This is a genomic window from Streptomyces shenzhenensis (genome assembly GCF_003688995.1).
Lineage (GTDB): Bacteria > Actinomycetota > Actinomycetes > Streptomycetales > Streptomycetaceae > Streptomyces > Streptomyces shenzhenensis_A.
The window spans coordinates 1-55,485 of the sequence record NZ_PENI01000045.1 but is presented as its reverse complement, the minus strand read 5'-3'; the positions used below and the strand labels follow the sequence as shown (position 1 = coordinate 55,485).

Sequence of the window (55,485 nt, the reverse complement as noted above, 5' to 3'; positions counted from 1 at the left end):
GAGGGAAGGAATGACGTCGAGCCCAAGAGCACCTACATGATCGTGAAGGAGCCCTGGGCATGACGGCAACGGCCACCCGCTACCTCTACCTGGTCCGGCACGGCGAAGCGCTTCCTGACGAGAGCGAGTTGTCGGCGACCGGGCGTCGGCAGGCGGCGCTGCTCGGCCGTCGGCTGGCGCAGCGTCCCATCTCGGTGGTGCACCATGGCCCTCTGCCCCGGGCCGCGCAGACCGCGGACCTGATCGGCGAACACCTGGACGGCGCAGCCCTCCGGGTCTCGGAGGCCGCCGGTGACTACATCCCGTACTTTCCGCGGCGGGAGGAACTGCCGCCCGACAGCGCCGAGCGGCTGCTGCGTTTCCTCGCCCAGGCCACGGCCGAGGACCGCGAGCGCGGACCGGAACTGGCGGACCGTGCCCTGGCGCGGTTCACCGGTCCGGTGGCGGGCGACCAGGAGCGCCATGAACTGGTCGTCACCCACAACTTTCTGATCGGCTGGCTGGTGCGGCATGCCACCGATGCGCCGAAGTGGCGCTGGCTCGGCCTCAACCACGGCAACGCCGCCCTGACCGTCATCCGCTATGCGCCGGGCCGGCCGTCCTCCCTGCTGGTCTACAACGACATGCGGCACCTTCCTGCCGAGCTGTGCTGGTCCGGGTTCCCCACTGAGCTGCGACTGTGAGCCGCCCGGCGCCCCGACCGCCCGTACGCACGCGCTGATGGGCGGCCATCTACCAGATCAGGCACCAGTAGTTGTCGTAGCGGCCGATGTCGATGGGGATGCCTCGGGGGACGAGGCGAGGGTCGGGCCGGCCCACGGCCGCCATCGAGCACGCGGGGTCACCGACCGTCCGGGCGGCGGCCATCCGCTGAGCTGCGGCCACTGCGGTGCGGGACGTGGACCATGTCGTGGTGCCCGCCGGGCTGCGGCCGGCCGTCTGTGTCGGGGTGGGCGACGGCGTAGGTGCCGACGGTCGCGGTGGTGTGGGTGTGGTCGTGGGGATGTGTGTCGGCGGGGGTGTGGGTGTGGGTGTGGGTACGCGGGACGGCACATGTGCCGAGGGCGTCAGCGTCGGGGCCGGTGTCCGGGACGGCACATGTGTCGACGGCCGCGGTTGCGCGGATGCCGGTGCCGCCGTCATCGTCGGCGTCGGCCTCGTGGGTGCCGGCGTCGGTGACGGTGGTGCCGGTGTCGGCGGCGAGGGCGGGGCCGAGGGGGTGGGCGTCGTGGGCCGGGTCGGTATCGGTGGTGCCTGGGATGTCGGTACGGCCGGCGGAGGAACGGTCGTCGGGCGGGGTGCCGGCGGGTGGGCCGGCGGCGCCGGCTGCCGGGCCGTCGCCGTCGGGGTGGGCGCCGGCGAGCGCGTCGGCGCCGGCCGTGTGGCGCCGGGTGTCCTGGTCGGTGTCGCCGGCGTCGTACGGGGCGTTTCCGGCTGAGGCGTCCGCGACGGTGGTGTCGGCAGGGGCAGGTTCCCCGAGGGGGACGGTGCCGGACGCGGCGTGCCACCGTGCGGCCCCGTCAGGAACCACACGCCGATACCGCCACAGACGACCACGGCCGCGCCCCCCACGATCCACGGGGCCTTCCGGGACGGGCGTCGGTGACGGTTCATGGTTCTCACTGTCCGTCCGACCGTCGGCGACTTCAAGCGGGGTCCGCCCCCTCCCGCGACCGCCCGCTGCGGCCCGGTGGCGGCGGCCCGGATCCAGCGCCGCCTCGGCACAACGGGTGCGTGCATTGCTCCATTTGGCTTTGGCGGACGGGGAGTTCTCGGACACGGTCCCTGGAGCGACGGTCCGGAAACCGGCCGCGGGTCGCGGGCCGCGGCGGGTGCGGCAGCGGGTTTGAAAACGGCGAGCCGCGGCTACCCCTCGATGGTCGTCGTCATTGCCGAAGACACACACGCAGGCGCGAGGATCGACGGGCTCAGAAGGCGCGCTCAAGGGCGGTCTGCGGATTCCGGCGCCGTGCCTGGGCCCACCACGCGGAGGAGGTCAGCTTGGGACGCGCCACGACGGATCCGTACCCGGCCCCGACCGCCCGCGCGTCGGGCATCGTACCCACGGCGGGAGTGGCGCTGGTGACGGGTGCCTCCTCCGGGATCGGTGCGGCTGTCGCCCGCTCGCTGGCGACCGAGGGATGGGAGTTGCTGGTCTCCGGACGCGACCGGGCCCGACTGGACACGGTGGCGCGTGAGACGTCCGGCGTCGCGATTCCCTGCGACCTGGCAGCCGCCGACGGCGCCCGGCACCTGGCCCACCGGGCCTTCGGACAGGCGCAGGACATCGATCTCCTCGTCGCGGCGGCGGGCGTGGGCTGGTCCGGGCCGTTCGTGTCGATGCCCGCCGACGAGGTGAACCACGTGCTCACCGTGGACCTGGCCTCGGTGGTGCACCTGGTGCAGCAGGTCCTGCCCCATATGACGGCACGGCGCCAGGGCCGGGTCGTGCTGATCGGCTCCGTCGCCGGGTCCGTCGGCGTACGGCAGGAAGCGGTGTACTCCGCGGCGAAAGCGGGTCTCGGTGCCTTCGCCGACGCGCTGCGGTACGAGTTGAAGGGCACCGGCGTGCGGTTGACCCATGTCGTTCCCGGGGTGGTGGACACCCCCTTCTTCGCCCGGCGAGGGGTGCCCTACGCGCGCACCCGCCCCCGTCCGGTGCCACCTGAACGGGTGGCCGCCGCGGTCGTCTCGGCGGTCCGCCGGGACCGGCACGAGGTGTTCGTGCCCGGCTGGCTCCGTGTGCCGATCGCGGTGCGCGCCCTGGCGCCCACCACGTACCGGCGCCTGGCGTCCCGGTTCGGCTGACCGGCGCGACAGCGACTGCGGGGACACGAGAGGAGACGGACGTGCCGGACGAGGTTCACCGGGGCCGGTCGCTCGCCAAGGCTGCCGCCGCCGTCCCGGCGCTCGTCGCCGCCGCCCACATCGGGCCGGCCGGAACCTGGCTGCCCGGCCCGCGGCGCGCCCTGCTGCCGGCCCTGGCGGGCACGGGCGCCCCGGAGCATGTGGCGCTCACCTTCGACGACGGCCCCGATCCCCGCTCCACCCCTGCCTTCCTGGCCGTGCTCGACGAGCTGGCGGTCCGTGCCACGTTCTTCGTGGTGGGCGAGCAACTGCCGGGCCACCGGCGGCTGAGCCAGGACATCGCCCGGCGCGGTCATGAACTCGCCGTCCACGGCTGGACGCACAACCGCCCCTGGCGGCCCGCCCCGTACCGGGAGACCCGAGGGCTGGCACGAGCCGCGCAGGCGGTGGCGGAGGTGTCCGGCACCGCTCCCGTCTGGTACCGGCCGCCGTACGGCATCCTGACCGGCGACCGGCTGCTGGCCGCGCGCCGCACCGGACTGCGTCCGGTCCTGTGGACGGCCTGGGGCCGCGACTGGACCGCCGACGCGACCGCGGAGTCCGTGGCCGCGACCGTACTGGCCGACCTGCGGGGCGGGGGCACGGTGCTGCTGCACGACACCGACCGCCACGCGGCACCGGGGTGCTGGCGGGCGACGCTGGCGGCGCTGCCCGGTCTGGTGCGGGCCTGCCGGGCCGCGGGCCTGACGGTCGGGCCGCTCGGCGAACACGGCGTGCCGAACCCGGTCCGTACCGCCGACGCCGGGGCGGCAGACGTCACCGCGGCGCGGCCAGTCGCTCCAGCGGACGGACGACGTCCCCCCGGGACAGACGGCGGCCGGGCACCGCGCCGCCCGCGGTGAGACGGTCCAAGGACTGCACCAGCTGCCACGAGTCGACCGCGTACGCGGTCAGGCCGAGCGCGGCCATCCGGCGTACGCCCTCGGCGCCGTGGCCCGGGATCGGACGGTATCCGATGACCGGGACACCGACGGCGAGCGCTTCGAGCGCCGTCTGTCCCGCCGCGTTGTCGACCACGGCGGAGCAGGCCGCGAGCAGGCCCGGCATGTCGTTCACCCATCCCAGGGCGAGCGTCCCGGGCACCTCCGCCAGCGCGCGGCGCAGCCGCTCGTTCCGCCCGCACAGGGCGACCGGCAGGTAGCCGGCACGGGACAGCAGCCGGGCCGTCGCGTCGAGCCGGCTCCCGACGCCCCACGCGCCCGCGGACAGCAGCACGGGCGGGCGGCGCCCGGCGGCGCCGGCGAGCCGGCGCCGCCAGTGCGACTCGCCGGCCGGGTGCGGGCGGAAGCGGTCCGGCAGCAGCGGACCGCACGCGGTGGCGGGCCGTCCCAGGCGGTGCCGTACGTCCTCGGCGATCTCCTCGGTGAGGCAGAGGTGGAGGTCGTTGCCCCGGTGCAGCCACTGCCGGTGGACGGCGAAGTCGGTGATCACCACCGCGCTGGGGACCGCGAGCCGCCCGCGGGCGCGCAGCCGGCCGGTCAGCTGCGCGGCGAGATGGAAGACCGCGACGACCGCGTCGGCGTGGCCGTCCGCCACCTCGGTGCGCAACCGGTCCTCGGCGAGCGCGGCGAGGGGAGTGCTGCCCGGCCGCGGGCCGCCGCCGGCGCGGAAGAAGGCGGCGTAGATGCCCGCGTACACCAGGGGGACATGGCGGATCGACGAGCGGTAGAAGCCGCGCAGCCCGGCCCCGATGCGGGCGGGCAGCAGCTTCAGCACGTCCGTCTGGAGCGTCTCGTGTCCGGCCGTGCGCAGGCGCCGGGCCAGCTCGACGGCCACCGCGTCATGGCCCGCCCCCATGCTCGCGCTGACCACCAGCAGACGGCTCACAGCCGGCGCCGCACCGGCTCGGCGGCGGCGCCCCGCCCGGGCCCGCGAGCGTACGCCGGCGGGAACGGACCGGGGAGGCATGGACGCGGGCGAGGACACATATGCGTCATGGTCACCTTGTATCGCACAGTGAACCAGAGGTATCCGCACGACCGGCCGCCAAACGGGGTCCGGCCGGTATCCACCCGTCGTGCGCAGCCGAAAACGGGAAGGTTTAGCCACGCGCACGGCGGTTACCACTGTGTTCGTTCCGCCGGCCGCTGCCCGCCCACCGGCGGCGCGGCGGCCGCTCGTCAGGGCTTCCCGCGAACGACAGGCATCCGCATGAACGTGCTCACCGTCGTCACGGCCCTGCTGTCCGCGTTGTTCAACGCGGCGACGTCCGTCCTGCAGCGCAGGGCCGCCGTCCAGCCGTACGCGGTCCCCGGCCGCGGCGTCGAGGCGGCGCCGGCCCGGCTCGCGCGGCTCCTGAGCCATCCGTACTGGTGGGCCGGCGCGGCGGCCATGCTGCTTTCCGCGGTCTTCCAGGTCATCGCCCTCGACGCCGGAGAACTGTCGGTCGTGCAGCCCCTGCTGGCCACCGAACTGCTGTTCACCCTGCTCATCGGGGCGGCGGTGTTCCGGCACTGGCCCGGCGCCGGGACCTGGCGCCCCTTCGTGATGCTCGCCGGCGGGCTGGCGCTCTTCCTGCTCAGCGCGGCCCCGTCACAGGGCGGGGACCGGGCCGGCGACTGGCGCTGGCTCGTGGTCGGCGGCGGGCTGGCGTGCTGTGTCGCCGCCCTGCTGGCGGCGGCCCTGCGGGTACGCGGCCCGCTGCGGGCCGCCACGCTCGGCACCGCGACCGCCGCCTGCTTCGCGGTCACGGCCGCGCTCATCAAGGAGGTGACGGGGCGCTTCCCGTACGGACCCACCGCGGTCCTCACCACGTGGCACACCTACGCCGGCGCCGCCACCGGTCTGCTGAGCGTGCTGCTGCTCCAGTGGACGTTGCGGGCCGGCACCCTGGCCGTCTCCCAGCCGGCCCTGACCCTGGGGGACGCCCTGATCAGCGTCGCGCTCGGCGGCCTGCTGTTCGGGGAGCGGATCGCGCTGGGCTGGCGCCTGCTGCCCGAGGCGGTGGGCGTCGTCCTCATGGCGGTGGGCATCGTCGGCCTCACCCGGTCGCCCGTGGTGAGCGGCAGCGGCAGCTGGGACGAGATGGCGTCGGAGCCGCCGGTGGTCCCTCGTGACCCCTGACCGCGCCGCCGCCGCGCGGGGGGCCCACGGTTGCGGGAGAACGGATGATGCATGCCGCTCCGTCTGCCGCCGGTGTACGGGAAAGCCGAACGCGGTCGGAGGCCGCCGTCACTACTGGTGAGGACCGCGGACGCCGACCGTGCGGGACCGTCCGCCCGAACGGGCCGGTGGCGGGTGTCGAGGCTGGGCCATACCGTGAAGAGGGTGTGTCCCGGAGGCACCCGATCGGGGCAGGGCCCGTGTGCGCATTCCGGGCCGCCGCGGGGCCGGAGCTGACACCGCCACATGTGTGTCTCCGGTTGCGATCACCGCTTCCGCATCCGTCCGTGACCGTCAGGAAGGGGAGCGCTCCATGCCCGCACACTCCCGGCGGCCGGTGCCCCAGCCGGTGTTGTCGCCGCTGACGAGCGCGGCGATCTTCTTGGTCGTGACCATCGACGACGGCGGCGAGCCGGTCGTACGGGAGACGCTGTCGGATGTGACCGGGCTGCAGCGGGCGGTCGGCTTCCGGGCGTCGCAGGAGGGGCGGCTGAGCGTGGTCGTGGGCATCGGCTCGGACGCGTGGGACCGGCTGTTCGCCGGCCCCCGCCCGGCCGAACTGCACACCTTCCGCGAGCTGGTCGGCGCCCGGCACCACGCGGTCTCGACCCCGGGTGACCTGCTGTTCCACATCCGTGCGGCCCGGCTGGATCTGTGCTTCGCGCTGGCCTCCGAGATCATGGAGCGGCTGCGCGGTGTGGTCACCACACGGGACGAGGTGCATGGGTTCAAGTACTTCGACGTACGCGATCTGCTCGGGTTCGTGGACGGCACGGAGAACCCGACGGGCCCCGCGGCGGACGCGGCGGTCCTGATCGAGGACGAGGACCCCCCGTTCAGCGGCGGCAGTTATGTGATCGTGCAGAAATACCTGCACGACCTGCGGGCGTGGAACGCCCTTCCGGCCGAGGCACAGGAGCTGGTGATCGGACGCCGGAAACTGTCCGACGTCGAGCTGGACGACGCCGTCAAACCGGCCGACTCCCATGTGGCGCTGACCACGATCGAGGACCCGGACGGGACGAAACACGAGATCGTGCGCGACAACATGCCCTTCGGCACCGTGGGGGAGGGCGAGTTCGGCACCTACTTCATCGGCTACGCCCGCACCCCGGCCGTGACGGAGCGAATGCTGGAGCGCATGTTCCTGGGCGCCCCGCCGGCCTCACACGACCGGATCCTGGACTTCTCCACGGCGGTGACCGGTTCGCTGTTCCACGTGCCCACCGGTGACTTTCTCGACAACCTCCCCGGTCCGCCGACCGCCTGCGCGGCCGAGGAGACCGTCGGCGCCGACGAGACCGAGGCGGTGGCGACGGCGGTCCCGCCGGCCGGCGCCGACGGCTCCCTCGGCATCGGTGAGCTGAGGACGTGACAGGAGGCGAGCACGCACGATGGACAATCTGCACCGGGAACTGGCCCCCATCTCCGCCGCCGCATGGGCCGATCTGGAGGACGAGGCACGACGCACGTTCAAACGGCACATCGCGGCCCGGCGGATCGTCGACGTGCCCGAGCCGGGCGGCACCGAACTGGCGGGTGTGGGAAACGGCCACCTGGCGGACGTGGCGGCGCCGGCCGACGGGGTGTCGGCCCGCGTACGCCGGTTCCAGCCCCTCGTGGAGCTGCGGGTGCCCTTCACCGTCGACCGGCAGCAGGTCGACGACGTCGCGCGAGGAGCCAAGGACGCGGACTGGCAGCCGGTCAAGGACGCCGCCCGGAAGCTCGCCTTCGTCGAGGACCACGCCGTGTTCGAGGGCTGTGCCGCGGCCGGCATCTCCGGACTGCGGCAGAGTTCGTCCAACCCCGCCCTGACGCTGCCGGCCGAGGTGCGCGCATATCCCGACGTCGTCAGCAAGGCCCTGACGGCGCTGCGGCTCGCGGGGGTCGGCGGCCCGTACGCGCTGGCGCTGAGCGCCGAGGCGTACACCGCCGTCAGCGAGACCTCCGACTACGGCTACCCGGTCATCAAACACATCGCCCGGGTGCTGGACGGCGACATCGTCTGGGCGCCAGCCATCGACGGCGCCTTCCTGCTGTCGACACGCGGTGGGGACTTCGAACTGCGGATCGGCCAGGACGTGTCCATCGGTTACTTGTCGTGCGACGACACGAGCATCCGGCTGTATTTCCAGGAGACGTTGACGTTCCTCGCGTACACCGGCGAGGCCGTCGTACCCGTGCAGGTGGAGACGCCGCCGTCCGGCCGGCCGCGGGAGGAACGGCTGTGAAGGTCGCGGTCGTAGGAACCGGCGCGGTCGGGTCGGCCACGGCCCTGTCCCTCGTCGAACGCGGCGGCACCTGCCGGGAGATCGTGCTGCTCGACCGCGACACCGCACGCGCCGACGGCGTCGCCGCCGATCTGCGGTCCTCGGCGCGGGCGGGGTCCAGCAGTCGCACGAGCCGGCCATGACGTCCGAGGAACATGCGGAGCTGGACAAGAGCGTCCGGGTCCTGCGTGAGGCCGCCGAACGGGCCCTCGCGATCGGGGCCACCTGATCCCGGACACCTGCTCGTGCGCGCCCGCAGCGGATCGTCATGTCGCACGGTCCGCGTCGCGACGCAGCCTGATCAATGGCTGACAGGCCGTCAGCAGGGCGCACAGGACCAGGGCGGCGGGAAGGACCGCGGCCCAGGCCGGAGCCGCCCGCAGCAGTGCCATGCACACGCCCGCCCCCACGATCAGGGCGCAGAGCCGGGCCGGCACCCAGCGGTCCGGCCGGGCGGCGCCCACCCCCTTGACGATGTACGTGGCCAGCGTGCCGGTGAGATAGGTGGTGGGGGCCGCGGCCCGCCCGGCCGCCACCATCGCCGCCGCCTGGATCCCCATGGCCGCCGCGGCACCGAACTGCAGCACGTCCCGCGTCGTGTTCCCCGGCGTGCCGCCGACCGCTGCCCAGATCCCCGCGCCCGCGGCGAGCACGGCCAGCTCACCGCCCAGGCAGAACATCACCGGCGCCGACCAAAGCGTCACCGTTCCCGTGTGCCGCCGTGTGAGCCATGCGACCGCCGCGGCGCCGAGACCGAACCCCGCGAGGGCCAGCAGCGCCGCGGTCACCCCCGTGTTCTGCCCCCGGCCGATCGCCATTCCGAGCAGCGCGAGGTTGCTCGTCATGACCCCGGCGAAGACGTGGTCCAGCGCGATGAAGGAGAGGGTCTCCACCGCCCCGGAGGCCGCGACCAGCAGGACCACCGCGAGACGCAGGGCCGCCTCCGGTCCGGCGGGCGGTTGCGCCGGCTGCCGTACGGCTCCTTCTCCGCTGACCTCGCTCACAACGCCGGAGCGTAACGCAACGAATGCGACTGTCCGGTCAAATCGCCTGACTGGGCGTCAAGGTGCTTGGCTGGTGGGGCCGGGGCCCGTCCCCCGGTGGCGCGCGTATGCGCTGCCCTGATGCGGCCTTGTGTTCGGGGCCCGTCCGCACGGTGTGCCCGCAGGGGGACCGTGGAACGGAAAGACCGTGAGAGGCCCGTGCGGTACGGGCGCCGGGCAGGCGGTGAGGGGCAGAACGATGGGGATCGGTGCGCACCGGAGCGTCATGGCCGTGCTGGGGCTGGGCATGGCGGTGGCCGTCGCGGGCTGCGAGACGGGGGACGGGCCGGCGGGCGACGGCTCGGGGCGCGGCGGCTCGGCGAAGGGGGCCGGGCCGCCGTCCGCGCCCGCCGCTTCCCCGTCCGCGCCGGCGTCCGGTGCCGGGGGAGCCGCGGACGGCACCGATGCCGGTGCCTGTTTCGACGGGCGCTGCCGGATTGTCGTGACGGAGCAGCCGACGCGCATTCCGGTCGACGCCCGGTTCGGGGTGGCCGCGCTGGAGGTCACGCGCATCACGGCGCGCTCGGTGGTCGTCCAGGCCTCGGGCGACGGCGTGTTCCTGTCCACGTCGGTCGGCGAGGGGGGAACGGGCAACGTCAACGGGCTGGGCTTCCGGGTCGCTGATCTCCGCGACGGGCAGGCCGTGCTGGATCTCTTCCCGACGAAGTAGCCGGCGCCGGAGGGTGATACGGGGCGTCGCCTCACCTCAGGTACCGACCTGCCGGAGCCGGGCGACTGTCGTGACAGCCAACTGATATGCCGGACGCCGTAGTTCTGTCACGGACGGGTCGCCGTCCGCCGTGATGCCTTCGGGTCCGGTGAGAGGCGTCCGTTTCTTGCCTTGTTCCGGCAATCCGGCTGGGCCGTGCGCTGCCGGTGGCGGCCCCTGGGAGGTGACCGGCCGCCGTGGTGAAATGCGCTGACGAGGATGTGCGGGAAGGGCGGGGACCTACGGTGAAGTCGGCGGGGCACCACGGGCTACGGGCCGTCGGATGGGTGTTGATCGCGGTCGTGGCGCTCGGCGTCGGGGTGGCGATGGCCGTCGGCATTCCCGGGGCGCTGGAACGGGAGCGGGAGTACCGTGCCGCGCCGGCCTGCGCCACCGTACCGGTGGCGGCGTCGGGGTGCCGGTGGGAGCAGGAATTCACTGTTCGGAAGGCCGCCTTGAACCGCGGCAAGAGGGGCAAGCCGCCGGAGGCCCAGTTGTTGCTGCCGTCCGGCAAACAGTGGGACGTGACGTTCCCGCAGACGGAGCCGGTGGTGTCGGAGATGGCGCCCGGTGACAAGGTCGTCGGCGTCATCTGGCACGGGCAGGTCGTCGAGGTACAGGACGCCGACGGCCGGCGGCAGCAGACGTCCGCCGGACCCGTGGGCCGGCCCGAGGACCGGTTCGGCGGCACACTCGCCTGTCTCTCCTTCGGCGTGATGGGCCTCGCCGGAGGGCTCTGGGCGCTCTTCGCGCGGGGCAACCGGCGTCACACGAAAGCCGCGAGCGTGGTGCGGTGGCACGGCGTCGGCATGGGCGCCACCGCCATCCTGACGCTCTGGGCGCGGGCGGCCAACGACTGGCCGATGTGGGCGATCACCGCGATCTGGGGGACGATCGCGCTGCTGCTCCTCGCCTCCACGGTGGCCTTCTCCCTGGCAGCCCTCCGCGGCGACTTCGAGGACGATGCCCCGGCCGCCCCGACGACGGCCCCGCCGCCCGCGCCACCACGGCCGTGACGGCGGGCTCTGCCGAACTCCGCGGCCAGGCACCGCGCGGGTCAAGACGCGGGGCCGGCTGCGACCCTCGTTCTCCTAAATTAGTAATAAATATTGACAGGGTGTCGGCCACGGGCGACAGTCGTCGCCGTGAGCATCCGACCGCAAGGCCGTACGACATGACGCCCTACGCCCGCCGCGGCGTGCACGGCCAGACCGTGGAGGCCCTCGCGCACCGCATCCTGGGCGGCGAGATCCCCGAAGGGGCCACACTCGACCTGGTGGCCCTGCAGGGCGAACTCGACGTCAGTCTCACCGCGTTGCGCGAGTCCCTGAAGGTGCTGGCCGCCAAGGGCATGGTCGACGCCCGCCAGAAACGCGGCACGTTCGTACGGGCCCGCGCGGACTGGCACCTGCTCGACGCCGACGTGCTGCGCTGGCAGTTCGAGGGAGGCCGCACCACCGAGGCCGACCGGTCGCTGTTGCGCGACCTCGCCGAGGTCCGCGTCACCATCGAACCGGCCGCCGTCCGGCTCGCCGCGGAGCGCCGCACCGACGCCGACCTGGTGGCCCTGGCGGCGGCCCTGGAGGCGATGGGACAGCACGACGCGGGCCCCGCCCACGCCGTCGAGGCCGACCTCACCTTCCACCGCGCCCTGCTGGCCGCCACCCACAACGAACTGCTCGAACGCATGGAGATGGTGATCGAGTCCGGTCTCGCGCACCGCGACCGCATCGTGCACAGCTCCCCGCACAGCAGGGACCCCGTCCCCGCCCACCGCACCGTCCTGGACGCCGTGCGCGACGGCGACCCGTCGGCCGCCGAGGCGGCCATGCGCGCCCTGCTCGACCAGGCCGGCCGCGATCTGGAGCGGATCCACGGCACCGACGACACGAAAGGCACCGGTGGCACGTGAAGATCGCCCGCATAGAAACCTTCCTCGTACCGCCGCGCTGGCTGTTCTGCCGCGTCGAGACCGACGACGGAGTGGTCGGCTGGGGGGAACCGGTCGTCGAGGGCCGCGCCGAGATCGTCCGCACCGCCGTGGACGTGCTGGCCGAATACCTCGTGGGCCGGGACCCGCTGCGCATCCAGGACCACTGGCAGGTGCTCACCAAGGGCGGCTTCTACCGGGGCGGCCCCGTCCTGTCGAGCGCCGTCGCCGGTCTGGACCAGGCCCTGTGGGACATCGCGGGCAAGACCTACGGCGCGCCGGTGCACGCCCTGCTCGGCGGCCCCGTACGCGACCGGGTACGGGTCTACGCCTGGGTCGGCGGCGACGAACCCGCCCAGCTCACCGAGCAGATCGAGGCCCAGGTCGAGGCGGGCTTCAGCGCGGTGAAGATGAACGCCGCCGGGGCCACCTCACCGGTGGCCACCGCGGCGGAGACCGCCGCCGTGATCGCCCGGGTGGCCACGGCCCGCGACGTCCTCGGCCCCGACCGGGACGTGGCCGTCGACTTCCACGGCCGCTTCACCGCCGCGAGCGCACGCCGGGTCCTGGCAGAACTGGCCCCGCTGCACCCCTTGTTCGCGGAGGAACCCGTCGTCCCCGAACAGAGCCATCTGCTGCCCGGACTGGTCACGGCGACCCCGGTGCCGATCGCCACCGGTGAACGCCTGTACTCCCGCGGCGAGTTCCTACCGGTCCTGACCGCCGGCATCGCGGTCGCCCAGCCGGACCTGTCCCACGCGGGCGGCATCTCCGAGGTACAGCGCATCGCCTCGCTCGCCGAGACCTACGGCGCACAGCTCGCCCCGCACTGCCCGCTCGGCCCGATCGCCCTGGCCGCCAGCCTCCAGATCGCCTTCGCCACACCGAACTTCCTGATCCAGGAACAGAGCCGCGGCATCCACTACAACAAGGAGGCCGACCTGCTGTCGTACCTCGTCGACCCGGAGCCGTTCCGCTTCGAGGCCGGACACGCGCGCCGCGGCACCGCACCCGGACTCGGCATCACCATCGACGAGGCCGCCGTGCGCGCCGCCGACCGCACGGGCCACGCCTGGCGCAACCCGGTGTGGCGGCACGCCGACGGATCCTTCGCGGAGTGGTGACCGTGCCGCCGGAGGCCGTCACCGGCGCGGCCTTCTGGCGCCCGGCCGCGGGACGGGTCGTCTGCGTCGGCGAGACCATGGCGGCCCTGGCCCCCGATCCACCCGGGCCGCTCGCGGACGCCGACCGGTTACGGCTGTCCGTCGCGGGAGCCGAGTCGAACGTGGCCATGTACCTCGCCGACCACGGCATCCCGGTCAGCTGGCTCTCGGCTCTCGGCGCCGATCCACTGGGGGACAAGGTGCGCGCGGCGGTCGCCGCCGCCGGGGTCGACGTCACACATGTGCGCACCGACCCGCACCGCCCCACCGGTCTCCTGGTCAAGGACCCCGGCCCCACCGGAACGCGCGTCCGCTACTACCGGACCGGCTCGGCGGCCTCGGCGCTGGGCCCCGACCTGCTCGACCACGAACCCGCGCGCTCGGCCGCCCTGCTGCACGTCACCGGCATCACCCCGGCCCTTTCCCCCTCGTGCCGCGACCTGGTGAGCCGGGCACTCGCCGGGCCGGCCGCCGCACGCCCCTACGCGGTGAGCTTCGACGTCAACCACCGTGCCGCCCTGTGGCCGGACGGCACCGCCCCCGCGGTGCTGCGCGCACTCGCCGACCGGGCGGACATCGTGTTCGTGGGCCTGGACGAGGCACAGGACATCTGGGGCGCCGGGCTGACCCCGGCGGATCTGCGGCGATTGCTGCCGGGGCCGCGGATCCTCGTCGTCAAGGACGGCGCCCGCGCCGCGACAGCCGTCACCGAGCACGGCACCCGCACGGTTCCCGCGCTGCGGACGAGGGTGGTGGAGCCCGTCGGTGCGGGAGACGCGTTCGCGGCCGGATTCCTGGCCGGTCTGCTGCGCGGCGACACACTGACGCGCGCCCTCAGACTGGGCCACATCACGGCGGTCTCCGCGCTCAACGTGACCGGGGACCACGGACCCTTGCCGCGTCCGGCGGACATCGAACGGCTCCTCGGCCGCACGGCACAGGACTGGGCGCGGACCCCGGCCACGGTCTTCACTCCGTGAAGCGATGACAATGGTGAGGTGCCGCTGCGCGAGCGCGGGTCGCGTGCCGACAGCGATGCGGCGGAACCTCGCCCGAGGCACCGAACGCCTCCCCGAGCCGGGCCACGGCCCGGTGCGAGGTCCTGCTTTAGGTCCTGTCGTCAAACTCCCGTCGTTCGCCCGGAGGGCGGGCCCTGCGGGGTCGTGGGGGTCCCCTGGTCGAGCGGAGCCGAGAGCTTGGGGGAGCGTGCTCTCGGTGTGCCGGGCGCGGGTCCTCGTACTGGACGTACTTGGGCCTGTGTCCGGTGCGGCGAGTGGGGGTGCCCCCTGCTCGAAGAGCTCGGGGGAGTGTGCATGGCGTCGCGGGGCTGGGGGTACCTCCCGGCCGGAGGCTGGGGGAGGGAGTTTGAGGACAGGGCCTAGGCTGGTCGTATGATCACGCTCGCTCAGCTGGCCGAGGATCCCCATCCGCATCTGGCCCGGCTCAGGGGCACCGCCCCGGTGGCATGGCTTCCGGCGCTGGGCGGCTGGATGGTCACCTCCAGGGCCCTGGCGCTCGCCGTGATGCGGGACGCGGAGACGTTCACCGTGGACGACCCCAGGTTCACGACCGCGCAGATCACCGGCCCCAGCATGCTCTCCCTCGACGGCCCCGAACACGCCCGGCACCGCGAGCCGTTCACCGACCCCTTCCGCCCGGCTGCGGTCCACGGCTCCTTCGCGGACGCCGTGCAGCAGGAGACGGACCGCCTGCTGGACGGCCTCGAAGGACGCCAGGAGGCCGAGCTGCGACGGGAGTTCGCCGGACCGCTGGCCGCCACGACCATGGCGCGGGCGCTGGGCCTGGACGGTGTGCCCGTCGCGCACGTCCTGCGCTGGTACGAGGCCATCGTGCACGCCGTGCACCAGCTGACCGAGGGACGTCCCGCCGGTGCCGAGGGCCCCGCCGCCTATGCGGCGCTGCGCGCAGCCGTCGCCGGCACGGTGGACGCCGGATCCCCCCGATCCCTGCTGGTCACCGCGGCCCGGAACCTCGAACTGCCGGACCTGGCCGCCAACGCGGCCGTCCTGCTGTTCGGCGGGATCGAGACGACCGAGGCGATGATCATCAATCTGCTGTTCCATCTCCTGCACGCACCACGGCAGTTGACGGAGCTGCGGGCGGAACCGGCGCTGCTGGACAACGCGGTCGAGGAGTCCCTGCGGCTCGAACCCGCCGCCGCCGTGGTGGACCGGTACGCCACCCGGGACGTGCGGCTGGCCGACGCGGAGATCCACAAGGGCGACCTGGTCACCGTGTCGCTCGCCGCCGCCAACCGCGACCCGGACGTGTTCCCCGACCCCGACCGCTTCGATCTTCGCCGCCCCAACTCCCGGCAGCAGCTCGCCTTCGCCCACGGACCGCACTACTGCCTGGGCGCCCACCTGGCCCGCCTGGAGACCCGCAGCGCGGTCCGCTCCTGCCTCGACCGCCTCGACGGGCTGCGTCCCGACCCCGACCGCCCGGCCGCCGTGCGCGGCCTGGTCTTCCGTAAGCCGCCCGCGTTGTGGGTGCGTTGGGGCCGCTGACTGCGAAGGGGGCCGGTACAGCCGCCGTCGCGGCACCGGCCGGGCGAGCCGCGCGCTGGCCGGGTGCGGGCCCGCCTCAGCCGGCCGGGACCTGCTCGGGTCCGAGCCTGCTCTCGGCCAGGCGTGCCGCGCGGGTCCGAGGGCCGAAGAGGGCCAGGGTGACGGCCCCGACCAGCCAGGTGGCGGCGATGAAGTAGAAGACGCTCCGGTAACCGTGGTTGGTGTAGAGCGCCGCGACGATCAGTGGTCCCGCGGCGTTCGACAGCCGGCCAAGACCGTAGGAGACGCTGGTGCCGAGCGAGCGGCCGCGGGTGTCGAAGACCTCGGGGGAGTAGGCGTAACCGAGGGCGGTGTAACCCCGTTCGAAGAGGTTCACCAGGAAGCCGAAGACGACGATGAGGACCGGGCTGAACGTGAGCCCGTACAGCAGTCCGCACAGCGCGATGACCGTGCCGAAGACCACGAGACACCACTTGCGCTCGAACCGGTCCGTCACCAGGGCCGCCAGATACGAGCCGAGCGGTGCGCCGACCGTGGTCAGGGCGACGTAGAAGACGGACTTCTCGACGCTGAAGCCCTCCTTCGCCAGCAGCGTCGGCGCCCAGCTCGAATAGCCGAAGAACCCGATCGTCTGGGTCACCCACACCACCGTGAGCAGCAGGGTGGGCAACAGATACTTCTTGCGCAGCAGCAGGCTCAGCGGGGCCCGGGTGACCGGCGCTTCGTCGACCGGGGGCGCCGGCTGAGGGAGCGGGCCCGTCTCCGCGCCCACCTGCTCCTCGATCTCGCGCAGCACCGCGTCCGCCTTCGCGTGGTCCCCCCTGCTCTCGTACCAGCGGGGCGACTCCTTGAGGTGCCGGGTGAACAGCACGAGCAGCAGGCCCAGCGAGCCCCAGAGGTAGACCAGCCGCCATGACCAGTCGTTGAGCGGAACGACCGCGCTGGCGATGAGGTTGGTGACCGGTGTGCCGCAGATGCCGATGACGATGGCGTACGCCTGGTACTTGCCGCGGACGGCGGCCGGATACATCTCGTTGATGTAGACGACGCCCGCGACGGTCATGGCCGACAGACCCGCCGAGGTCAGCACGCGGAAGACACCCAGCGACACGATGTCCCAGGAGAACACGGAGACGAAGGAGAAGACACCGAAGAACACCGTCGTGTGCACCAGCGCCCGTTTGCGGCCCCAGCGGTCGGCGACGGCCCCGCCGGCCAGGGACCCGATGAACATGCCGACGAAGGACAGCGAGGTGACGTAGGCGACATGGTCGACCGTCACCCCCCACAGGCTGATCAGTTTCGGTGCGGTGGTGGCGAAGCTGTTGATGTCCGCGAACTCGAAGAAGTAGGCGAACGAGACGGTGAGCAGCATGGTCTTGTGGAACCGGGAGATCGGAAGCCGGTTGATCCGGTTCAGTGCGTTGGCGTGTTGCACGGGAGCGGCCCTTGTCGAAGTCGGAGGGAAGTCAGAGGGAACGGAGACGGGCGGGTGTGTCAGAGGTCCTCGCCGGGCCAGTACAGGCTCATCGGGTTGGTGACCAGCAGCTTGGTGCGCTGCTCGGCGGTGACCGCCACATGGGGCAGGTGGTCGACCAGAAGCCCGTCGTCGGGCATGTGTCCGGTGAGGTTGGGGTGCGGCCAGTCCGTGCCCCACAGGACCCGGTCGGGGAACTCCCGCACCACACGGCGGGCGAAGGGGACCACGTCGGTGTAGGCGTGCCGCTCGCCGTCGAGGGCGGCGGGGCCCGTCACGCTGAGCCGTTCGGGACAGGACACCTTCACCCACACGTCGTTGTCCTCGACAAAGCGCAGGAACCGGGTGAACTCGGGCCCGTCGACCGGCCGGGTCACATCCGGCCGGCCCATGTGGTCCACCACCAGCGGGGTGGGCAGGGAGGCGAAGAAGCCCGCCAACTCGGGCAGGTCGACGCTCTCGAAGTAGAGGACGATGTGCCAGCCCAGCGGTGCGATCTTCCGCGCGATCGCGGCCAGGTCCGCGGCGGGCGAGGCATCGACCAACCGGCGGACGAAGTTGAAGCGGACCCCGCGCACCCCCGCCTCGTCGAGGGCCCGCAACTCGGCCTCGCCGACGTCGGGGCGTACCGTCGCGACACCGCGCGCCCGGCCGCCGGCGGCGCGGACGGCGTCGACCATGGCGGAGTTGTCGGCGCCGTGACAGGTGGCCTGCACGATCACGTTGCGCGCGACGCCCAGGTGGTCGCGCAGCGCGAACAGGTCCTCCTTGCCGCCGTCGCACGGGGTGTAGCGGCGCTCCGCCGCGAACGGGAACACGGCCTGGGGCCCGAAGACATGACAGTGGGTGTCGACGGTCCCCGGCGGCAGCCGGAACTCCGGTGCGGACGGGTTCCGGTACCAGTCCAGCCAGCCGGGGGTCTTGGGGTGCAGGGTGGTCATGGCGTCTCCTCGCCGGATCGGCGGCGGCCCGGACCGCTCGGCGAAGCGATCCGGGTGTACGGGGCGGGTGTACGGGGCCGCGCGGGGTCAGCGGCCCTGGCGCTTCAGCAGGGCGTCCAGGCGCGGGTACACGGCGCGGGCGTTGTGCTCCTGGATCGCCGCCAGGTCGGCCGCGGGCAGCCCGGCCGCCTCCACATAGCGGCGGGTGTCGTCGAAGTGGTGGCCGGTGCGCGGGTCGATGTCGCGGACGGCGCCGATCATCTCCGAGGCGAACAGGATGTTCCTGACAGGGACGACGTCGAGCAGGAGGTCGGAGCCGGGCCGGTGGTAGACACATGTGTCGAAGAAGACGTTGCGCAGGACGTGTTCCTCCAGCGGCGGCTTCCCCAGCGCCATCGCCAGCCCGCGGAAGCGGCCCCAGTGGTAGGGGACGGCCCCGCCGCCGTGCGGGATGATCAGCCGCAGGGTGGGGAAGTCCGCGAAGAGGTCGCCCTGCACCAGTTGCATGAACGCCGTGGTGTCGGCGTTGAGATAGTGCGCGCCGGTGGTGTGGAAGGCCGGGTTGACGCTCGTACTGACGTGGATCATCGCCGGGACGTCGTACTCCACCATCTTCTCGTAGACCGGGTACCACGAGCGGTCGGTGAGCGGGGGAGCGGTCCAGTGGCCGCCCGACGGGTCGGGGTTCAGATTCAGCGCGACGGCGCCGTACTCCTCGACGCAGCGGGTGAGTTCGGGAACACAGGTGGCCGGGTCGGCGCCGGGCGACTGCGGGAGCATCGCGGCGGGCACGAACCGGTCCGGGTACAGCCGGCTGACGCGATAGCAGAGTTCGTTGCAGAGAGCGGCCCAGGCGGCGGAGGTGCCGAAGTCCCCGATGTGATGGGCCATGAACGAGGCGCGCGGTGAGAAGACCGTCAGGTCGATGCCGCGCTCGTCCATCAGCCGCAGCTGGTTCGGCTCGATGCTCTCGCGCAGTTCGTCGTCGCTGACACGCAGGTCACTGCGGGCGGGGGCGGTCGCCGCAGCGGTGAGCGCGTCGATCTGCCGGGTGCGCCAGGCCGCCAGGGCCGGCGGGGCGGTCGTGTAGTGACCGTGAACGTCGATGATCATGCGGGGTCCTTCTCGCGGGTGCGGGACGCGGTCGGTCACCGATGGGTCCGTGCTGCCCAGCGGGGGCCGGCCACCGTCGACCGGGGCAGCCTTGCGCCATCCCGCGCACCGGGACGAGACGCCCCGGCACAGAACTAACCTCCCCTTAACATTCGCTCCCGCCGAACCCGCCGCCTGACCGGTCCGACATGGATCGCCGCAGGCAGCCGGTGTTTGCGGTGGTCTACATTCGGATGCCGGGCGGCACCCGCAGCAGGGCGCGGCCGGGCGGGAGACCGCCGCCGGGGGAACACCGGAGGACGTGGGCGTCGCCCGCGCGGACATCGTTGACGGGAGGGGCGAAGGGTGCAGATACTGCTGGCCGAGGACGACGACGGGGTGGCCGCGGCACTTGTGGAGGTCCTTTACGATCACGGCCATGTCACCCGGCGGGTCCGGCACGGCAAGGACGTGCTCACCTACCACCGCAGCTCCGATCTGCTGCTGCTCGACCTCGGCCTGCCCGATGTCGACGGACTGGACGTGCTGCGCGCCCTGCGGGCGGTCAGCGACCTGTCCGTGGTGGTGCTCACCGCCCGCGGCGACGAACGCTCCGTGGTACGCGGGCTGCGCCTCGGGGCGGACGACTACCTCGTCAAGCCGGTGCGTCTCGCCGAACTCCTCGCGCGGATCGAGGCCGTCACCCGGCGGACCGCGACGCGTACCGCACCCGCGGCACGCACCGTCCGCGCCGGTGACGTCGAGGTCGACCTCGACGCCCGCCGGGTCCGCGTGGGCGGCGCCGAGGTCGAGCTGACCACGAAGGAGTTCGACATCCTCGCCGTACTGGCCGGTCGGGCGGGCACGGCCGTGAGCCGGGAGCAACTCCTGGACGAGGTGTGGGGCGACGCCTTCCACGCCGTGTCCCGCTCGCTCGACGTCCACCTCACCCAACTGCGCGGCAAGCTCCGCCGCCCCCACCTGCTCACCACGATCCGCGGCTTCGGCTACCGCTTCGGGGACTGAGGAGCCGGCGTGCGCACCCGCGTCCAGGCCGCCCTGCTGATGTTCGTCGTGCTGGCGGTGGCCGCCTTCGCCGTACCGCTGCTGCTGTTCACCGCGTCCGACCGCACCCAGCAGCTGGTCCTCGCCCGCAGCGCCGACCTCGACCGCTTCGCGTCCCTGACGGACCAGGCCGCCGCGAGCGGCGACACCTCCGCCCTCACCGCCGAGGCCAGGCGCTACACACAGCTGTACGGGGAGGGGATCGTCGTCACCGACACGCGGCGCAGGCCCGTCGTGCAGACCGGCGGTGTACGGGCCGACGACCCGGCCGTGGCCCGGCTCCTGGACGCGGCGCTGCGCAACCAGACCTCGCACCCCGCGCACGCGCTGCGCCCCTGGTCGGACGGGCACCGGATGTTCGCAGAACCGGCCGGTTCCGGCACCCGGGTCTCGGGCGCCGTCGTGCTGCGGGCCTCGGTCGCGACCGCGGCGCACGACGTCACCTGGCGCTGGACGGCCGTCCTCGCCGGTACCGCGGTGGTCGCCGTCGCCTGCACGGTGCTGGCGCGGGCCGCGACCGCCTGGGTGGTCAGCCCGCTGCGCCGGCTCGACCGCGCCGTCGGCCGGCTCGCCGCGGGGCTCCCGCCCGAGCAGACCCGGGCCGGCGGCCCACCCGAACTGCGCCAGCTGGCCATGGGCTTCAACCGGATGGCGCGCACCGTCACGACGGCGCTGGAACAGCAGCGCAGACTCGTCGCCGACACCTCGCACCAGATGCGCAACCCCATGGCGGCGCTCAGGCTGCGCGTCGACGCCCTGCACCCGCACCTGCGGCCCTCCGCCGACCGTGGCTACAGCGGCGTGACCGCCGAACTCGACCGGCTGGAGACCCTCCTCGACGATCTGCTGGCCCTTGCCGCCGCGGAACACCGGGCCGGTGAGCTGATCGTGGCCGGCGGCCCGAACGTCCACTGCGACGCGGCGGCCGTCGCGGCCGCCCAGCAGGCGCTGTGGGAGCCCGTGGCACGCCGGGCCGGGATCCGGCTGACCGCCGCGACCGCCCCCGGACCGGCCGTCGCCGCCTGCACGGACGGCGAACTCGCCCAGATCACGGACATCCTCCTGGACAACGCGATCAAGTACGCGGGGCACGGCGCCGAGATCGTGCTGGGCTGCGCCGCCGAGGGATCGCACATGATCGTCTCGGTGACCGACGACGGTCCTGGCCTCGACGCGCGCGAACGCGCCCTGGCCACCACACGGTTCTGGCGCTCGGGCCGGCACGGCCGTACCGCGGGCACGGGCCTGGGCCTGGCCATCGCCGAACAACTGCTCGCCGGGCGGGGCGGCCGACTGGAACTGACGCCCGTGCGACCGCGGGGACTGCGGGTAAGAGCGCTCGTACCGCTGGCCCCGGCCGACGGCGGCGCCCGATGAGCCGCCGCACCGACGCCCGCCCGCAGACCGCCGCCGCACGATCCCTTCCGCGGAGCACCTCCCGCCGTACGGCCCTGCGCGTCGCGCTCGGCTCGACGGCCGCCGCCGCGCTGTCCGGCGCGCTCGCGGGCGACACCTCACGGCGGGAGCGGGGCCTCGACGGCCTCCTGCGGATCGCGACCGGTGAACCCACCGCGTTCTACGCCGCGTTCGGGCGGCTGCTCGCCGCCGAGACCGAGGCCGCCCACCCGGGTCTGACCTGCCGCGTCCGCACCACACCCGGCAGCGTCACCAACATCCGGCTGCTCCGGGAGGGCCGCGCCGACCTCGCCCTCGTCCTCACCGACACCGCGCGGGCCGCCCAGAGCGGCGGCCTCTTCCCGCACCCGGTGCCGCTGCGCGCCATCGGCCGGGTCTACGAGACCTATCTGCAGTTCGCCGTCCGCGCCGACTCGCCCGTGCGCACCGTCGCCCAGCTGACGGGCCACACCGTCTCGCTCGGCGCGGACGGATCGGGCGCCGCGGTGCTCGGCGAACGCATCCTGCACGCCGCGGGGCTCACGCCCGGCACCGACGTCCCCGTCCGGCACCTGCCGCTGGAGGCGGCGGCCGACGCCATGCGGGCCGGCACGGTGGAGGCCCTGCTGGTCGCGGGCGGCGTACCGCTGCCCACCCTGTCCGGCCTCGATGTCCGGCCCGGTCTGCGGTTCCTGCCCCTGGGCGACCTGCTGCCCCGGCTCGGCGGGCGGGACGGCCAAGCCGGTTCGGGCCTCGAGGAGGTGTCCCTGCCGCAGGGCGCGTACCGGACCGCGGGCGGTGTCGCCACCATCGGCGTGTCCAACCTGCTGATCTGCCGCCCGGACCTGGACCGGCGCGTCGCCGAGGAGCTCACCCGGCTGCTCGCACGGCGGGCGAGCGCGCTGGTGCCGGACAACGCCGTCGGCACCCAGTTCCTCGATGTCCGCAGCCTGATCGGCACCGGGAGCATCGCCCTGCACCCCGGAGCGGTCACCGCGTACCGGTCCCTGCACGGCTGACCGGATCGGTCCGCCGCCGGACCTGATGCTGTCTGTCCCCGGCCCCCGCGCACACCGCAGGCTGGGGGCATGACCCGAGCACTGATCGTCATCGACGTCCAGGAGTCCTTCCGCGCCCGCCCGCTGTGGGAGGCCGTCTCCGACCCGAAGATCGCCGACAAGGTGAACCGTCTGGTCCGGCTCTCCCGGGAACGGGGGGACCTGGTCGTATGGGTCCTGCACCACGAGCCCGGCAGCGGCGATGTCTTCGACCCGGCACTCGGCCAGGTCCGGCTCATGGCGGAACTCGAACGGGCCGACGGCGAGCCCCTGATCCACAAGACCTCGCACAACGCCTTCACCACCACCAACCTGCAGCAGCTCCTCACCGAGCACGGCATCCGGGAACTCACCGTCTGCGGCATCCGCACCGAGCAGTGCGTGGAGACCACCACCCGCGTGGCCGGTGATCTCGGCTACCGGGTCACCTTCGTCACCGACGCGACCGCGACCGACCCCCTCGCCCACCCCGATGCCCCCGCCGACCGGAGCGTCGCCGACCTGCTCGCCGACCCCCGGACGCTGCCCGCCGCAGAGGTCATCCGCCGCACCGAGTACGCCCTCGCCGGACGCTTCGCCACCATCGCCACGATCGACCGGCTGGAGGCGGCGGCAGCGCCTCAGGCATGATGACCTGATCGTGACCCACGTCGTCTTCTTCCTGGTGCCCGGAGTCCATGTGCTCGACCTGGCCGGTCCGGCGCAGGTCTTCTCCACGGCCGCCGAGTTCGGGCACCCGTACACGCTTGCCTACGTCGCCGAGCAGCCGCAGATCCCGACGGCCCAGGGGGTGCCCCTGGTCGCCGCGCTCGACTGGCCCGAGCTGGGGCCGGACGACCTGATCGTCGTGCCCGGCTGGCGGGCGCGGACCCTGGCCGAGAGCCCTGCCGTCGCCGATGCCTCCCTACGGGTCCTGCGCGACCACCATGCCGGGGGCGGGACGGTGGCCAGCGTCTGCGCCGGGGCCGAGGTCCTCGGCCGGGCCGGGCTGCTCGACGGCCGACGCTGCACCACCCACCACGACGTGCAGGACGAACTGGCCCTGCGCCACCCCAGGGCGACCGTCGTCCGCGACGTGCTGTTCACCGCCGACGACCGGGTGATCACCTCGGCGGGGATCGCCAGCGGCATCGATCTGGCCCTGCACCTGGTGGCGACCCGGCACGGCCCGGCCGCCGCGGCGCGCGTGGCCCGGGACATGGTGGTCTACGCCCGCCGCAACGGGCACGCACAGCAGTCCAGCGCGATGTTCCGGCACCGCTCCCATCTCGACGACACCGTGCACCGCGCCCAGGACATCATCGACGCCGACTTCGACCGGCCGCTCCCGCTGTCCGCCCTGGCCTCGGCCGTCGGCGTGAGCGAACGCACCCTCACCCGGCTCTTCGGGCGCGCCACCGGCCTCACCCCACTGCGCTACCAGCAGACCCTCCGCCTCGAACGCGCCCAGCACCTCATCAGCCAGGGCACGACGGTCGAGGCCGCGGCCCGCTCCGTCGGCTTCCAGGACGCCCGCATGCTCCGCCGTCTGCGCACCCGCACCCCCTGACGGGCACCCGGCCGGCCCCGGTCATCCGTGCCGCCGGGCCGAGCCGACCATGGCGGCCGGATCGACGATGCGGTCGAACTCCTCGGCACCGACATGGCCGGAGGCCAGTGCGGCCTCGCGCAGCGTGGTGCCCTCGGCAGCGGCCTGGTGCGCGATGGCCGACGCCTTGTCGTAGCCGATGACCGGGGAGAGGGCGGTGACCAGCATCAGCGACCGGTCGACGTAGCCGTCGATCCGGTCGCGGTCGAGCCGGGTGCCCTCGATGCAGTACTGGCGCAGCTTGCTGCACGCGTCGGCGAGGATGGTGGCCGCGTGCAGGAAGTTGTTGATGATCACCGGGCGCATGGCGTTGAGTTCGAAGTTGCCCTGGGAGCCGGCGAAGGCGATGGCGGTGTCCTCGGACAGCACCTGGATGCAGACCATGACCATCGCCTCGCACTGGGTCGGGTTGACCTTGCCCGGCATGATCGAGGAGCCCGGTTCGTTCGCCGGGAGGACCAGCTCACCCAGGCCGCAGCGGGGTCCGGAGGCCAGCCAGCGGATATCGTTGGCGATCTTCATCAGGGGTACGGCGAGGGCCCGCAGCCCGGCGGAGGCCCCGGTCATCGCGTCCAGGCCGCCCTGCGCGGCGAACTTGTTCTCGGCGGTGGTGAACGGGTAGCCGGTGGCGGCAGCGATCTCGGCGGCGACCTGCTCGGCGAATCCGGGTGGCGCGTTCAGCCCGGTGCCGACCGCGGTGCCGCCCGCGGCCAGTTCGCGCAGGCCGTCGGCCGAGCCGGTGACCCGGTCGACTGCCTGTCTCAGCTGATGGGCGTAGCCGGACCACTCCTGCCCGACGGTGAGCGGGACCGCGTCCTCCAGATGAGTGCGGCCGATCTTCACCACGTCGTGCCACTGTGCGGACTTCGCCTCGATGGCCTGCAGCAGCGCCTGCACACTGGGCAGCAGACGGTCACGGACCGCCTCGACCGCGGCGATGTGCATGGCGGTGGGGAAGGTGTCGTTGGACGACTGCCCCATGTTGACGTGATCGTTGGGATGGATGGGCGACTTGCTGCCCAACTCGCCGCCGACCAGCTGGATCGCCCGGTTGCTGATCACCTCGTTGGTGTTCATGTTGGACTGCGTACCGGACCCGGTCTGCCACACGTACAGCGGGAAGTGGTCGTCCAGCCTGCCCGCGATGACCTCGTCCGCGACCTTTTCGATCAGCTCGGCTTTCCAGGCCGGCAGCCGTCCGGCGCGCCCGTTGACGATCGCGGCGGCCTTCTTGACGTAGCCGTAGGCGTGGTAGACGGCCTTGGGCATCCGGTCGTCGCCGATGGAGAAGTGGATCAGGGACCGTTGGGTCTGCGCGCCCCAGTAACGGTCGGCGGGGACGTCGACGGCGCCCATGGAGTCGGTCTCCCGCCGGGTGCCGCTCGCCTCCAGCCCGATGGGGATGTCGAGGATCTTCGGGGCCTGGTCCGCCCCGATCCGGTCGACACCGGAGCGCTGCGCGGTCATGACCGCGCTCCGTCGCCGTAGACCGGCTCCCACATGGCCTCCCGGACGGCCTGGCCGGCGTCGGCGGGCTTGGCGGTCGCCCCGCCCTCGTCGATCGCGGCCTGCACCACGGCGGTCGCCGTGATCGCCGACGACTGCCGCAGGTTCTCCACGGGCGGCAGCAGGGAGGCGCCGGCGCCGGTCGGGTCGACCTGGTCCGCGACCGCCTGTGCGGCGGCGAGCAGCATGCCCGAGGTCACCTGGGACGCCCCGGAGACGATGGTGCCCAGGCCGAGACCCGGGTACAGCAGCGCGTTGTTGGCCTGCGCGATCTCGTAGGTCACGCCGTCGTACCGCACGGGCGGGACCGGGATGCCGGTCGCGACCAGCGCCTTCCCGCCGGACCAGGCGATCACATCGGCGGGCATGGCCTCGATGCGGGAGGTCGGGTTGGAGATCGGGAAGACGATCGGCCGCTCGGTGGCCGCCGTCATGGCCTCGATGACCTCCCGGGTGAACGCCCCGTGCACGGTGGAGGTGCCCAGCAGGAGGGTCGGCCGGGCCTGCCGGACGGTCTCCAGCAGGGAGACGACGCCGTCGTCCCTCGCCCAGCCCGCGATGTCCGCCGGGTCGCGCGCGTAGGGCTGCTGGAAGTCACGCAGGTCCGTCATGTCACGGGTGAGCAGGCCCTGTTTGTCGATGAGCCACACCTGCGCGGTGGCCTGCCCGGGATCCGCCCCGTCGCGGATCATCGCGTCGCGCAACTGGTCGGCGATGCCCACACCCGCGGTGCCGGCGCCGAAGACGACCAGCTTCTGGTCCCGCATCGGCACACCGCTGACCTTGACCGCCGACAGTGCGGCGGCGAGCGTGACGGCGCCCGTGCCCTGCATGTCGTCGTTGAAGATCCGGTGACGTCCGCCGTACTGCTCCAGAATCCGCCGGGCGTTGCTGGGGCCGAAGTCCTCGAAGTGCAGCAGCGCGCCCGGGAACAGGGACGACGCCGTTTCCAGGTACCGCTCGACGAACGCGTCGTACGCGGCGCCGCGCACCCTGGGGTGCCGGTTGCCCAGGTAGAGCGGATCCTTGAGCAGCGATGCACGGTCCGTTCCCACGTCCAGTGTCACGGGGACGACACGGTGTGGGTCGATGCCGGCCGCGGCGGTGTAGACCGCCAGTTTGCCCACCGAGATCTGGATCCCGCCCACGCCCCAGTCGCCGATGCCCAGGATCTCCTCGGCGTCGGTGCACACGATCAGGTCCACGTCGTCGGGGCCGAGCCGGAGCGTGGCGAACGCCTTCTCGATGTCATCGGGCCGGTCGATGGACAGGAAGAGACCGCGTGGGCGGCGGTACTCATGGGAGTACTTCTCGATCGCCTCGCCGACCGTGGGGTCGTACACGATCGGCAGCAACTCCACCAGGTGATCCGTGAGCACCTTGTAGTAAAGGGTTTCGTTGCGGTCGTGCAGCTGTTCCAGATATACGTTCTTGGCCAGGTCGCCGCCCTGGCCCTGCATCTGCCGGTACACACGCTGCGCCTGCTGCTCCAGGGTCAGCACCGCGGACGGCAACCGCCCGGTCAGGCCCAGTTCGTCCCGCTCCGGCTGTGTGAACGCCACACCCCGGTTACGGAGCGGATCCACAAGTGCGCCCGGAGTGACAGGAGTCCGCGCGGTCCTCTTGGTCATGAAGCTCTCCCCGCGTGCGTAAGTATGTGTACGCCACCCGGCGATTCCGGGCAGAAGCGTCCCCCGCCGCTACCTCTACCGTGCGCATACAGTTCCGCTCGCCGCGCGCTGAACTCCGGTCCGGGCGCCGGGCACCGCTGTGTCACCGAGGCGATACGTGTCCACCTCCGGGAACTCGATCCCCGCCCGGTGCGTCCCAGACGACTATGAAGGAACACGGCAAGGGATGTGTCGGCATACTGCTGGCGGCTGTGGGCGCCGCTCTCGCGGTGATCTCTTGGGCGCCGATGGCCCGGGTCAACATCGACGGCGGATTCGAAGACGCTCAGCGTGACCTGAGAGTCCTCTACCTCGACCTCCCTCTCATCGCGGTGGGCGGCGCTGTCGTACCCCTGGTGGCCTGGCTGCTGACCCTGCGCCGGCTCCGGCGGCCGTGGGTGGCGGCCGTCGTCGCGGCCGGTGTGCTGGCCCTGGGTGTGTGGGGGCTGACGAACTGGTGGGAGCCCTACCGCCACCCCGAGTCCTGGTAGCCGGCCGGAGCCGTCGTCGTTGACAAAGCGGAACGTGGATCCGTATCGTCGTTCCGGAACATGGATCCGCTTCGGCTGGGGTGCTCCGTCCCGCGTACTGCCCGCTGCTTGGGTGCGGCGGTGGGGACGGGCCAGTCAGACGTCAGGAGAGGTACAGGGATGATTTTGGTCACCGGAGGTCTCGGTTTCATCGGCTCCCACACCGTGCGGGCACTCCTGGACCTGGGCGAGGACTGCGTGCTGGTCCAGCGCCGGAAGGCCGAGGTGCCGGCCTACCTCGACACCGCACAAGTGACGGTGGAACAAGGGGACATCACCGATCTGTCGGCGCTGCACGACATCGGCACACGGCACAGGATCACCGGCATCGTGCACCTCGCGACGGGCTCCATGCCCTGGCCCCCCAGCTCCGATCAGCCCGTCGAAGCGGCACGGAAGGCGCTGGGCGGCCTGTTCAACGTTCTGCAGGCCGCCCGCGACTGGGGGGTGCGGCGCGTGGGCGTCGCGAGCACGATCGGCGTGTACGGCGGTGTCTCCGACGAGGGCCCGCTCGGCGAGGACATGCCCCTGCCGATGACCTCCTCGCATGTGATCCCCACCTTCAAGAAGATCGGTGAGCTCCTCAACGGCCATCTGGCCGACGCGACCGGCATCGATGTCGTCAACTACCGCATCTCCGGCGTCTGGGGACCGCGAGACCCGCACGGCGCGTTGTTCTTCGCCGCCCCCGAACTCGTCCACGCCGCAGCCCGCGGAACCGAGCCGGACCTCTCCACCCTCCCCGGGCCCGCGTACGCGGAGGACGCGCTCGACCTGTGTTACGTCAAGGACACAGGGCGGGCGATCGCGCTCCTCCAGCTCTCCGACCACCTCAACCACCGCACGTACAACGTCGGTTCCGGCCGCGCGACGACCAACGCCGAGATCATCGCCGCGATCAAGAAGGTCGTCCCCGACGCCCGGATCGAGCTGCCGACCGGCGGATCCGGCCGGCAGAGCCACCTCGACATCACCCGTGTCCAGCAGGACACCGGGTACCGGCCCGCCTACGACGTCGAACGCGCCGTCACCGAGTACATCGACTGGCTGCGCGCGGGCCACGAGAACTGAACACCTCGGAGGGGTCGGTCTCAGACGCGGTAGGGGTTTGCGCAGGCGCGCCGTGTGCTCAACCCACCGTGCGGATCAGCTTCTTGTTGACGAACTCCTCGATGCCGAGGCGGCCGAGTTCGCGGCCGAAGCCGGACCGCTTGACGCCGCCGAAGGGCAGTTCGGCACCCTCCGCGCCCACGCCGTTCACGAAGACCATGCCGGCCTCGATGCGGTCGGCGACGCGCGCGGCCTGCGCGGGGTCGGTGGTGAAGACGTACGAGCCGAGACCGTACGGGGTGTCGTTGGCGATACGCACGGCGTCGTCCTCGTCGGCGGCGGGGAAGACCATCGCGACCGGCCCGAAGAGTTCCTGGCGGGCGGCGGCGTGCCGGGTGGTGAGCCCGGTGAGGACGCCCGCCGGGAAGAAGGCGCCGTGCCGCTCGCCGACGCTGTGCAGCGTGGCACCCTCCGCGACGGCCGCGTCGACCTGCCGGGCCAGGGTCTCGGCGGCGCCGGCCGAGGCGAGCGGTGCGCCTGTGGCCGCGGCCGTCAGCCGGGCGGTGAACTTCTCCACGAACGCGTCGTACAGGCCCTCGACCACCACGAACCGCTTGGCGGCGTTGCACGCCTGACCGGTGTTGTCGAGACGCGCGGCCACGGCGGCCGCCACGACGGCGTCCAGGTCGTCGGTGGACAGCACGACGAACGGGTCGGAACCGCCGAGTTCGAGGACGACCTTCTTCAGATGCCGCCCGGCGATCTCCGCGACCGCGGCACCGGCCCGTTCGGAGCCGGTGAGGGACACGCCCCGGACCCTCGGGTCAGCGATGACGTCGGCGATCTGCTCGTTGGTGGCGTACACGTTGACGTACGCCCCCGGCGGGAAACCGGCCTCGGCGAACAGCCGCTCCAGCAGCGCGGCCGTGCCGGGGCACTGCGGGGCGTGCTTGAGGACGAGGGTGTTGCCCACGGCGAGGTTGGGTGCGGCGAAGCGGGCCACCTGGTAGGCGGGGAAGTTCCACGGCATGATGCCGAGCAGGACGCCCACCGGGCTGCGCCGGACGACGGCGGTGCCGGGTCCCGAGGTGACGGCGAGCGGCTCGTCGGCGAGGAACTCCTCGGCGTGGTCCGCGTAGTAGTGGTAGATCTCGGTGCAGAAACCTATCTCGTCCGCCGCCTCCGCGAGTGGCTTGCCCATCTCGCGCACGATGCTCGCGGCGAGTGCGTCGCGGTGCTGTTCGTGCAGGTCGCCGAGGCGGCGAAGGAGCGCGGCACGGTCGGCCACGGTGCCGGTACGGCCCCAGTCGGTGGCGGCGTGGGCGGCGTCGACGGCCGCCGCGACCTCGGCGTCGGTGGCGGTCGGACAGGTCTCGACGACCTCGCCGGTGGTCGGGTCGGTGACGGCGTACATGGGGCCTCCAGGAAGAGGGAATGCGAGGGAGCGCGGGAACCGCGGGGCGGCGGGCCGGTCAGGGTTCGAGGATCGTCCTGACCCCGGTGTTGGACCGCAGGTCGTCGAGGGCGGCCGCCGCCTCGCTCAGCGGGCGGGTCACGCCGATGAGTTCGTCGAGCGGCAGCCGTCCGGCGAGATGGAGGCGGGCCAGCTTCGGGATGTCGATCTCCCCCACGCTGGAGCCGTAGTTGCAGCCGAGGATGCGCTTGCCCTGGTCGGCGAGGTCGAAGAGGTTGAACGAGCCGGTGGCGTCGGTGGCGGCCATGCCGACCAGGACGGCCGCCCCGCCGGAGGCGAGCATGCCGGGCAGCGTCTCCACGACCTTGGGGCTGCCGATGGCCTCGAAGGCGTAGTCCACCCCGCCGAGTTCCCGCCGGCACCAGGCGGCGACGTCGTCGCGGGCCCCGTCGAGGGTGTGGGTGGCGCCGAAGCGTTCGGCGACGGCGAGGCGTTCGGGGGAGAGGTCCACGGCGACGATGGGATCGGCACCGACCAGCCGCAGGCCCATCACCACGGAGAGGCCGACTCCGCCGGTGCCGATGACGACCGCGGACTCGCCGGGCCGTACGCCGGCGGTGTTCACGACCGCGCCGACCCCGGTGGTGACGGAGCAGCCGAGCAACGCGCCGACGCCGAACGGCAGTTCCCGGGGAACCCGCACGGCCGCCGACTCGGGGACGACCAGGCGGTCCGTGAACGCGCCGAGGCCGAGATAGGGCCAGACCTCCTCGCCCTCGGCGTCGGTGAACGGGGTGGTGCCGTCCGGGAGCGTGTTGGCGACGGCCTTGGTGCCGGTGCACAGCCAGGCCTGGCCGGCCGCGCACCGGCGGCAGCGGCGGCACGGCGCGAACCAGGACAGCACGACATGGTCGCCGGGCCGTACGGACGTGACACCGGGGCCGGTGCCGGTGACCACACCCGCCGCCTCGTGCCCCAGGACGAGCGGACGGTCCGACGGCCAGTCACCGGAGACGATATGCAGATCGGAGTGGCAGACGCCCGCGGCGCGGACCTCGATCTCGACCTCGCCGGGTCCGGCGGGCCGCCGGGAGACCTGGCGGATGTGCAGGCCCCGCTCGGGGTCGAAGACGACGGCGGGGGAGAGTGCGGACGGCATCAGGACGCCTTCACCTCTTCGGTGTTCGGGCTCGTGACGGGATCGGCGAGCTTGGTGTGCGGCTTGGCGGCCAGGACATAGCCGAGGCCGAGGAGGAAGAGGACGGAGAAGACCAGAACCACGGCCCAGACCTGGATCCAACTGCCGCCGACCGGGGCGAGTTCGGTGCGCGGCCAGGCGATGTTGACCGCCTCGAACAGCAGCCACACCACCGCGAGGACATTGACGACGAGGCCGGTCCTGCCGAGCCTGACCTGTCCGGCGCCCGGGTTCCAGCGGCCGGTCAGCCGCGCGACGAGCGCCACGACGGCGACGGCGAGAAAGATGAAGTAGAACCCGCCGGAGCCGAACGCGATCAGGGTGGCCGCCGCGTTGCCGTTCAGGCCGAGCAGCAGACCGAGACCGGCGAGGACGGCGGTGGCGATGAGGGAGACGTACGGGATCTGCCGGTGGCCGACGGTCGCCAGCGTCGTCGCGAACGGCAGCTGGCGGTCCCGGGCGAACGCGTACACGGCACGCCCGATGTAGGTCTGGATGGAGATGGCGCACGCGAAGAACGCGATCAGTACGACGACGATGAACGGCTTCTCGCTCCAGCCGCCGAGCCCCCCGGTCACCGCCTCGAAGACGGGGTCCGTGACGGAGCCGGACACGGCGTCCTCGGGCCGCTTCAGCGCGAGCGTCACGGCGAGCCCGGTCAGCAGGACGGTGAACGCGACGAAGAGGTAGGCGCGCAGCAGGGCACGCGGCACGCTGCGCCGCGGCTGCTCGGTCTCCTCGGCGACCTGGGTGGTGGCGTCGAAGCCGAGGAAGGCCCAGCCGGCGACGGCGAGGCAGGTCAGAAAGCCGGCCGTCACGGAGCCGCCCGAGGCGCCCTGCGCGCCGAGCGTGTCGAACAGGATGCCGAAGCCGTTGTGGTGGGCGAAGGCCAGCAGGATCAGGCTGACCGCGATGGAGGCGACGCCCTCGGCGATGATGCCCGCGTTGAGGAAGTGCTTGACCGGGTTGACCCCGAGGAGGTTGATCGCCAGCGCCACGACGACGAAGACCACACCGAGCAGGACATGGGCGGCGGCCGACGGCGTGCCGTCCGCGAACAGCATGTACAGCCAGCTGGCCCCCAGGTAGGCGACCGTGGTGAGCGAGGCGATCGCGGAGGCGAGGTAGATCCAGCCGACCAGCCAGCCCAGCCGCGGCCCGGCCAGCCGGCGCACCCACTGGTAGACACCGCCGGTGATCGGGAACTGGGACGACAGCTCCGCGTACACCACGGCGACGAGCAGCTGGCCGAGGAAGGCCACGACGACCGCCCAGATCCAGGCCGGGCCGGCGAAGACGAAGCCCAGCTGGACGACGGCGTAGATGCCGACGACGGGCGAGATGGTCGCGAACCCGATCGCGAAGACGGCCCACGCCGACAGGGTTCGTCTCAGCTCCTGCTGATATCCGTACTCGGCGAGCTCGCCGGCATCGGTGCGAGTGTCGTCCACCTTGGTCTCCTGACAGTGATGCGCGTCGGTCCGCGTCCGGGAGAGTGGCGGGCCGTGGCACGGTCGTACGGCGGGTCGGGGCCGCGCTGTGGGGCCGACGGCGGCGGGGGGGGCTTGCCGTCTGTGTCGCGCCACCGCGAGCGGCGGTTTTCGGCCGATCCCGCTTATTGGGCGGACGACCAATTGCTTTATTGGTCACGTACTCAATAGCATTCACCGCATGACGTCAAGAGGTCCGGGCAAGCGCGTCCGCAAGGCACCTGCCGAGCGCCGCAACGAGATCGTCGCCACGGCGGCGCGGATCGGGCTCACCGAGGGCCTGGAGTGCGTCACCCTGCGGCGGGTCGCCGACGAGCTGGGCGTTCAGCCCGGACTCGTCGGCCACTACTTCCCGGCGGCCGACCACCTGGTGGCCGAAGCCTTCACCGGCGCCACCATGGCCGAGCTGGACACCCTGCTCCCCGAGGAGGCCGCCGGTCCCGGACACGACGGCCCGCTGCACACCTTCCGAGCCTTCTTCGGGCTCACCTCGAGCGCCGAGTTCGACAATGTGAGCAGGCTCTGGCTGAACGCGCGCCACCTGTCGCGCTACCGCCCCGTGCTGCGCGAGCACGTCGTGGCGCAGGAACTGCTGTGGTGCCGCCGCATCGAGCGGATCGTCCTCGCCGGGATCGAGGCCGGGGCCTTCACCTGCGCGGATCCCTGGGCGGCGGCCACGCGCATCCTCGTGGCCATCGACGGTACCAGCGCATACATCAACACCAGCGCCGAGCACCGCCGGGTACCGACGGCGGACATGGCGCGTACGGTCGCGGAGACCGAACTCGGACTGCCGCCCGGCACGCTCGCACCGTCCTGACGGCCGGACCCCGGACGCCGCGCGTTCGCCGAGGCGGCCGAGGGGGCTGAGGCGTCCCCCTGCCTGTGGTTTGCACTTTCTGCAAAGAACTTTGCCCGATTGCCGAGGTGGGCGCACCTTGGCGTCGGAGGTGGTCACGGTGACCCGAAGTCCCCAGGTCAGCAGCGGTGACGGTACGACGCGGGAGTCACCGGCGAACTGCCTGATGCGCCGGGGCTCGCGGCCCGTTGACGCCGACCACAACCGAGAGGCCAAGGAGAGGACCGAGCGTCATGGACGCCCAGCACTGGGACTCGATGTATCGCAGTCGCGACCAGGTATTCAGCGGCAACCCCAACCCCGTACTCGTCGCCGAGATCACCGACCTGCCACCGGGCCGGGCACTCGACGTCGGCTGCGGCGAAGGAGCCGACGCACTCTGGCTGGCCCGGCGAGGCTGGCAGGTCACCGCGGTCGACATCTCCGATATCGCCCTGCACCGCGCCGCCACCGCTGCCACCGGCGTCAACGGCCGCGTGGCGTGGGTACGGGCCGACCTCACCACCACGCCGCCCACGGCAGCTGCCTTCGACCTGGTGTCCGTCCACTACTTCCCACTCCGCCGCCGGCCGGGCCACACGGCGCTGCACGGCCTGCTGAACGCTGTCGCCCCCGGCGGCACGCTGCTCTTCGCCACCCACGCCCGCGCGGATCTCACTCCGCGCGAGGACTTCGACCCCGCCGACTACTACCAGCCCGACGACATCGCCCAACTCCTCGACGCCACCTGGAACGTACTGATCAACGAGACCCGCCCGCGTGCCGCCCCGGCCCACGCCGGCACACACCACACCCATGACACCGTCCTGCGAGCAGTGCGCCTGCCGTAGGCCCTGTCGGCAAATTCCCTCCCCCAGCCTCCGGCCGGGAGGTGCCCCCAGCCCCGCGGCGCCATGCACGCTCCCCCGAGCTCTTCGAGCAGGGGGGACCCCCACTCGCCGCACCGGGCACAGGCCCAAGTACGTCCAGTACGAGGACCTGCGCCCGGCGCACCGTGAGCACGCTCCCCCAAGCTCTCGGCTCCGCTCGACCAGGGGGACCCCCACGATGCCGCAGGGCCCGCCCTCCGGGCGAACGACGGGAATTCGACGACAGGACCTAGGCAGGCCGGACTCCGCACCGGCGGCATGGTCCGGCCGGTGCCGGCCGCGTCCGATGAACGTCGCTGTGCCGTAGCGGGAGCGGATCGGCCGACTGGTGCGGCGGGAGGGGCTGTCCGACACTGGCAGCGTCCCTGGACGACCCACTGGCTCCGCACACACCACTCGATGTGAGCGCCGCGGCATCGACGTATCGGTGGGAATCGGACGTCAACGGATCGGAGTGCTCTTCATGCTGATCGGCACCTCAGCCGTGGTCACCGGCGCCTCCAGCGGTATAGGCGCCGCGGTCGCCCAGGCGCTCGCTGCCGAGGGCGCCGGCGTGGCCCTCCTCGCGCGACGCCGCGACAGGCTGACCAGCCTCGCCGACACGATCAACGCGCGAGCGGGCGGCCGGGCGCGCCCCTACGAAGCCGACGTCGCCGACGCGGACGCGGTCCGTGCCGCGATCGACGCCGCTGCCGCCGACGGCGACGGCATCGACATCATGATCAACAACGCCGGAGGCGGCACCTGGGGCCCCGCCGTCACCGCCGACCTGGCCGGCTGGCACGACATGGTCGAGGTCAATCTCACCGGGGTGCTCAACGCCACCCACGCCGCCCTGCCGCACCTGACCCACGCCGCCGCACACCACGACCGCGGCGTCGCCGACCTCGTCACCATCAGTTCCATCGCCGGCCGCAAAGTGCCCAGCCCGCACAGCAACGTCTACTCGGCCACCAAACACGCCGTCGGCGCCTTCACCGAGGCCCTCCGCCAGGAACTCGCCGAACATCACGTACGCGCCGGGCTGGTGGAACCCGGCCTGGTGGTCACGGAGCTGACCACCAGCGGCCGTGACTACGTGCCCGACGCCACGAACCCCACCGGATACGGCCTGCTCCAGCCGGACGACATCGCCGCCGCCGTGGTGTTCATGGTGACCCGGCCGCGCCATGTCGCCCTCAACGAGATGCTCGTACGACCGACGGAACAGACCCGCTGAACCGACCGTCCCGGCCGGGGCCGCAGGCCCTGACATGAAGTTTCCTCTGTGGACTATGGACCGGAGCCGGCTTGTTCATTTACTGTCTAGACATGCCTGGACAGGTACACAAGCATCATCGCATCGCCCGCGTCCTCGCCGACGAGATCCGAGCAGGCGTCCACACCGACGGCAGCAGACTCCCGGGGGAGCACGCGCTCACCCAGCGGTTCGGCGTCAGCCGCACCACTCTGCGGCAGGCGCTTCAGGTCCTCGGTGACGAAGGGCTCATCGCCACCCACGCCGGGATCGGCTCCTTCGTCACCTTCGAGGGCACGCCGCTCGACAACCGCCTCGGCTGGACCCGGGCCCTGGCCGAGCAGGGCACCGTACTGACGACCGAGACCCTGCGCTTCGAGACGGTGACCGACCCCGAGCTGGCCGCCGAGCTGGGCCTCACGTCGAGTGCGTTCATCGCCCTCGACCGGGTCAGACGGCGCTCCGACGGACAGGGCGTATCGCTCGAACACAGCAGGGTCCCGGCCACCGGGGAACTGGCCGGGCTGCCCGAACGCGGTCTCGACGGCGGCTCGCTCAGCCGGGCGCTGATCGCCGCGGGCCGCATCAGCGACACCGGCGACGGCGTGGTGTCGGTGCGCGGGCTCGACGCGGCGGAGGCGGCCGTACTGCACCGCTCGCCCGGAGAGTCCTTCCTGCGGCTCGCCCAGGTGTACCGGGCCGCCGACGGCTCGGTCGTCGAGCAGGTCACCAGCCTGCTCGACCCCGTCAGATTCGAACTGCACGTACGCTCGGGCCGAGGAGGCCGACTGTGACCGACCGACTCGACCACGCCCTCGGCGCCTACTACGGACTCGCCCTCGGTGACGCCCTCGGCATGCCCACGCAGGTGATGTCCCGGGAGGACGTCGTCCGCGTCTACGGCACCCTCACCGGCTTCGAGCCCGCCCGCCCCGACAACCCGGTCAGCGCGGGCATGCCCGCCGGGTCCGTCACCGACGACACCGACCAGGCCGTCATCGTCGGGCGGCTGATCGACGAGGGCCGCGGCCGGATCGACCCCCTGCGGCTCGCCCATGAGCTGCTCGACTGGGAGAAGGAGATGAAGGCCAAGGGTTCCTTCGATCTCCTCGGCCCGTCCACCAAGGCCGCTCTGGACGCGGTGGCCCGTGGCGTCCCGACCCAGGAGGCGGGCAGGAACGGCACGACCAACGGCGCGGCCATGCGGGTCACCCCGGTCGGGATCGCCTTCCCCGTCGAACCGCTGGACACCTTCCTGGACCGGGTCGTGGAATCCTGCCAGGTCACGCACGACACCGGCATCGGGATCGCGGGCGCGGCCGCCGTCGCCGCCGCCGTCAGCACGGGTGTCGACGGCGGCTCGCTGGACGACGCCGTGGCGGCCGCGGTGACCGCGGCCCGGGCCGGCGCGCGGCGCGGCCACTGGATGGCCGGGGCCGACATCGCGTCCCGGATCGAGTGGGCGTGGCACCTGGTGCGGGATCTCCCGGAGGCCGAGGCCCTGGACCGGATCGTCGCGCTCGTCGGCACCAGCGTGGCCAGCCAGGAGTCGGTGCCCGCCGCGTTCGCCGTACTCGCCGTGGCCGACGGCGATCCCTGGCGCGCTGCCCTGCTCGCCGCCAACCTCGGCGGCGACAGTGACACCATCGGTGCGATCGCCGGTGCGGTCGCGGGGTCGGTCGCCGGGCTCTCGGGCCTGCCCGCTGAAGCGGTCGAGACGCTCCGTACCGTCAACTCCCTCGACCTGGAACCTCTGACCACCCGGCTGCTCGCACTCCGCTGAGCGGCCCGAACACCAGGAGCCGGGCGGAGCCCCGCATCCCCGCTGCTCCGCCCAGCACGCTTCCACGTCTCTCGTAACCCCCCTCACGTACCCCCCTCTCGCCACCCCCCGCACGTCACCCGCCCTTCCGCATCAGCAAGGAGGTTCCGTCATGGCCGTTTCGAAGACGAACGATCGCGTCGGTGCCATCGAGACCCGAGGGATCGAACCGGTCCCCGACAATGAGCGGCACGGCCACGCCGGCCAGATGTTCTGGACCTGGTTCGCCGCCAACATCAGCATCCTCGGGCTCCCGCTCGGTGCGACGCTCGTGGCCTTCCGCGGGCTGAACATCTGGCAGGCGGCACTCGTCGCCATCGTCGGCTCCTTCGGCTCGTTCGCGCTGGTGGGAGCCCTGAGCCTGGCGGGCAAGAAGGGCGGCGCACCGGCGCTCACCCTCTCCCGCGCGGTCTTCGGACAGCGCGGCAACGCGGGTCCGACCCTGATCACCTGGCTGAGCCGGGTCGGCTGGGAGACGATCACCACCACCACCGCGGCCTACGCGCTCCTGGCGCTGCTGGACACCGCGTTCGGGATCCGCCAGAACACCGTGCTCACCCTCGTCTGCCTGCTGGTGTTCATCAGCTGCACGCTGCTGATCAGCGGACTCGGCCATGCCACCATCATGTGGATCAACAAGTGGGCCACGATCGTCTTCGGCGTCCTCAACCTGGTCGTGATGGGTTTCCTCGTCGCCACCGTCGACTGGGACAAGGTCCTCGACATCCCGGCGGGGCCGACCAGCGGGGTCATCGCGGGCATCGGCTTCATCGCCGCGGGCACCGGTATCGGCTGGGCCAACGCCGGGGCTGACTACGCCCGCTATCTGCCCCGTGAGATTCCGGGCCGTCGGCTGATCGCGGCCTCCGCGTTCGGCGCGGGCATCCCGCTCGTGCTGCTGATCTCGCTCGGCTCGCTGCTCTCGGCGGGCGACCCCGCCCTCGCCACCTCCTCCGACCCGGTCGCCGCCATCAACGCGATGCTGCCCTCCTGGATGGCGATCCCCTATCTCGTCGCGGCCTTCGGCGGGCTGCTGATGTCGAACCACCTCTCCACCTACTCCGCCGGGCTGACGATGATCACCCTGGGGCTGCGGGTGCCGCGCGCCGCCGCCGTCGCCCTCGACGTGGTGCTGATGTTCGCCGGCGGTATCTACCTCATGCTGATCGCCGACGACTTCTACGGGCCCTTCTCGACCTTCCTGACCCTGCTGGCCGTCCCCATCTCGGCCTGGATCGGAGTGGTCGCGGTGGACTCGCTGCGTGGGCGTACGTACGACTCCGAGGCGCTGATGGACACCACCCGCAGCAGCCGGTACTGGTACTCGGGCGGCTTCCGGGTGCCCGCCGTCATCGGCTGGGCCGCCGCCATCGTGGCCGGCCTGCTGTTCACCAAGGCATCGACGAGCGAGACCGACATCTGGTTCGAGGGACCGCTCTCCGGCAGCTGGCTGGGCGTGAACGGCCTCGGCTGGGCGATCTCCATGGCCGTCGGCGGCGCGGTGTACGCGCTGTTCGGCCGTCCGAACGGCGCCGCCACGGGCAGCGCGGACGAGTCCGCTTCCCCCGCCTTCCAGGAGGCCGGACGATGAACGGCCGTCTCGTCCTCGCCGGGAACGTCATCGCCGACCTGGTGATCGAGATCCCCGCGCTGCCCGAACGCGGCGGCGACGTCATCGGCACCCGTACCGAAACGACCGCGGGCGGCGGTTTCAACACCCTGGTCGCGGCCCGGCGCCTCGGCACGGAAGCGGTCTTCGCCGGGCTGCACGGCACGGGGCCGTACGGCGATCTCGTACGCGAAGCGCTTGCCGCCGAACGCGTCGAAACGCTGCTGCCGGTCCGTACGGACGGCGACACCGGCTTCACCGTGGCGCTGATCGACGGCGGTGGTGAACGTACCTTCGTCACCAGCTTCGGGGTCGAGGCCACGCTGACGCGGTCCGACGTCGACACGGTCGCCGCACGGCTGCGCCCCGGCGATCTGGTGCAACTCTCCGGCTACGGGCTGGTGCTCCCGGGCAACGGCCCGCTGCTGTCCGGCTTCACGGCCGGGCTCCCGGCGGACATCACCGTCTGCTTCGACCCGGCGCCCCTGGTGGCCGACATCCCCGAGGCCGTGCTCGCGCCGGTCCTCGCCCGTGCGGACTGGCTCAGCGCCAACGCCCGTGAGGCCCGCCTGCTGTCCGGGCACGAGGATCCGCGGGCCGCGGCGGCGGCACTGCGGGAGCGGCTGGCCCCGGGCGCGGGTGTGCTCGTACGGGCCGACAAGGACGGCTGCTGGCTGGCGGCGCCCGGCCAGGCACCGACGCATGTGCCGGGGTTCCCGGTGGACGCGGTGGACAGCAACGGCGCGGGAGACGCCCATGTCGGCTCGTTCCTGGCCCTCCTCAGCCAGGGCCACGACCCACTGACGGCCGCCCGCGGCGCCAACGCGGCGGCTGCCTACGCGGTCACCCGCCACGGCCCCGCCACCGCACCGGACCGCACGGCCCTGACAAATTTCCTGACCCCGGACCCCCTGGCAAACAGCCTGTTCAAAACCAAACCCCACTGAACCGGCCCCGAGCACGTCCTGGTCGCCGGGCCTCGAAAGCGGGGCGGGTCGGGGCGTGTTGCTTTGCTCTCGCGGTGTGTCGTGCGTGGGCGCGATGCCGATCGGTCCTGCGTGGCGGGCGTAGGATCGGGAGCCGATATCGGGTTCGTCACTGCCGGGCGGGGCGGCGTGGAGGTGGGAACAGGTGCGGGAGTTCCAGCGGGGTGCGGTGCGGTTGCATATCCTGCACCACGCGGTCGAGGAGGAGATCCACGGCGCGTGGATGACCGAGGAACTGGGCCGGCACGGTTACGAGATCAGCCCGGGCACGCTGTATCCGACGTTGCACCGGCTGGAGGCCGACGGGCTGCTCACCTCCGAGCAGCGCGTGGTCGACGGGCGTGCGAGGCGGGTCTACCGGGCGACGGAGGCCGGGAAGCGGGCGCTGGACGCGGACCGGCGGGCGCTTCGGGAGCTGGCCCGCGAAGTCCTCGGCGACGACGCCCCGTAGGGTCCGCAGGCGACGGTCAGGCAGTTGATCGGTCGGTAAGCATGCGGCGGATGCCGTAGGCCGCGGCTCCGACGACCAGGACCGCGGCTCCCGGGATCACCGAGTCGAGGGGCAGGGCGAAGGCCAGGATCAGGCATCCGGCCAGACCGACGACGGGGACGATCCGGGCCGGGCGGCCCTCCTGCGGGGTGAGCGTCCAGGCGGAGGCATTGGCCACGGCGTAGTAGACCAGCACCCCGAAGGACGAGAACCCGATCGCCCCGCGCACGTCCGTCACCGCCGCAAGGACGGCCACGACGCCGCCGACCAGCAACTCGGCCCGGTGCGGCACCTTGAACCGGGGGTGCACGGCGGACAGGACGTGCGGCAGCTGCCGGTCGCGGGCCATGGCCAGGGTGGTGCGCGAGACGCCGAGGATGAGCGCGAGCAGCGAGCCGAGCGCCGCCACCGCCGCGCCCACCCGGACCACGGGCGCCAGCCAGTCGGCGCCGGCCGCCCGTACCGCCTCCGACAGCGGCGCGGCAGCACCGGCCAGACGGTCCGGGCCGAGCACCGTCAGGACGGAGACGGCCACCAGGGCGTACACGACGAGCGTGATGCCCAGCGCGAGCGGAATGGCGCGCGGGATCGTCCGTGCCGGATCCCGCACCTCCTCGCCCAGCGTGGCGATCCGCGCGTAGCCGGCGAAGGCGAAGAACAGCAGGCCGCCCGCCTGAAGCACCCCGCCGAAGGACGCGTCCGCGCCCGGGCTCAGACGGGCCGTGTCCGCGATGCCCGAGGTCAGGGCGGCGACCACGACCGCGGCGAGCACCGCAAGCACGATCGCGACGATCACTCGGGTCAGCCACGCCGACTTCTGCACCCCCGCGTAGTTCACCGCGGTCAGCGCCACCACCGCGGCCACCGCGATGGCGTGCGCCTGCCCGGGCCACACATACGCGCCGACGGTGAGCGCCATCGCCGCGCACGAGGCGGTCTTGCCGACGACGAAGGCCCAGCCGGCCAGATACCCCCAGAACGCGCCCAGCCGCTCGCGCCCGTAGACATAGGTGCCGCCCGAGGCCGGATACCGTGCGGCCAGCCGTGCCGAGGAGGTCGCGTTGCAGTACGCCACCACGGCCGCCGCGGCCAGCCCCAGCAGCAGACCCGAGCCCGCGGCGTGCGCGGCCGGGGCGAGCGCGGCGAAGATGCCGGCGCCGATCATCGACCCCAGACCGATCAGCACCGCGTCCGGCACGCCCAGCCGCCGCTCCAGCTCGTCCGGCACCACGGCCGCCGTCGAAGCCCTGCCCATGGCCCACTCCCTCACCGCGGTCAGTTTACGGTTCCCGATATCGGATGACGATATATGAGCCGGATGGGTGGGCCCCAGGACCCCTGCCTTCGGGCCGGGCGCCTGCCCGGGCACGTACTCCGGGCGGTCGGTACGGCGTCATCGAGGGCGCCGACCGCGGCCGAGCGGAGACGCCGCCCGGTCCGCGCCGCGCTTGCGCACCCGGCCTGCCCGCCGGTCGACGATAGTCCGACTTCGCCACAGGCGACTTCCGCCGCGGCAACCCGCGCTTCACCGGCGAGAACCTCCAGCGCACCCTGCGTATCGCCGACGAGGTCCAGGCCATCGCCGCCGAGGCGGGCGCGACCCCCGCCCAGGTCGCCCTCGCCCGGCTGCTCGCACAGGGCGACGACATCGCCCCCGTCCCCGGCGCCAAGCGCGTGGCCCGCGTGGCGGAGAACACCGGCTCCGACTCACCGAAGAAGTCCTGGCCAAGCTCTCCGGTCTGCCTCCGGCCGCCGGCGACACCCCCACCGAAGCCGGTATGCGCATGCTGGAACGGTGACCCTCAGCCGGCCGGCCGCCCCAATCCCGGGTGCGGTTCGACCGGTTCGTGGTGTTGACATGAGCAGAACTGATTCACGATCCTTCGAGGGCGGCTTTCCATCGATGCAAAGACCCGACCCGCACGCGGTGGAAGCGGTGGTTCCGACGGCTGGGGAGTCCAGCCGCCTCCTCCGACGCGGCCCGGCCGGACGCCGTCCGGTCTGCTGTCCCTCCGCCGACGCGACGTCGGGGCGGAGGCCGACCATGGAGCGTGACCATGAGGATTCTCCGAGGTCTGTACGGTGCCGTCACCTTCGCCCTGTCCGTGGTCCTGGCCGCCGCGGTCACCCTGACCTCCGGCGGGTCCGCCCAGGCGGGCCAGACGACTCTGCGGGCCGCGGACCCGAGTGTGATCCGTGTCGGGAGCACCTATATCTCCGTGCAGTCGACCGGCGGCGGCATCGCGGTCCGCCAGGCCGCGTCGACGGACGCGCTCGGTTCGGCGCCCGCCCGGCAGGTCTGGTCGGACACCCAGGGCCGTGGTGAGGTCTGGGCCCCGGAACTGGTGCGGGACGGCGGCCGCTACTACATCTACTTCACGGCCGGCGTCGGAGCGAACCACCGTATGTTCGTCATCAGTTCCGCCGCACCGGACAGCGGGTACACCGCCGAGACGCAGCTCGCCCTGCCGGGGGACAAGTGGGCCATCGACGGGACCATGTTCACCTTCTCCGGGCAGCGCTGGTTCGTCTGGTCGGGATGGGCCGGCGACACGAATGTCGAGCAGAACCTCTACATCGCCCGGATGAGCAGCCCGACCACGCCGACCGGTGCGCGGTACATCATCTCGCAGCCACGGGAGAGCTGGGAGCGGGTGGTCGGCAACCCGTACATCAACGAGGGGCCGGAAGCCATCAAGGACCCCAACGGCCAGCTGCACATCGTGTACTCCGCCAACGGCAGTTGGAGCGACCGGTACTGCCTGGCCGACCTGCGGCTGCGGTCCGGCGGCGACCCGACCTACGTGTGGGACTGGTACAAGTCGAACGGCTGCCTGTTCGGCTCCAACTCCTCGACGATGATGTCCGGTTGGGATCCCACCCTGTATGTCGATGGGCCGGGGCACCACAGTTTCGTCCTGCTCGACGGTGACATCGCCACCAGCCCGCCCGCCGGGCCCAGGTTCCCCCTGATGTTCCACGCGGTCGCGAAGGGAACGCCGTACTCCTGGTCGAACCGCTACTGGTACACGGGCAGCTTCTGCTGGTGGGGCGGGGTCACCTACAGCCGGGCCAATGTCCCCGGCCCGAACACCGACACCGGCTGGGGCCTGAAGTTCTTCGAGTGACGGCGGTGTCCACCGGCCCGTCCCAAGGCCCGCCCCCGCGGCCGTCGTCCATCGGCGAGGAGCGCCATGCGTGCACACGACCCGGTTCTCCTCGGCCGGACCGGTCTCACCGTCAGCAGGCTCGGCCTCGGGCTGGCCTCCATCGGGGGACTGTTCCGGCCCGTGCCGCAGGGACAGGCTCTGGAGACCGTCCGCCGCGCCCGCGAACTCGGCATACGGCTCTTCGACACCGCGCCCGTCTATGGATACGGGCTTTCCGAGACCCGCACCGGCACCGCCCTGCGCGACGAGCCGCGGGACGCCTATGTGCTGTGCACCAAGGTGGGGCGGCTCGTCGAACCGGGCGGTCCGGACACCCAGCCGATCTGGGCCGACCCGCCCCCGGGCCGCGGAGCGCGCCTGGACTACTCCTGTGCCGGAGTCATGCGATCGCTGGAGGGGAGCCTGGACCGGCTGGGTCTGAACAGCGTCGACGTGCTGCACATCCACGATCCCGAACAGGACTTCCCGCGCTCCGTCGGCGACGCCTACCGCGCGCTCGACGACCTGCGCCGCGCCGGTGTCGTCCGGGCCGTCTCCCTCGGTGTGAACCACGCCGACGTCGCGGTGCGCTTTCTCCGCGAGGCCCCCGCGCCCGGCCCGGACTGCGTGATGCTGGCGGGGCGGTGGTCCCTTCTCGACCAGTCGGGGCTCACGGAGCTGCTGCCGCTGTGCCAGGAGCGCGGCGTGGCGGTGCTGGCCGCCGGTGTCCTGCAGTCCGGACTGCTCGTCGCCCCCGGTCCCGGCGCGCCGCACGGATACGAGCGCGTCCCGCCCGCGCTGACGGCCCGGGTGAGGACCGTCCATGAGGTGTGCGCACGCCACGGTGTCCCCCCGCTGGCCGCCGCGCTGCAGTTCCCTTTCGGCCACCCCGCCGTGACCGCCGTCGTCGTCGGAGCCCGCTCACCGGCGGAGATCGAGGAGTCGGCCGCCCTGCTCGCGCGTCCCGTCCCCGGCCGCCTGTGGTCGGACCTGCGGGACGCCGACGTGATCCCGCCCTCCTGGCAGCCGCCCCCCGGCCCGTGACGGACCGGGCGCGAGGCGTGGTGCCGTTCTCCGCAGAGCCCGTTGTCAGTGCCGGGTGGAAGACTGCCCGGCATGACCGAACCGAACCCCGAAGGGGATCTCCTCCGATATCTGCAGGACGCGCGTGACACCCTGCTGTGGAAGCTCGATGGCCTCTCGGAGTACGACATCCGCCGCCCGTTGACCCCCACGGGGACCAACCTGTTGGGGCTGGTCAAACATGTCGCCGGGGTGGAACTGGGCTACTTCGGCGACACGTTCGGGCGGCCGTTCTTCGACGGGGAGCCGCCGCCCTGGTGGTACACGGAGGACGCGGAACCCAACTCCGACATGTGGGCCACGGCAGACGAGTCGCGCGAGGAGATCGTGGGGCTGTATCAGCAGGCTTGGGAGCACGCCGACGGCACGTTCGCAGCGCTGACGCTCGACGCGATCGGGCACGTCCCGTGGTGGCCGGAGGAGCGACGCGAGGTGACGCTGCACCACATCCTGGTGCGCGTGATCTCCGATACCCAGCGGCACGCCGGCCATGCCGACATCGTGCGAGAACTCATCGACGGGAACGTCGGGTTCCTGAAAGGCAACGACAGTCTGCCGCCAGGAGATCAGGCATGGTGGGAGGAGCACAGGCGCAGACTGGAGAGTGTGGCGCGGCAAGCCGAGAACGGCTGATCCCGCCCGGCCGCCGCCGACCCGACCGGCTCCGCTCGGGCCATGCGGTCGCCCTCCGCGTATGCGGGCGGAGGAGGGCGGGAGGCGCGACGCTCAGCGGCAGGAGGATGCCTCGGCGGTGGTCTTCAGGTCGCTCAGCCACTGTTCGAGTCCCCTGCCCAGGGCCTCGGTCGCGGTGGGCACGTCCGCCTCGACCTGGTCGCCGGTCCAGGTCTCCTCGGTGTGCACGCGGACACCGCCCTTGACCTGGGTGAAGGTCCAGACGTGCACCCCCTCGTCGATGCGCAGTCCCGCGCCGACCGCGGGACCGGTCCACCGGATACAGGAGTTCGGCTGGATCTGCCGGACGGTGGAGGTGATGTGGAGCGTGGTGGCGGGGGTCGTCGGAGTGGCGGGCGCCGGCGTCGTCCAGCGGAACTGTGCACCCGGCCGCAGGGGGCCGGGGCCGAGGCGTTCCATGGTGAGGACGGGAGCCTGCCAGGCCGGCCAGCGCTCCACATCCGTCTGCAGCTTCCAGACCGTGCGCAGCGGTGCGTGGATCACGATGTCGGACGCGTAGCGGATGACGGCGTCGGGGTCGACACCCTGCCCTCGGCATGCAGCGGCGGAACCGGCCTGGGCGGCCCGGGTCTGGGCGGGCGCGGCCTGCGCGGCCTGCGCGGTCGGTGCGGTGGCGCCGAGGGCGCCGACGGCGGCGAGTGCGACCGTGAGCGCGGCGGCGCGCATACCGGTCCGGGGGCGGGCCGCCGGTGAACCGGTGCCCGGGGACTGCTGGTGGGAGTCCTGCTCGGACGACGTGTACGGGGGAGTGCTGGACATGGCGTTCCTCTCAGGGGTTCGGGTGGACCTGCCCCGTCGGACAGGTGCGGGGCTCACGGGGTGAGGATGACCTTTCCGGCGACCGTGCCTGACTCGGCCAGCCGCAGGGCGTCGGCGACGCGGGTGAGCGGGAGTTCGGCCGCGATCTGCGGGGTGATGTCGCCGCGTCGCAGGGCGGCGAAGACCTCGGTGAGGTCGGCGCGCAGCCGGGCCCGGAAACGGCCCTTGGCCAGGGCGCGGCCGGCCCAGAGGTTGAAGAAGTAGGCGCGGCGGCGGTTGGGCAGCGTGTTCCACAGCCATACCCGGCCGAGCAGCTTGAGCACCGGCAGCTGCTTGGAGCCCGCGTCGTCGCGGGTGGCGGCGGTGCCGTAGGAGACGAGCGTGCCGCCGGGCGCGAGGAGCCGCCAGGAGTCGACGATGCCGCTGCCGCCGACGTGGTCGAAGACGGCGTCCACGCCGCCGGGGGCGAGGGCGCGGACGCGTGCGGCGACATCGCCGGCGCGGTAGTCGACGGGGGTGACGCCGAGTGCGCGCAGGGCGTCGTGATGGCGTACGGAGGCCGTGCCGATCACCCGTACGCCCGCGGCGTGGGCGAGCTGGACCAGGACCGAGCCGACACCGCCGTTGGCGCCGAGCACCAGGACGGTCTGTCCGGTGCGGACGCGGGCCTTGCGGTGCAGCATCTGCCAGGCGGTGATCCCGTTGACCACCAGGGTCTCCGCCTCGGCCGCGCCGATGCCGTCGGGCACCGGCACCGCGTCGGCCGCGTCGACGAGCACATGGCTGGCCCAGCCGCCCACCTTGACCAGCGCCGCCACCCGGGTGCCGGGCAGCCGCGGGTCCACGCCGTCGCCGGCCGCCGCCACGGTGCCGACCAGGTCGTAGCCGGGCACGAAGGGGAACGGGGGCTGGTCGTAGTACTTGCCCCGGCGCATCTGCTGCTCGGCGAAGGAGACCCCGGTCGCTTCCATCCGGATCAGCACCTGCCCCGGGCCGGGGACCGGGACCGCTCCGTGCCGGATCTGCAGCCCGTCCGGCTCCACCTTGCCCGGCAGGACGACCTCGACGGCTCCTTCGGTGTTCATGACGACCTCCACTGCGTTCGGCGCTCGGTAACATTCGTTCGCGTTGGTTAGAAGGTATAACTCGACGGGGCTGAGTGTCAATCGCGTTCGCGATAACCTCTAACTAACCGGCGTGGCGGACGACAAGGTCAATGCAATGGCTCGGTAGACGGGCAGGGGTGACCCCCCCCCGCTTTGTCCGCTCTGTCCGTTTGGTGAAGAAAGTAGAATGAAGGGGTCCTTGTCACGCCACCCGGCCTCCAGCCCACACATGGTGGAAAGGGGACGCAGCATGACGCCGGACGCTCATCCCATGCTCCCGCCCGTGCGGGTGCTCGTCTTCGGTGCCGCGCTGCGCGCCGAATCCACCAACGCCCGCCTCGCCGCCCTCACGGCCGGGCTGGTGGTCGAGGCCGGCGGCGTGGTCGACCTCGCCCAGATGCACGACTTCGACATGCCCCTGTACGACGGTGACATCGAGGCCGCTCAGGGGGTGCCACCCGGGGCGTTGACCCTGCGCGGCAGGATCGAACGCTGCGACGCGTTCGTCATCTCCTCTCCCGAGTACAACGCGTCCGTCCCGGGCGTGCTCAAGAACGCGATCGACTGGGTCTCCCGCGTCCAGCCGCAGCCGTTCAAGACCAAGCACGCGCTGCTCGTCTCGGCCTCGCCTTCGATGGTCGGCGGCAACCGGGGGCTGTGGGCGCTGCGGGTCCCGCTGGAACACCTCGGAACCCGTGTGTATCCGGACATGTTCAGCCTCCCCAGGGCCCATGAGGGCTTCACCGACGATGGCCGGCTGGCGCACTCCGGGGCACAGGAGCGCCTCGCCGAGACCGTGTCGGGTTTCATGCACCTGGTCAGAGCCGACAAGGAGTACGTCTGCCTGCAGCGCCGGTGGTACGAGTTCCCGGGCGACCGCACCGACGCACCGGTCACCCACCGCGCGGAAGACTGACAGCCTGACCGGCCGATCGGACCGAGGGCCTGGCCGGTCGGCCGATGTGCTGCCGCGGGGGTCGGCCTAGCGTTGTTCTCGCCAGGCCACCGCGCTGTGAGGGGAATGTCGATGGGTCAGCCAGCAACGACCGGTGCACATGCCGACGGAACGGACCTGGTCGGGGCGACCACGGAGTTCGAGCCCGACGTCATGGACCTGCTCGTGGAGACACTGCGTCGTGCGGTCAGGCGCGAGGTACCGGTGGTGGGGACGGACACCCTGCTGGGGGAACTGGTGATGGGAGACACGGAGGCGGGTGCGGCGATCGCCCCGGGGATGCGGAAGGCCGGTTCGCTCAGCGGCCTGATCTCCGGCTGGGCGGGCCGCGGTTGGGTGAGCGACGACGAGGTGGACGGTGCGCCGGTCACGGCCGGCAGCGATGAGAAGGCCCACCGTGCGGCCGACGAGAGGGAGGTCGAGGCCGCCTGGCGCGAGGCACGCTGGCGCTTCGGTCTCGTATCCCGCAAATCCGCCGCGGAGAGCGGCCCGGAACTGCCCGCGATGACCGGGGCGTTGCGCGCGTGCCTGCTGCTCGCGCTCGGGTCGGCCCGCGCCGACGGGACGATCTCGGTTCGCTGCCGGCATGTGGCCCGTGCCCTGTTGGACCTGCCGGACACCAGGGCGCGGGAAGCCCTGCTGCTGCAGAGGCTGGACACGGCCGCCGCGGCAACCGCGCTCGATCGCCTGGACGTGGCAGAGACCGAGGGACCGGAATCCCGCGGCGTCACCCTTCTCAGGCGGGCCGGAACGCTGGGCAGGAGCGGTAACCGCCTGACGCGCGCGCTGACTTCGTGGACCTCCCAGAGCACCCTGAACGGCTCACCCGTTCTGTTCACGGTGACCGTCGAGGCCATGCGGCAGGCCGTACGGTGCGGACGTGTCACGGTCGAGCCGGTGGACCTGCTGCTGGGGATACCGGCCCTGGACCGGGCCCTGTTCGTCGCGGGGCGCTCGCTTCCGACGAGTCTGGCGGACGTCAACTCCGCCGCGGACCTGATGCGCCGACACGGCGTGCGGCAGGTTTCCCTGGTCGCTTCGGCTGTGGCACCCGAACCCGCTGTCGTCTCCGGGAGCACCGAAGTGCTCCCGTCCGCCGCCGCCGACCGGATCATGGCGGTGGCGCGGCTGTCCGCCGCTCAGCACGGTTCGCCCACGGTCGGTACGGTCCACCTGCTGTCCGCGCTGCTCGACGAGTCGGTGACGGATACGGCCGCCGGGGCTGATGGCGTCGTACGGCTGCCGACCGCCGACCAGGTGGACGTGGCCGCGTTGCGGGCTGAGCTGAACCGCCGGCTCGGCGCATGACCCCCGGGGCCCGCCCTGCGGCGACCGCCGGCGCCGTTACCGTTACCCCCGGGAGGCCGGCGGCGGGGCAGGAGTGATGATGAGTCAGGTCCGCGAGGACACACAGCCGTTGTCCCGAGGGAAACGGTTGAGGCACACGCTGACAGCCGGGCCTGGGCGGATGCGCCGTGCGGCGGCCGAGAGTTGGACCGCGCTGCGTGCCGCCAAGCGCCGTACGGTCGTCGTCGAGGCACTGCTCTTCGCCCTGGCGGCGGCCTTCGGACTGCTGCCGCTGCTGCTGGCGCCCCCGGACCGGCTGGTGTGGGCGGTGGTGGAAGGGGTGTGGGCGGCGCTGCTCGTCCCCGTTCGGCGCGCCCGGCCGGTCGCCACGGTCCTCGGGGCCTCCATGCTGGTCGTGGGCGACAACGTCTGGACGCTGGCGGTGGCGCCGCTGATCGTGCTGTCCGCGACCCGTCGTATCGCTCCACCGCGGCGCGCCTGGCGGGTCGTCGGGGTGGCCTGCGCCCTCGTCGGTGCCCTGACCGTCGCCAGTGGCCTGGTCCGGCCCGAGGCCCTGCCGGGGGAACTGGCCGACAACGCGGTCTCCGCGGTGCTGCTCCTGCTGCTGCCGGCCCTGGCCGGGACCCTGCTGGGCCGGCGACGGCGGCTGGTCAACCTGCTCCGGGAACGCAACGCCTATCTGGAGCAGGCCCGCATGCTGACCGCCGTGGCGGCCCGGATGGAGGAACGGACCCGGATCGCGGGGGAGATGCACGATCTCCTGGGCCACCGGCTGAGCCTGATCTCGGTGCACTCGGGGGCGCTTGAACTCGCCGCCGCGCGGCAGGCACCCGCTCTCGTCGGACAGACGGAGTTGCTGCGTACCACCGCCGGTACGGCGATGGAGGAACTACGCGAAATCCTCGGCGTCCTGCGGCGCGAGGACCTGACCGAACCGACGGACAGGACCGGGGACGAACGGGGAACGCGTGACGACATCAGCGCTCTGGTGAAGGAATCCCAGCAGACCGGCAGCACCGTCGCGCTGGACTGGACCGTTCCCGACACGGTCGAGGCGGGGCTCCGTACCCGACAGGCGCTCCACCGGGTGGTCCGCGAAGGGCTGACGAACGTGCTGAAACACGCGTCCGGCGCGCCCACCCGGGTGGCGGTGAGCGGCACGGACCAGTGGATCGAGGTGTCCGTCACCAACGAGGCGCCGCCCGTGGCGGCCCCGTCCCGCGGAGGAAACCGCAGCGGTCTCGTCGGCTGCCAGGAGCGGATCTCGTTGCTCGGCGGCACGTTCGAGGCGGGCGCCGTGCCCAACGGCGGTTTCCGCATGGCGGCTTGGCTGCCCGCGCACGGCAACAGGGCCCCGGAATCCGCCGCGCACCCTCGGACCTCCGCCGTAACCCCGGTGGACACAGCGCGCTTTCAGCCCGGCGGCACCGAACAGAAGGGCACCCGTGCCCCGTTGCCGGACGAGATCCTGACCTGGCCGCGCGTCCTGGGCTCGGGCTGTCTGGCGCTGCTCGTGGTCCTGCCGACGGTCGCCTTCCTCGTCATACTGCTGGCGGCAGCGGCCCTAAGAGGTGATTTCATCTGGTGAGTCGGCGGTAGCGGATGAGGACACGAGCGATGCTGGTGAAGGCCAGGAAGTGCTCCGCCGTGCGCTCAGGCCGTCGAGGGGGTTGGTGGGGCGGCTACTGTGCCGGTGACCGTGCGTCGTATTCGTGCTGCGCCGACAGAACCTCGTCGCTGTGCTCGATCGTCCATTCATGCAGGCGCGTGAAAGGGCCGCGGAACGACTCGCCGAGAGGTGTGAGGGAGTACTCCACGCCGAGCGGAGAGGTCTCGAGCACCCGGCGCCGGATCATGCCATTGCGTTCGAGTCTCCGCAGCGTCTGGGTCAGTACCCGCTGTGTGACGCCCTCCAACTGTCGCTTGATCTCGTTGAACCGCGTCGGTTGCTCCAGGACCGCCATGACCATCATCGACCATTTGTCGGCGATCTGATCGAGGATGGGCCGGCTCGGGCACTCGGCACCGAACCGCGGAGTGCCGCGGGGCGGCAGGGGCGAGGGGCTGGTATCCATCAAGATCCTTGGTTGTCGAAAAGTGCGTTATTGACCGTTCAGGGCGCAGAGCCCAGGGTTGGTATGCAGTGCAAACCTACTAGCTCACCGCAAACCTGGGAACACTCATGAACCTGGACCAGTACACGACACTCCGCGCCGCCGTCGATGCCGGAGTCGCGCGGATCACCCTGGACAATCCCCCTGTCAACGTGCTCAGCGGAACCCTGATCCGCGAACTGCACGACGTCCTCGGGAAAATGCGGGACGACCGTTCGGTCCGCGTCATCGTGTTCTCCAGCGCCAACCCCGAGTTCTTCATCGCGCACGTCGACATCCACATCCTGGACGAGCTGGACGAGCTGCAGGAGATCGCGGACCGCAACCCGGACGCCAACCTCTTCCAGGGGGTCGGCGAGCTGCTGCGCCACCAGCCACAGGTGACGATCGTCGAACTGGCGGGCAAGGCGCGAGCTGGAGGCGCCGAGTTCATCGCGGCGGCCGACATGACCTTCGCCGCGCGGGAGACCGCGGGCATCGGCCAGACCGAGGTGCTGATGGGCATCGTGCCGGGCGGCGGAGGCACGCAGTACCTGCGCGAGCGGGTCGGGCGCAACCGGGCGCTGGAACTGCTGCTCACCGGTGACCTGGTGGATGCGGACACCGCGGCCGCCTACGGGTGGATCAACCGTGCGGTACCCGCGGCCGAGCTGGACGCGTTCGTCGACGGGGTGGCGGAGAAGATCGCCGCGCTCTCCCCGGAGCTCATCGCCGCCGCCAAGCAGCTGGTCCCTCCGGTGGACCTGGCCGACGGCCTGCGAGCGGAGAACGACGCATGGGCCGAGCTGGTGAGCGGGGACCTGCCGGCACGACTCATGACGGGGGCTCTGGAGCACGGTGCGCAGACCCCGGAGGGCGAGCGTGATCTGGAATCGGTCATGCGAAGCCTCGCTGCCGGCCTGTAGAGCGAGAGTCCTTGCGTCCCAGTGAGCCCGCGGCCGGCGAGGTGACCCACGACTCGGCGAACAACTCGCCGACGTACAAACGGCCGATAGGCCCAGCCGCCGGCCACAGCGCGGGACGAACGCGATCGAACCTGCCGGTGGTCCGCGGCACGTTGCGAGCCGTCTCGGCTGACCGTTCGCGAGGCGGCGTTCGCGCGGCCAAGGAATCAGACCACGACGCGGTACTGGATCCCGCCGTGGTGACGTTCACGGTCCCTGGCCGGTGCCATGGATCGCGCCACAACCAAGAGGAGAGATGAAGCAATGAGGGCAGCCTTCTACGACACGCCCGGTCCCGCGAAAAGCGTGCTGCGGGTGCTCGACCTCGAGCGCCCCGAGCCCGGCCCGGGCCAGGTCCGTGTCCGCGTCGCTCTCTCTGCGATCAACCCGGGCGACATGTTCATGCGGCTGAACTCCACGCCGCAGGACTTCCAGCGCGTCGGCGAGCACACCGGCCGCATCCCGCATCAGGACGGCACAGGCACGATCGACGCGGTCGGCGCGGGCGTCGACCCGAGCCGGGTCGGTGAACGCGTGTGGATCTGGATGGCCGGCGCCGGCCATCCGTGGGGGACCGCGGCGGAGTGGACCGTAGTGCCGTCCGAGCAGGCCGTTGTGCTGCCGGACGGGATCTCCGACGAGCTCGGCGCGTGCCTGGGCATACCGGCGATGACCGCGCACTGGTGCCTGCACGCCGACGGATCGCCCCGCGACCGCACAGTACTCGTCGCGGCTGGTGCGGGCGCCGTCGGGCACTACGCGATCGAGCTCGGCCGGGTTGCGGGCGCGCGGATCGTGACGACGGTCAGCGGACCGGAGAAGGCCAAGTTGGCCAGGGCCGCGGGTGCAGACCTCGTGGTGAACTACCGCGACGCCGACGCCGCGCAGCAGATCCTCGACGGAGCCGGGCCTGTCGACCGGATCATCGAGGTCTCGCTGAATGACAATGCTGAATTGGACTTGGCCGTCGCCGGCCCGGGAGCAACCATCGTGACCTACGCAGCACAGCCCGACGACCCGGCCCTGCCGGTCTTCCGGCTCATGTGGTCCAACCTGGTGCTGCGATTCGCGCTGTTCCTCACCGAACCGCGGGACGCGCTGCTGCGCGCCGCCGCCGAGATCACCGCAGCCCTGCGCGAGGGCGCCCTCACGCCGTTGCCAGTGCACTCCTTCAGCCTCGACGACGTCGCGGCCGCACACGAGGCCGTCGAGAACGGCATCCTCGGGAAGGCTGTGCTCGACCTGCGCTGATCAGTCCATTGCGGACAGCACGAGAGTGGCCGACCTCCACGACTGCCAGGCCACCAGCATCGCTCGTATCCTCATCTGCCACCGCCGACTCACCAATGAGATGACCTCTAAGATGAGTTGATGATCCGAGTCCTGATCGCCGACGACGAGGCGCTGATGCGCGCGGGAATCCGGCTGATCCTGGAGAACGCCGAGGACATCGCCGTGGTCGCCGAGGCGGGCGACGGCCGGGAGGCCGCCGCCGCATGCCGCGCCCAGGACATCGACGTCGCCCTGCTCGACATCCAGATGCCGGACACCGACGGAATCGCCGCCGCCGAGGACATCGCCCGTCTCTCGCCGCACACCCGGGTGGTGATGCTGACGGCGTTCGGCGAGGAGGCCGGCGTGACGCGCGCCCTGCGGGCCGGGGCGAGCGGATTCCTGCTCAAGGACACCGGTCCCGCCGAGCTGATACGCGCCGTGCAACTTGCCGCGCAGGGCGAACCCGTGCTGGCGCCCCGGATCACCCGGCGGCTGATGGAAGGGCAGGTGCGGTCCGGCCGCGAGACCGAGGCCGCTCTGCGCAGGATCGAAGAGCTGACGCCGGCCGAACGGGACGTCCTGCGGCTGCTGGGCACGGGGCTGTCCAACGCGGAGATCGCCGAACGGCTGTATCTGAGCACCGGCACGGTCAAGGCACACATCAGCCGGATCCTCACCCGCACCGGCTGCGCCAACCGCGTCCAGGCCGCCGTCCTCGCACATGACGCCGGGCTGCTCGCCGACCGGTGACGACGCGGGTCCGTCAAGTCCCGGACGGGACCTCGGTCTTCTCGTCCGCCCCGGCGTCGCCCTCGGCCGCGGCAAGGGCGCGGTTGCGGCGGACGGAGGACCAGAAGGAGGCGCCGATCAGGACGACGCCGACCAGACCGGTGATGACCTCGTTGATCTGGTACTGGATGGTGACCATGAGGATCACGGCGAGCGCGCCGATCGCGTAGTGGGCGCCGTGCTCCAGGTAGACGTAGTCGTCCAGGGTGCCCTGGCGGACCAGATAGACGGTGAGCGACCGGACGTACATCGCGCCGATGCCCAGGCCCAGCGCCATCAGCACGATGTCGTTGGTGATGGCGAACGCGCCGATCACGCCGTCGAAGGAGAAGGACGCGTCCAGGACCTCCA

The 55,485-nt window shown here is 72.2% G+C and carries 54 protein-coding genes and 1 pseudogene; 38 read left to right on the top strand and 17 right to left on the bottom strand.

The features are described from left to right. Positions 1-59 precede the first annotated feature (59 nt). Positions 60-683 (top strand): histidine phosphatase family protein, encoded by a 624-nt coding sequence (locus CTZ28_RS41585; protein WP_121894951.1) that lies wholly within the window; start codon positions 60-62, stop codon positions 681-683. A 49-nt stretch (positions 684-732) separates the two neighbouring features. On the opposite strand, the gene CTZ28_RS49065 is transcribed toward CTZ28_RS41585, so the two are convergent. Then, positions 733-867 carry a hypothetical protein gene (locus CTZ28_RS49065; RefSeq protein WP_259472052.1) on the bottom strand — a complete coding sequence of 45 codons (135 nt, stop codon included), beginning with the start codon at positions 865-867 and terminating at the stop codon, positions 733-735. Next, the gene (locus CTZ28_RS41580) at positions 842-1,531 is read right to left on the bottom strand and encodes a hypothetical protein (RefSeq protein ID WP_121894950.1); all 690 of its coding nucleotides are present in this window, start codon (positions 1,529-1,531) and stop codon (positions 842-844) included. The genes CTZ28_RS49065 and CTZ28_RS41580 overlap by 26 nt, the downstream gene beginning before the upstream one ends. 470 nt (positions 1,532-2,001) lie before the next feature. Between CTZ28_RS41580 and CTZ28_RS41575 the strand changes: the two genes are divergently transcribed. Both CTZ28_RS41575 and CTZ28_RS41570 read left to right on the top strand, forming a co-directional pair. Continuing rightward, entirely contained in the window at positions 2,002-2,808 is an 807-nt protein-coding gene (locus tag CTZ28_RS41575) for an SDR family NAD(P)-dependent oxidoreductase (protein ID WP_121894949.1), read from the top strand. 41 nt (positions 2,809-2,849) lie between these two features. Continuing rightward, entirely contained in the window at positions 2,850-3,710 is an 861-nt protein-coding gene (locus tag CTZ28_RS41570) for a polysaccharide deacetylase family protein (RefSeq protein WP_121894948.1), read from the top strand. On the opposite strand, the gene CTZ28_RS41565 is transcribed toward CTZ28_RS41570, so the two are convergent. Then, positions 3,625-4,665: an MGDG synthase family glycosyltransferase gene (locus CTZ28_RS41565; protein ID WP_183154851.1), complete on the bottom strand. Its 1,041-nt coding sequence runs from the start codon at positions 4,663-4,665 to the stop codon at positions 3,625-3,627. The genes CTZ28_RS41570 and CTZ28_RS41565 overlap by 86 nt on opposite strands. 354 nt (positions 4,666-5,019) lie before the next feature. On the opposite strand from CTZ28_RS41565, the gene CTZ28_RS41560 reads away from it, so the two are divergent. The 4 genes from CTZ28_RS41560 to CTZ28_RS41545 all read left to right on the top strand — a co-directional run bounded on the left by CTZ28_RS41560 (position 5,020) and on the right by CTZ28_RS41545 (position 8,383). Further along, complete coding sequence (locus CTZ28_RS41560) at positions 5,020-5,931, top strand: DMT family transporter (protein ID WP_121894946.1); 912 nt, start codon at positions 5,020-5,022, stop codon at positions 5,929-5,931. Between the two features lie 352 nt (positions 5,932-6,283). Further along, positions 6,284-7,345 carry a Dyp-type peroxidase gene (locus CTZ28_RS41555; RefSeq protein ID WP_121894945.1) on the top strand — a complete coding sequence of 354 codons (1,062 nt, stop codon included), beginning with the start codon at positions 6,284-6,286 and terminating at the stop codon, positions 7,343-7,345. Between the two features lie 19 nt (positions 7,346-7,364). Then, positions 7,365-8,201, top strand: coding sequence for a family 1 encapsulin nanocompartment shell protein (locus tag CTZ28_RS41550; protein ID WP_121894944.1), 837 nt, complete (start codon positions 7,365-7,367; stop codon positions 8,199-8,201). Beyond that, complete coding sequence (locus tag CTZ28_RS41545; RefSeq protein WP_121894943.1) at positions 8,198-8,383, top strand: lactate/malate family dehydrogenase; 186 nt, start codon at positions 8,198-8,200, stop codon at positions 8,381-8,383. The genes CTZ28_RS41550 and CTZ28_RS41545 overlap by 4 nt, the downstream gene beginning before the upstream one ends. Before the next feature lie 123 nt (positions 8,384-8,506). Here CTZ28_RS41545 and CTZ28_RS41540 read toward each other — a convergent pair whose 3' ends face one another. Next, a complete protein-coding gene (locus tag CTZ28_RS41540; protein WP_259472051.1) occupies positions 8,507-9,244 on the bottom strand; it encodes a DUF1275 family protein in 738 nt (245 codons plus the stop codon). Between the two features lie 238 nt (positions 9,245-9,482). On the opposite strand from CTZ28_RS41540, the gene CTZ28_RS41535 reads away from it, so the two are divergent. From CTZ28_RS41535 to CTZ28_RS41510, 6 genes are all read left to right on the top strand, one after another. After that, a complete protein-coding gene (locus tag CTZ28_RS41535) occupies positions 9,483-9,953 on the top strand; it encodes a hypothetical protein (protein WP_121894942.1) in 471 nt (156 codons plus the stop codon). 326 nt (positions 9,954-10,279) lie between these two features. After that, a complete protein-coding gene (locus CTZ28_RS41530; protein ID WP_259472050.1) occupies positions 10,280-11,008 on the top strand; it encodes a hypothetical protein in 729 nt (242 codons plus the stop codon). 158 nt (positions 11,009-11,166) lie between these two features. Continuing rightward, the gene (locus tag CTZ28_RS41525; protein WP_121894941.1) at positions 11,167-11,904 is read left to right on the top strand and encodes a FadR/GntR family transcriptional regulator; all 738 of its coding nucleotides are present in this window, start codon (positions 11,167-11,169) and stop codon (positions 11,902-11,904) included. Next, entirely contained in the window at positions 11,901-13,046 is a 1,146-nt protein-coding gene (gene dgoD, locus CTZ28_RS41520) for a galactonate dehydratase (RefSeq protein ID WP_121894940.1), read from the top strand. The genes CTZ28_RS41525 and dgoD overlap by 4 nt, the downstream gene beginning before the upstream one ends. Beyond that, positions 13,043-14,065, top strand: coding sequence for a sugar kinase (locus tag CTZ28_RS41515; RefSeq protein ID WP_259472053.1), 1,023 nt, complete (start codon positions 13,043-13,045; stop codon positions 14,063-14,065). The genes dgoD and CTZ28_RS41515 overlap by 4 nt, the downstream gene beginning before the upstream one ends. A gap of 411 nt (positions 14,066-14,476) precedes the next feature. After that, entirely contained in the window at positions 14,477-15,613 is a 1,137-nt protein-coding gene (locus CTZ28_RS41510; RefSeq protein WP_121894939.1) for a cytochrome P450, read from the top strand. 76 nt (positions 15,614-15,689) lie between these two features. Here the strand turns inward: CTZ28_RS41510 and CTZ28_RS41505 are convergent, their stop codons facing one another. The 3 genes from CTZ28_RS41505 to CTZ28_RS41495 form a co-directional block, all read right to left on the bottom strand. Beyond that, positions 15,690-17,051, bottom strand: a complete 1,362-nt coding sequence (locus CTZ28_RS41505; protein WP_121894938.1) for an MFS transporter — start codon at positions 17,049-17,051, stop codon at positions 15,690-15,692. Positions 17,052-17,110: 59 nt separating this feature from the next. After that, positions 17,111-18,031, bottom strand: coding sequence for an amidohydrolase family protein (locus tag CTZ28_RS41500; protein WP_121894937.1), 921 nt, complete (start codon positions 18,029-18,031; stop codon positions 17,111-17,113). 87 nt (positions 18,032-18,118) lie between these two features. Next, positions 18,119-19,144, bottom strand: a complete 1,026-nt coding sequence (locus CTZ28_RS41495) for an amidohydrolase family protein (protein ID WP_121894936.1) — start codon at positions 19,142-19,144, stop codon at positions 18,119-18,121. Positions 19,145-19,489: 345 nt separating this feature from the next. Between CTZ28_RS41495 and CTZ28_RS41490 the strand changes: the two genes are divergently transcribed. The 5 genes from CTZ28_RS41490 (at position 19,490) to CTZ28_RS41470 (ending at position 24,190) form a co-directional block, all read left to right on the top strand. Further along, positions 19,490-20,149: a response regulator transcription factor gene (locus CTZ28_RS41490; RefSeq protein WP_121894935.1), complete on the top strand. Its 660-nt coding sequence runs from the start codon at positions 19,490-19,492 to the stop codon at positions 20,147-20,149. Between the two features lie 9 nt (positions 20,150-20,158). Continuing rightward, positions 20,159-21,565, top strand: a complete 1,407-nt coding sequence (locus tag CTZ28_RS41485) for a sensor histidine kinase (RefSeq protein WP_121894934.1) — start codon at positions 20,159-20,161, stop codon at positions 21,563-21,565. Beyond that, the gene (locus tag CTZ28_RS41480; RefSeq protein ID WP_121894933.1) at positions 21,562-22,602 is read left to right on the top strand and encodes a TAXI family TRAP transporter solute-binding subunit; all 1,041 of its coding nucleotides are present in this window, start codon (positions 21,562-21,564) and stop codon (positions 22,600-22,602) included. The genes CTZ28_RS41485 and CTZ28_RS41480 overlap by 4 nt, the downstream gene beginning before the upstream one ends. 69 nt (positions 22,603-22,671) lie before the next feature. Beyond that, positions 22,672-23,271 (top strand): cysteine hydrolase family protein, encoded by a 600-nt coding sequence (locus CTZ28_RS41475; protein ID WP_121894932.1) that lies wholly within the window; start codon positions 22,672-22,674, stop codon positions 23,269-23,271. 10 nt (positions 23,272-23,281) lie between these two features. Next, positions 23,282-24,190, top strand: coding sequence for a GlxA family transcriptional regulator (locus tag CTZ28_RS41470; RefSeq protein WP_121894931.1), 909 nt, complete (start codon positions 23,282-23,284; stop codon positions 24,188-24,190). Between the two features lie 21 nt (positions 24,191-24,211). Here the strand turns inward: CTZ28_RS41470 and fumC are convergent, their stop codons facing one another. Together fumC and CTZ28_RS41460 are read right to left on the bottom strand one after the other, a co-directional pair. After that, positions 24,212-25,696, bottom strand: coding sequence for a class II fumarate hydratase (gene fumC, locus CTZ28_RS41465; protein ID WP_121894930.1), 1,485 nt, complete (start codon positions 25,694-25,696; stop codon positions 24,212-24,214). After that, positions 25,693-27,366: an NAD-dependent malic enzyme gene (locus CTZ28_RS41460; RefSeq protein WP_121894929.1), complete on the bottom strand. Its 1,674-nt coding sequence runs from the start codon at positions 27,364-27,366 to the stop codon at positions 25,693-25,695. Before CTZ28_RS41460 ends, fumC begins: the two co-directional genes overlap by 4 nt. 206 nt (positions 27,367-27,572) lie before the next feature. Between CTZ28_RS41460 and CTZ28_RS41455 the strand changes: the two genes are divergently transcribed. Continuing rightward, a complete protein-coding gene (locus CTZ28_RS41455; protein ID WP_121894928.1) occupies positions 27,573-27,896 on the top strand; it encodes a hypothetical protein in 324 nt (107 codons plus the stop codon). 159 nt (positions 27,897-28,055) lie between these two features. Beyond that, positions 28,056-29,006 (top strand): NAD-dependent epimerase/dehydratase family protein, encoded by a 951-nt coding sequence (locus CTZ28_RS41450; RefSeq protein ID WP_121894927.1) that lies wholly within the window; start codon positions 28,056-28,058, stop codon positions 29,004-29,006. Positions 29,007-29,064: 58 nt separating this feature from the next. Here CTZ28_RS41450 and CTZ28_RS41445 read toward each other — a convergent pair whose 3' ends face one another. Genes CTZ28_RS41445 through CTZ28_RS41435 form a run of 3 tightly spaced genes read right to left on the bottom strand, consistent with a single transcriptional unit; the run spans position 29,065 to position 33,048 of the window. Then, a complete protein-coding gene (locus CTZ28_RS41445) occupies positions 29,065-30,399 on the bottom strand; it encodes an NAD-dependent succinate-semialdehyde dehydrogenase (RefSeq protein ID WP_121894926.1) in 1,335 nt (444 codons plus the stop codon). A gap of 58 nt (positions 30,400-30,457) precedes the next feature. Next, complete coding sequence (locus CTZ28_RS41440) at positions 30,458-31,558, bottom strand: alcohol dehydrogenase catalytic domain-containing protein (protein ID WP_121894925.1); 1,101 nt, start codon at positions 31,556-31,558, stop codon at positions 30,458-30,460. Continuing rightward, entirely contained in the window at positions 31,558-33,048 is a 1,491-nt protein-coding gene (locus tag CTZ28_RS41435) for an APC family permease (RefSeq protein WP_121894924.1), read from the bottom strand. The genes CTZ28_RS41440 and CTZ28_RS41435 overlap by 1 nt, the downstream gene beginning before the upstream one ends. A 220-nt stretch (positions 33,049-33,268) precedes the next feature. Here CTZ28_RS41435 and CTZ28_RS41430 point away from each other — a divergent pair, with 220 nt between their 5' ends. The 8 genes from CTZ28_RS41430 to CTZ28_RS41395 all read left to right on the top strand — a co-directional run bounded on the left by CTZ28_RS41430 (position 33,269) and on the right by CTZ28_RS41395 (position 40,920). Next, the gene (locus tag CTZ28_RS41430; protein WP_121894923.1) at positions 33,269-33,907 is read left to right on the top strand and encodes a TetR/AcrR family transcriptional regulator; all 639 of its coding nucleotides are present in this window, start codon (positions 33,269-33,271) and stop codon (positions 33,905-33,907) included. A gap of 272 nt (positions 33,908-34,179) precedes the next feature. Continuing rightward, positions 34,180-34,776 carry a class I SAM-dependent methyltransferase gene (locus tag CTZ28_RS41425; protein WP_121894922.1) on the top strand — a complete coding sequence of 199 codons (597 nt, stop codon included), beginning with the start codon at positions 34,180-34,182 and terminating at the stop codon, positions 34,774-34,776. A gap of 466 nt (positions 34,777-35,242) precedes the next feature. After that, on the top strand, positions 35,243-36,034 hold the full coding sequence (locus tag CTZ28_RS41420) for an SDR family NAD(P)-dependent oxidoreductase (protein ID WP_259472049.1): 792 nt from the start codon (positions 35,243-35,245) through the stop codon (positions 36,032-36,034). A gap of 92 nt (positions 36,035-36,126) precedes the next feature. Then, positions 36,127-36,846, top strand: coding sequence for a GntR family transcriptional regulator (locus CTZ28_RS41415; RefSeq protein WP_121894921.1), 720 nt, complete (start codon positions 36,127-36,129; stop codon positions 36,844-36,846). After that, positions 36,843-37,835: an ADP-ribosylglycohydrolase family protein gene (locus CTZ28_RS41410; RefSeq protein ID WP_121894920.1), complete on the top strand. Its 993-nt coding sequence runs from the start codon at positions 36,843-36,845 to the stop codon at positions 37,833-37,835. Before CTZ28_RS41415 ends, CTZ28_RS41410 begins: the two co-directional genes overlap by 4 nt. A 151-nt stretch (positions 37,836-37,986) precedes the next feature. Next, entirely contained in the window at positions 37,987-39,465 is a 1,479-nt protein-coding gene (locus CTZ28_RS41405) for a purine-cytosine permease family protein (protein ID WP_121894919.1), read from the top strand. Further along, entirely contained in the window at positions 39,462-40,430 is a 969-nt protein-coding gene (locus tag CTZ28_RS41400; protein WP_121894918.1) for a PfkB family carbohydrate kinase, read from the top strand. The genes CTZ28_RS41405 and CTZ28_RS41400 overlap by 4 nt, the downstream gene beginning before the upstream one ends. 184 nt (positions 40,431-40,614) lie before the next feature. Continuing rightward, on the top strand, positions 40,615-40,920 hold the full coding sequence (locus CTZ28_RS41395; RefSeq protein ID WP_121894917.1) for an Rv3488 family transcriptional regulator: 306 nt from the start codon (positions 40,615-40,617) through the stop codon (positions 40,918-40,920). A gap of 16 nt (positions 40,921-40,936) precedes the next feature. Here CTZ28_RS41395 and CTZ28_RS41390 read toward each other — a convergent pair whose 3' ends face one another. Continuing rightward, positions 40,937-42,214: an APC family permease gene (locus tag CTZ28_RS41390; protein ID WP_121894916.1), complete on the bottom strand. Its 1,278-nt coding sequence runs from the start codon at positions 42,212-42,214 to the stop codon at positions 40,937-40,939. A 233-nt stretch (positions 42,215-42,447) separates the two neighbouring features. Here CTZ28_RS41390 and CTZ28_RS41385 point away from each other — a divergent pair. The 4 genes and pseudogenes from CTZ28_RS41385 to CTZ28_RS41370 all read left to right on the top strand — a co-directional run. Beyond that, a pseudogene (locus CTZ28_RS41385) lies at positions 42,448-42,758 on the top strand (aldo/keto reductase); the annotation flags it as partial. Between the two features lie 258 nt (positions 42,759-43,016). Next, complete coding sequence (locus tag CTZ28_RS41380; protein ID WP_121894915.1) at positions 43,017-44,087, top strand: glycoside hydrolase family 43 protein; 1,071 nt, start codon at positions 43,017-43,019, stop codon at positions 44,085-44,087. A gap of 66 nt (positions 44,088-44,153) precedes the next feature. After that, positions 44,154-45,152, top strand: coding sequence for an aldo/keto reductase (locus CTZ28_RS41375; protein ID WP_121894914.1), 999 nt, complete (start codon positions 44,154-44,156; stop codon positions 45,150-45,152). 72 nt (positions 45,153-45,224) lie between these two features. Beyond that, a complete protein-coding gene (locus tag CTZ28_RS41370) occupies positions 45,225-45,824 on the top strand; it encodes a DinB family protein (protein WP_121894913.1) in 600 nt (199 codons plus the stop codon). A 93-nt stretch (positions 45,825-45,917) separates the two neighbouring features. On the opposite strand, the gene CTZ28_RS41365 is transcribed toward CTZ28_RS41370, so the two are convergent. Together CTZ28_RS41365 and CTZ28_RS41360 are read right to left on the bottom strand one after the other, a co-directional pair. Beyond that, entirely contained in the window at positions 45,918-46,643 is a 726-nt protein-coding gene (locus CTZ28_RS41365) for an SRPBCC family protein (RefSeq protein ID WP_398657793.1), read from the bottom strand. Positions 46,644-46,696: 53 nt separating this feature from the next. Further along, the gene (locus CTZ28_RS41360; RefSeq protein WP_121894966.1) at positions 46,697-47,728 is read right to left on the bottom strand and encodes a medium chain dehydrogenase/reductase family protein; all 1,032 of its coding nucleotides are present in this window, start codon (positions 47,726-47,728) and stop codon (positions 46,697-46,699) included. 271 nt (positions 47,729-47,999) lie between these two features. Here CTZ28_RS41360 and CTZ28_RS41355 point away from each other — a divergent pair, with 271 nt between their 5' ends. The 3 genes from CTZ28_RS41355 to CTZ28_RS41345 all read left to right on the top strand — a co-directional run bounded on the left by CTZ28_RS41355 (position 48,000) and on the right by CTZ28_RS41345 (position 51,600). After that, a complete protein-coding gene (locus CTZ28_RS41355) occupies positions 48,000-48,665 on the top strand; it encodes an NADPH-dependent FMN reductase (RefSeq protein WP_121894912.1) in 666 nt (221 codons plus the stop codon). 111 nt (positions 48,666-48,776) lie between these two features. Next, a complete protein-coding gene (locus CTZ28_RS41350; protein ID WP_121894911.1) occupies positions 48,777-50,012 on the top strand; it encodes a Clp protease N-terminal domain-containing protein in 1,236 nt (411 codons plus the stop codon). Positions 50,013-50,172: 160 nt separating this feature from the next. Continuing rightward, the gene (locus CTZ28_RS41345) at positions 50,173-51,600 is read left to right on the top strand and encodes a histidine kinase (protein ID WP_121894910.1); all 1,428 of its coding nucleotides are present in this window, start codon (positions 50,173-50,175) and stop codon (positions 51,598-51,600) included. A gap of 94 nt (positions 51,601-51,694) precedes the next feature. On the opposite strand, the gene CTZ28_RS41340 is transcribed toward CTZ28_RS41345, so the two are convergent. Then, positions 51,695-52,087 (bottom strand): winged helix-turn-helix transcriptional regulator, encoded by a 393-nt coding sequence (locus CTZ28_RS41340; RefSeq protein ID WP_121894909.1) that lies wholly within the window; start codon positions 52,085-52,087, stop codon positions 51,695-51,697. A 107-nt stretch (positions 52,088-52,194) separates the two neighbouring features. On the opposite strand from CTZ28_RS41340, the gene CTZ28_RS41335 reads away from it, so the two are divergent. From CTZ28_RS41335 to CTZ28_RS41325, 3 genes are all read left to right on the top strand, one after another. Then, positions 52,195-53,031, top strand: coding sequence for an enoyl-CoA hydratase/isomerase family protein (locus CTZ28_RS41335; RefSeq protein ID WP_121894908.1), 837 nt, complete (start codon positions 52,195-52,197; stop codon positions 53,029-53,031). A 303-nt stretch (positions 53,032-53,334) separates the two neighbouring features. Beyond that, complete coding sequence (locus CTZ28_RS41330) at positions 53,335-54,321, top strand: NADPH:quinone reductase (protein WP_121894907.1); 987 nt, start codon at positions 53,335-53,337, stop codon at positions 54,319-54,321. A gap of 120 nt (positions 54,322-54,441) precedes the next feature. Next, complete coding sequence (locus CTZ28_RS41325; RefSeq protein WP_121894906.1) at positions 54,442-55,095, top strand: response regulator; 654 nt, start codon at positions 54,442-54,444, stop codon at positions 55,093-55,095. A gap of 13 nt (positions 55,096-55,108) precedes the next feature. On the opposite strand, the gene CTZ28_RS41320 is transcribed toward CTZ28_RS41325, so the two are convergent. Then, positions 55,109-55,485, bottom strand: a 377-nt coding sequence (locus tag CTZ28_RS41320) for a DUF475 domain-containing protein (RefSeq protein ID WP_121894905.1), incomplete at its 5' end; no start/stop codon positions are given.

What these genes read in the sequence shown, in the direction of transcription:
- CTZ28_RS41330 (WP_121894907.1), top strand. Translation starts at nt 53,335, where the DNA reads ATGAGGGCAGCCTTCTACGACACGCCCGGTCCCGCGAAAAGCGTGCTG.
- CTZ28_RS41525 (WP_121894941.1), top strand. Translation starts at nt 11,167, where the DNA reads ATGACGCCCTACGCCCGCCGCGGCGTGCACGGCCAGACCGTGGAGGCC.
- CTZ28_RS41560 (WP_121894946.1), top strand. Translation starts at nt 5,020, where the DNA reads ATGAACGTGCTCACCGTCGTCACGGCCCTGCTGTCCGCGTTGTTCAAC.
- CTZ28_RS41455 (WP_121894928.1), top strand. Translation starts at nt 27,573, where the DNA reads ATGAAGGAACACGGCAAGGGATGTGTCGGCATACTGCTGGCGGCTGTG.
- CTZ28_RS41360 (WP_121894966.1), bottom strand. Translation starts at nt 47,728, where the DNA reads ATGAACACCGAAGGAGCCGTCGAGGTCGTCCTGCCGGGCAAGGTGGAG.
- CTZ28_RS41415 (WP_121894921.1), top strand. Translation starts at nt 36,127, where the DNA reads ATGCCTGGACAGGTACACAAGCATCATCGCATCGCCCGCGTCCTCGCC.
- CTZ28_RS41445 (WP_121894926.1), bottom strand. Translation starts at nt 30,399, where the DNA reads ATGTACGCCGTCACCGACCCGACCACCGGCGAGGTCGTCGAGACCTGT.
- CTZ28_RS41405 (WP_121894919.1), top strand. Translation starts at nt 37,987, where the DNA reads ATGGCCGTTTCGAAGACGAACGATCGCGTCGGTGCCATCGAGACCCGA.
- CTZ28_RS41365 (WP_398657793.1), bottom strand. Translation starts at nt 46,643, where the DNA reads ATGTCCAGCACTCCCCCGTACACGTCGTCCGAGCAGGACTCCCACCAG.
- CTZ28_RS41400 (WP_121894918.1), top strand. Translation starts at nt 39,462, where the DNA reads ATGAACGGCCGTCTCGTCCTCGCCGGGAACGTCATCGCCGACCTGGTG.
- CTZ28_RS41335 (WP_121894908.1), top strand. Translation starts at nt 52,195, where the DNA reads ATGAACCTGGACCAGTACACGACACTCCGCGCCGCCGTCGATGCCGGA.
- CTZ28_RS41370 (WP_121894913.1), top strand. Translation starts at nt 45,225, where the DNA reads ATGACCGAACCGAACCCCGAAGGGGATCTCCTCCGATATCTGCAGGAC.
- CTZ28_RS41550 (WP_121894944.1), top strand. Translation starts at nt 7,365, where the DNA reads ATGGACAATCTGCACCGGGAACTGGCCCCCATCTCCGCCGCCGCATGG.
- CTZ28_RS41475 (WP_121894932.1), top strand. Translation starts at nt 22,672, where the DNA reads ATGACCCGAGCACTGATCGTCATCGACGTCCAGGAGTCCTTCCGCGCC.
- CTZ28_RS41480 (WP_121894933.1), top strand. Translation starts at nt 21,562, where the DNA reads ATGAGCCGCCGCACCGACGCCCGCCCGCAGACCGCCGCCGCACGATCC.
- CTZ28_RS41460 (WP_121894929.1), bottom strand. Translation starts at nt 27,366, where the DNA reads ATGACCAAGAGGACCGCGCGGACTCCTGTCACTCCGGGCGCACTTGTG.
- CTZ28_RS41535 (WP_121894942.1), top strand. Translation starts at nt 9,483, where the DNA reads ATGGGGATCGGTGCGCACCGGAGCGTCATGGCCGTGCTGGGGCTGGGC.
- CTZ28_RS41345 (WP_121894910.1), top strand. Translation starts at nt 50,173, where the DNA reads ATGCGCCGTGCGGCGGCCGAGAGTTGGACCGCGCTGCGTGCCGCCAAG.
- CTZ28_RS41495 (WP_121894936.1), bottom strand. Translation starts at nt 19,144, where the DNA reads ATGATCATCGACGTTCACGGTCACTACACGACCGCCCCGCCGGCCCTG.
- CTZ28_RS41585 (WP_121894951.1), top strand. Translation starts at nt 60, where the DNA reads ATGACGGCAACGGCCACCCGCTACCTCTACCTGGTCCGGCACGGCGAA.
- CTZ28_RS41325 (WP_121894906.1), top strand. Translation starts at nt 54,442, where the DNA reads ATGATCCGAGTCCTGATCGCCGACGACGAGGCGCTGATGCGCGCGGGA.
- CTZ28_RS41565 (WP_183154851.1), bottom strand. Translation starts at nt 4,665, where the DNA reads ATGGGGGCGGGCCATGACGCGGTGGCCGTCGAGCTGGCCCGGCGCCTG.
- CTZ28_RS49065 (WP_259472052.1), bottom strand. Translation starts at nt 867, where the DNA reads ATGGCCGCCGCCCGGACGGTCGGTGACCCCGCGTGCTCGATGGCGGCC.
- CTZ28_RS41430 (WP_121894923.1), top strand. Translation starts at nt 33,269, where the DNA reads ATGACGTCAAGAGGTCCGGGCAAGCGCGTCCGCAAGGCACCTGCCGAG.
- CTZ28_RS41425 (WP_121894922.1), top strand. Translation starts at nt 34,180, where the DNA reads ATGGACGCCCAGCACTGGGACTCGATGTATCGCAGTCGCGACCAGGTA.
- fumC (WP_121894930.1), bottom strand. Translation starts at nt 25,696, where the DNA reads ATGACCGCGCAGCGCTCCGGTGTCGACCGGATCGGGGCGGACCAGGCC.
- CTZ28_RS41350 (WP_121894911.1), top strand. Translation starts at nt 48,777, where the DNA reads ATGGGTCAGCCAGCAACGACCGGTGCACATGCCGACGGAACGGACCTG.
- CTZ28_RS41510 (WP_121894939.1), top strand. Translation starts at nt 14,477, where the DNA reads ATGATCACGCTCGCTCAGCTGGCCGAGGATCCCCATCCGCATCTGGCC.
- CTZ28_RS41555 (WP_121894945.1), top strand. Translation starts at nt 6,284, where the DNA reads ATGCCCGCACACTCCCGGCGGCCGGTGCCCCAGCCGGTGTTGTCGCCG.
- CTZ28_RS41450 (WP_121894927.1), top strand. Translation starts at nt 28,056, where the DNA reads ATGATTTTGGTCACCGGAGGTCTCGGTTTCATCGGCTCCCACACCGTG.
- CTZ28_RS41340 (WP_121894909.1), bottom strand. Translation starts at nt 52,087, where the DNA reads ATGGATACCAGCCCCTCGCCCCTGCCGCCCCGCGGCACTCCGCGGTTC.
- CTZ28_RS41375 (WP_121894914.1), top strand. Translation starts at nt 44,154, where the DNA reads ATGCGTGCACACGACCCGGTTCTCCTCGGCCGGACCGGTCTCACCGTC.
- CTZ28_RS41440 (WP_121894925.1), bottom strand. Translation starts at nt 31,558, where the DNA reads ATGCCGTCCGCACTCTCCCCCGCCGTCGTCTTCGACCCCGAGCGGGGC.
- CTZ28_RS41380 (WP_121894915.1), top strand. Translation starts at nt 43,017, where the DNA reads ATGAGGATTCTCCGAGGTCTGTACGGTGCCGTCACCTTCGCCCTGTCC.
- CTZ28_RS41355 (WP_121894912.1), top strand. Translation starts at nt 48,000, where the DNA reads ATGACGCCGGACGCTCATCCCATGCTCCCGCCCGTGCGGGTGCTCGTC.
- CTZ28_RS41500 (WP_121894937.1), bottom strand. Translation starts at nt 18,031, where the DNA reads ATGACCACCCTGCACCCCAAGACCCCCGGCTGGCTGGACTGGTACCGG.
- CTZ28_RS41390 (WP_121894916.1), bottom strand. Translation starts at nt 42,214, where the DNA reads ATGGGCAGGGCTTCGACGGCGGCCGTGGTGCCGGACGAGCTGGAGCGG.